The sequence below is a fragment of the Streptomyces sp. NPDC008238 genome (assembly GCF_042956445.1).
Lineage (GTDB): Bacteria > Actinomycetota > Actinomycetes > Streptomycetales > Streptomycetaceae > Actinacidiphila.
In genome coordinates this window covers 224,401-280,417 of sequence record NZ_JBIBGK010000006.1, presented here as the reverse complement: position 1 = coordinate 280,417, position 56,017 = coordinate 224,401, and the positions used below count along the sequence as shown (strand labels likewise).

Genomic DNA, 56,017 nt, shown 5'->3' with positions numbered 1-56,017 from the left:
CCGGGCAGCTCGGGGCGGTGGACGTACCGTCCCACGGGGCGTCCGGCGGCGTGCAGGGTCGTGGTCGTCATCGCGGCACCGTCCCGCCGGCGGCGGCCCAGGGGGCGCCCAGCTCGGAGAAGAGGGCGAGGCGCTCGGCGCCGGCGGTGACCACCGCGTCGATCCCGGTGACGACCCGCCTGCCGGACCGTTCGCCGGGTTCGGTGCGCCAGGCGTCCTCGGGCAGCGGCACCGGTTCCGGTGCCGTGCGCACGGCCTCGACGACCTTCATGAAGGCGCCCGTCGCGCGCGGCGGCACGAGCAGTTCCGCGCCGTGCCGCACGTGCGCGAGGAGGTTCTCCAGCAGGTCCGTGCGCCCGTAGCGCCGCTCCCGCGGGCCGTGCCCGGCGCGTTGCAGCAGGACGCGGTCCTGCTTGTACCAGAGGGTCACCCGGCCGCGGTCGCCGTGGACGACCACGTACGGCTCGCTGTTCCGCTCGGCGCACAGGGTGGCGGTGACCGTGACGACCGTGCCCCGCGCGGTGCGCAGCCGCAGCGCGGAGGTGTCGTCGGCCTCGATGGCGTTGGCCCGGAAGAGCTCGAGCTCGATCGCCCCGACGTCCTCGGCGCGGTCGCTGCCGTCCAGGGCGAGCGCGGTGGCCACGGCGTGGGCGAGCGGGTTGGTGAGCACCCCGTCGACGACGTCCGTGCCGCCGGTCCTGCGCCGCCCCGACCAGGCGGCCCGGTGGAAGTAGTGCTCCTCGCGCACCCAGTTGCCGGCCGCGCCGATGCCGCGCACCTCACCGATCGCACCGTCGGCGACGAGCGCCCGTACGGCGGCCAGGGCGTGCGAGCCCAGTGACTGGAAGCCGATCTGGCAGGCGCTTCCACTCGCCTCCGTCCCGGCGACCAGCCGCTCGTAGGCGGCGTAGGAGGGCGCGGGCGGCTTCTCCAGCAGCACATGGGCGCCCTGCGCGGCCGCGGCCAGCGCCAGGTCGGTGTGCGTGTGGATGGGGGTGCAGACGATGGCGATCCGGGCGCCGGTCCGCGCGGTCAGCTCGCCGAGGTCGGTGCCGTGGACGGCCCCGGGGAACCCGGCCGGCTCGCCCGCCGCCGGCGGCACGGTGTCGCAGACCCCGGCGAGCCGTACCAGGCCGGCGGCCGACAGCCGCCGCAGGTTCGCCAGGTGCCAGGCGCCGTGGCCGCGGAACCCGGCCAGGACGACGGGCACCGGCACCGCGCCGCCGGGGGGCGCTGGGGATGGATCACGCACGTTCGGACCTCCTCGTCCACGGGGGAACCGCGGGTGACCGGCCGGGCCTCAGCCCTTGACGGCACCCGCGCTGAAGCCGGTGACCAGCCACTTCTGGATGAACGCGAAGACGATGACGACGGGCACGGCGGCCACGACGCCGCCCGCGGCGAGCGTCCCGAGCTCGACGCTCTCGCCGGAGCCGATGGTGTAGCTGAGGCCGACGGGGATCGTGTACTTCTCCTGCGTGCTGAGGAACATCAGCGAGAAGAGGAAGTGGTTCCAGCTGTGCACGAAGGCGAAGGAGCCCACCGCGATCAGCCCCGGGCGCAGCAGCGGCAGCACCACCGCGCAGAAGGCGCGGATCCTGCCGCAGCCGTCGACCCAGGCGGCCTCCTCCAGCGACACGGGCACGTTCTTGATGAAGCCGCTGATGAGGATGATCGACAGGGGCAGCTGGAAGACCGTCTCGGCGACGATGACGCTCCACAGCGAGTCGATCATGCGCAGTTCGCTGAAGATCTGGAACAGCGGCACCAGCATCAGCGCGCCCGGGATGAACTGCGAGCACAGCAGGGCCAGCAGGAAGGCGCGCTTGGCGCGGAAGTCGAAGCGGGCCAGCGCGTAGCCGCCGAGCAGGGCGATCACGGTGGTCATCAGGAGCGTGGCGATGCCGATGAGCAGGCTGTTCTTGAAGAACACGGCGAAGCCGAGGTCGTTCCACACCTTCGAGAAGTGCGCCGTGGTGGCCGGCCACGGCACCAGTGAGGTGGACCCCGAGGGGCGCAGCGCGAACAGCAGCATCCAGTAGAAGGGGACGAGCGTGAACAGCAGGTACAGGCCCAGCGGCAGGTAGATCTGCCAGCGGGGCGCGCCCGCGGTGAGCGCCCGGCGTCCGCGGCGCGGCCCGGTGCCGCCACCGCCGCCGTCGGGCCGCGCGGCGGGGGCCACGCGGGGCAGGGGGACGCCGTTGGTCTCCGGCACGGTGGTGGTCATGCCCGGTCGCCCCCGAACTTGCTGAGCCGCAGGTAGACGATGGAGCAGAACAGGAGGATCACGAAGGCGACCGTGGTGAGCGCGGACGCGTAGCCGAAGTCGTGGCCGTCGATGCCGGTGTTGGCGACGTACAGCGGCAGCGTGGTCGTCGACCCGGCGGGACCGCCGCCGGTGAGCGTGTAGAGCAGGTCGACGTTGTTGAACTCCCACACCCCGCGCAGCAGCGTGGACAGCACGATGGCGTCCCGCAGGTGGGGCAGCGTGATGTGGCGGAACCGCCGGAGGCGGCCCGCGCCGTCGACCGCGGCCGCCTCGTACAGCTCGTCCGGGATCGACTGCAGGTCGGCGAGGATGAGGATGGCGAAGAACGGTACGCCGCGCCACAGTTCGGCCAGGACGGCGGCCGGGAAGACGGTGGCGGGGTCGGACAGCACCGAGGTGCCGTACTCGCCGATGCCGGCGTCCGCGAGGTAGCGGCTGATGCCGGTGGCGGGGTTGTACAGCAGCATCCAGATCGTGGTGGTCAGCACGCCGGAGACGGCCCACGGCGAGAAGACCAGGGCGCGCGAGAGGCCGCGCCCGACGAAGGTCTGGTTGACGACCAGGGCCAGCGCCAGCCCGAGGGCGAGCTGCAGTCCCACCTCCGCGGCGACCCACTTGAGGCTGAAGAGCAGGCTCTGCCAGAACAGCGGGTCGTCGAAGAGGATCCGGCGGAAGTTGCCGAGGCCGGCGAAGCCGTTCCGCCAGGGCTTGGTGACGTTGTGGTCCCGGAGGCTGTAGTAGAGGACGCTCACCATCGGGTAGGCGATGAAGCCCAGCATCAGCAGCACGGCGGGGGCGATCAGCAGGTACGGGGTGCGCCGGGCCGCGCCGGACGGCCGGCGCCGCGGGGGCCGGGGTGGTTTCGCCACGGCTGTGGCCATGACCGGTACTCCTTCGTACGGGTACGGGGAAAGCGCTTGCCGAGTGGTGCGGGGCCGCCACGGGCGCGGTGGCGGTGAGGGCAGTGCGGGGTGGTGCGCGGCGGGGCGTCAGCCCGCGTAGGGCTCCGGCACTTCTCCGGGCCGGGCCAGGAAGCGGAAGTCGCAGCCGGAGTCGGCCTGGGTGATCTGGTCCTGGTACAGCGCGCCGTACCCGCGTCCGTAGCGGGGCGGCGGCGCCTGCCACTGCGCGCGGCGGCGTTCGAGTTCGGCGTCGTCGACCTCCAGGCGCAGGGTGCGCGCGTGGACGTCCAGGGTGATCGGGTCCCCGGTGCGGACGAGGGCGAGCGGGCCGCCCACGTGCGACTCGGGCGCCACGTGCAGCACGCACGCGCCGTAACTCGTGCCGCTCATCCGGGCGTCGGAGATCCGCACCATGTCCCGCACCCCCTTCTTCAGGAGGTGGCCGGGCAGCGGCAGCATCCCGTACTCGGGCATGCCCGGTCCGCCGAGCGGGCCTGAGCCCCGCAGCACGAGGACGCTGTCCTCGGTGATGCCGAGCCCCGGGTCGTCGATGGTGCGCTGCAGCGTCCGGTAGTCGTCGAACACCACGGCCGGACCGGTGTGCTTGAGCAGGTGCGGCTCCGCGGCGATGTGCTTGATGACCGCGCCGTCCGGGCACAGGTTGCCGCGCAGGACGGCGACGCCGCCCTCGGCCGCGAGCGGGTTCTCCAGCGGGCGGATCACGTCGTCGTCGTGGACGAGCGCCCCGGCCAGCTGCTCGCGCAGGGTCGCGTGCGCGACGGTGGGCCGGTCGAGGTGGAGGACGCCCGCGTCCCGCAGCCGGGTCAGGAACCCGGGGAGGCCGCCCGCGAAGTGGAAGTCCTCCATCAGGTACCGCCCGCCAGGGCGGAGGTTCGCCAGCACCGGCACCGTGCGGGCGACGCGGTCGAAGTCGTCCAGCGTCAGCGGCACACCGCTGCGGCCCGCCATCGCGATCAGGTGGATCACGGCGTTGGTCGAACCGCCGAGCGCGAGCACCGTCGCCACCGCGTCCTCGTACGCCTCCCGGGTCAGGATCGCCGAGGGGCGCAGGTCCTCCCGCACCATGCCGACGATCCGCCTCCCGGAGGCCGCCGCCATGCGGTCGTGCCCGGAGTCGACGGCGGGGATCGACGAGGCGCCGGGCATCGTCATCCCCAGCGCCTCCGCCGCGGCGGTCAGCGTGGAGGCGGTGCCCATGGTCATGCAGTGACCGGGCGAACGGGCCAGCCCGCTCTCCAGTTCGGCCATCTCGCAGTCGCCGATGAGCCCGGCCCGCTTGTCGTCCCAGTACTTCCACATGTCCGTGCCCGAACCCAGCACCTCGGTGCGCCAGTGCCCGGGCAGCATGGGCCCGGCCGGCACGAACACCGCCGGCAGGCCGGCGCTCGCGGCCCCCATGAGCAGCGCGGGCGTGGACTTGTCGCAGCCGCCCATCAGGACCGCCCCGTCCACGGGATAGGAACGCAGCAGCTCCTCGGTCTCCATCGCGAGCAGGTTGCGGTAGAGCATGGGCGTCGGCTTCTGGAACGTCTCCGACAGCGTCGCGACGGGGAACTCCAGGGGGAAGCCGCCCGCCTGCCACACCCCGCGCTTGACCGCCTGGGCCCGGTCGCGCAGGTGCACGTGGCAGGGGTTGATGTCGCTCCAGGTGTTGAGGACCGCGATCACCGGCTTGCCCAGGTGCTCCTCGGGCAGGTAGCCCAGCTGCCGGGTGCGGGCCCGGTGGCTGAACGAGCGCAGGCCCTCCGTCCCGTACCACTGGTGGCTGCGGAGCTCTTCCGGCTTCTCCATGGCGGCCCTCCGTCCCCTCCCGGCTCACACGTCCCAGCCGGCGACGAGCGCGGCCACCCGCTCTCGCCGGTCCACGCTCAGCGCCCGGCTGGGCGGGCGCACCTCGCGGCGGCACAGCCCCAGCGCCGCGAGCGCCTCCTTCACCACCGACACGTTGTCGGCGGAACCCTGCTCGGCCCGGAGTTCCTCGAACTCCCTGATCTGCTCCCACACCTTCATCGCCGCCGCGTAGTCGCCGTCGCGCAGCGCGCGCAGCATCTCCAGCGACACCCGGGGCGCGACGTTGACCAGGCCCGAGGTGAAGCCGGTCGCGCCGACCGCCCAGTACGCGGGGGCGTACAGCTCGGCGAGGCCCGCGACCCACGTGAAGCGGTCCAGCCCCGCGTCCCGCGCCACCGCCGCGAAACGGGCGGCGTCGGGCACCGCGTACTTCACCCCGATGACGTTCGGGCACAGCTCGCCGAGGCGTGCGATCAGTCCGCCGCCCAGCGCCGGGTTGCGGACGTACGGCACGACCCCGGTCTCCGGGACGGCCTCCGCGATCGCGCGGTGGTAGTCCACCCAGCCCTCCGGCGACACGTACGGGTGGACCGGCTGGTGCACCATCACCATCCGCGCCCCGGCGTCCCGCGCGTGCCGCGCGGCGGCCACCGCGGTCGGCACGTCGTGGCCGACGCCCACCACGACCTGGGTGCCCGGGTCCGCCTCCGCCATCGTCAGCTCGACGACCAGCCGCCGCTCGGCCGGGTCGAGGGCGTAGAACTCCCCGGTGTTGCCGTTCGGCGTCACCGTCCGCACCCCGCTGTCGAGCAGCCGGCGCAGCAACGCCCGGTACGCGGCGCGCTCCACGCCCCCGTCCGCGCCGAACGGGGTCACCGGGATCGCCACCACGTCGGCGAGCGCCGACGACTGCTCTGCGAATGACATGCGGTTGCCCTTCAACTCGGGTGACTGCGGGGTCGGGACGCGGCGGAAGCGTACGCGCGGGGGGCCGTCCCCTCACCCCCGCGCGCCCGCGGCTAACGGGCCGGCCCGTCGTCGTCGCCACCGGGGAACGCCCGGGCCACGAAGCTCGCGATGTGGTCGTGGAGCAGCCGCGCCGCGCCGTCCGCGTCCCCGTCCACGGCCAGCGCCAGGATCTCCCGGTGCTCGCGGGCCTCCTGCTCCCACGACGGCGTCTCCTGCCAGACCACCGCGGAGACCAGGGCCGCCTGGTCCCGTACGTCGTCCAGCATCCGCGCCAGCAGGGGGTTGCCGCACGGCGTGTACAGCGCCCGGTGGAACTCCCGGTTGGCGAGCGACCGGTCGGCCCGGTCCGCCGCCTCGTCGGCCCGCGACAGCGCGTCCCGCGCGGCGTCCAGCGGGGCGCGGTGCGTGACCGTACGGCGCAGGGCCTCCGGCTCCAGCAGCAGCCGCACGTCGTACACCTGACGCGCCATCTCCGCGTCCACGGTCCGCACGGTCACGCCCTTGTACTGGCTCATCACGACCAGCCCGGTCCCCGCGAGCGTCTTCAGCGCCTCCCGCACAGGCGTCTTCGACACCCCGAACTGCGCGGCCAGCTCGGCCTCCACGAGTGCCTGACCGGGCTTCAGGCGCCCGGTCAGGATCCCGTGCTTGATCGTTTCCAGCACGACCTGGGTACGGGACGGAATCGGCGTCGGCGCGGCGCCGGCGAGCAGGTCCATGGGGGCTCTTTCGGGTCTCGCGTATGGCGTCTCATATATGACGTACGAAGTACGACGCGACGAAGGTAGGGCTGGGGGCGGGGTTCGTCAATGGGTCGCGCCGGGGGCGCCTGCACCGGGTTGTGGTTGTGTGCGGGTTGTTTGTGGCTGGGGTTGCGGTTTCTCCCCACCCTCCCGCCCTCCCCCAGCCTTCGGCCGGGGGGACCCCCATCCGGCGCGATTGGTGCGGGCCCGCGCTGTGTTGTGGTGGGGTCGGCGCCGCGCCGGCGCACTCCCCCAACCTTCGGCCGGGGGGACCCCCAGAACGCTCGCGGTTTACCGCCACATCCTCGGGCGCCGGGTCCGCCGCTCGTCGTTTCCGGGCGCACCCCGACACACCCCCTCCGGCCGGTTGGCGCGCACATTGGCCGGCGGGGGTCAGAAGGCAATCCGGGGCGCCCCGAACCGCCCTGTGCCCCCTCACGACCCCGCGATTCCAGCCCGGATCGCTCAGTTCAGGGTTCGCCCCTCGTTCCCAGCCTTCGGCGAGGCGGAGCACCCCGACACGTCCCCTCCTCCTGTGTGGGCGCACGACGGGAGGTGAGTGTGGGGCGGCGGTCCGGGGTTGTCGCCCCTGTCTACTTTGGGCACCCGCACGGCCGGTGGTCGCGCGCCAATGTGAAGGCCTCCCTACCCCCTCCTCTGGACTGGGCGACTGACGCCAACGTCATGCCGCGCAGGGTCGGCCGCTCTTCCCCTTGATCCGCGCACCTGGCCGAAAGCTGGAGAAGACGGGCGGCAGTCCCGGTGCTGAATGGTGCGGTTTCGAGCGGCGGGGCTGTGGGGGTCAGAGGGCGGTTCCGGGTACCCCCGCACGCCTATCTGACCCCCGACCGGCCGTTGTGCGCCCATACGAGAGGAGGGGGTGTGGCGGGGTGCTCCCCCTGGCCGAAGGCTGGGGAAGACGGGCGGCGGACCCGGTGCCGAACGATGCGGGCTGGACCCGTGGGGCCGTGGGGGTCAGAGAGCGGTCCGGGGCAACCCCGGGCTACCTCCACACCCCCCACCGGCCGTTGTGCGCCCATACGACGGGAGGGGGTGTGTCGGGGTGCTCCCCCTGGCCGGAGACTGAGGAAGACGAGCGGCATACGCGGTGCCGAATGATGCGGGCTTGCACCGTGGGGCCGTGGGGGTCAGAGGGCGGTTCGGGGTGCCCTGGGCTGCCCTCGTACCCCTCACCGGCCGTTGTGCGCCCATACCGGCCGGAGGGGGTGTGTCGGGGTGCGCCCGGAAACGACGAGCGGCGGACCCGGTGCCGAATGATGTAGGGGTAAACCGCGAGCGTTGAGGACGTGCGCCGGCGCGGCGCCGACCCCACCACAACGTGCGCGGGCCCGCACCAATCGCGCCGGGCAATCGGGCGGGAGGGCGGGGGAGAAACCGCAACAGCAACCACAGCGGCGCCGCACACAGTAACGGGCCGCAACCACAATCACCCGGCGCAGGAGGTGCAAGCCTCAGCCCGCGCCCGCCAAAAACGCACGCACCGCCGCCAGATCACCCGCGGACGCGAGCCCCGCGTGGTAGAGCCGCAACTCCGTCGCCCCCGCCGCGGCGGCCCGCGCCGCGTCCTCGACCAGCGTGCCGGGGCTGCCCCCCATCCCGGCGACCACGGGGAAGTTGGCCGCCAGCACGGACCCGGCCCCCACACCCGCACCGGCGAGCCGCGCGCAGGCCGCGACCAGGTCCACCCCGGGCAGCACGAGCCCGTCCGCGTGCCCCAGGACGTACCCCGGGTCGACACCCACATTGGCCCCGCAGCGATGCGCGTTCGGGTCCGCGTGCAGCAGTACCCGGAACCCCGGTGCCGCGGCCGCTGCCGCGGCCGCCCGTACCGCCTCCACCGCCGCCCGCTGCAACTCCCGCGCGACGGGGCCCCGCCACGCCATGGTGAGCCCCGCGAGGTCCGCCCCGAGCAGCTTCTCGACGTCGGCCCACTCGTCGGCCCCGGGGGTCCACTCCCCCGCCCAGACCGGCGCCAGGGCGCCCCGCACGGCCGCCCGCAGCGCGTCCGGGTCCGCGCCGAGCCCGGCGTACCCCGCCTCGCACGCGGCGCAGAAGCACAGGGACATCAGGTACTGCGCGGCCCCGGGCAGCGGGACCCCGCCGACCTTGTCGTGGGCGTGCAGGTGCGCGAAGCCGTACCAGCCGCAGGACTCCAGTTCCGTGCCGCCCGTCCCGGTCCCCGGCCGCACCGCGGCCTCCGCCGCCAGGTCGACGAGGTACTCGCGCACCTCCGGCTGGGCGATGCACGGCGCCCAGGGGTAGCGGTCGCCGTAGGCGTTGCGCACGCTCACCCGGGGGTGCTCGTCCCCGAGGCGGGAGTTGTGGGCGAGCACGACCCAGGAGTGCACGTCCAGTCCGGCCGCCTGAAGGGCCCGGGCGGCCTCGCCGTAGGCGTCCTCGGCGCCCGCCCAGTCCTGGGTGTACGGCCGCAGGGCGCGTCCCGCCCAGCGGCGCTCGCCGGGCGGGTAGAGCACGGCTGCGTGGCGCGCGGTGACGACGCGGTGCCCGGGGTGGCGGGGGGTCAGCGCCCGCGTGGAGTGGTAGGCGGAGGCGAGGGTGACCTGCTGGACGCCGAGGCCGGCTATGCGGTCCGCCGCCTCCGGGTCGCCGATGACGTCCCACGGGTAGACGAAGGTGGAGGCTCTCAACGCGGCTCCTGGTGAAGGGGGTTGACGCGGGTCACGGTACGTCAGTCCTCGCCGAGCAGGGCGAGGCCGCGGTCGATGAGTTCGGCGAGTTCCTTGATGTGCGCGGGTGAGGGCTCGGACAGCGGCGGGCGCACCTCGCCGGCGTCGAGCCCGCGCAGCCGGACACCGGCCTTGACCAGGGAGACGGCGTAGCCGCGGCCCTGCTGGCGCAGTTCCACCAGGGGCCGGTAGAAGCCGTCGAGGAGGGCGTTGACGGTGGCGTCGTCGCCGCCGGTCAGGGCGCGGTGGAAGGCGAGGGCGATCTCGGGCGCGAAGCAGAAGACGGCGGAGGAGTAGAGGGTGACGCCGATGCCGCGGTAGGCGAGGCCGGTGAGTTCGGCGGTGGGGAGGCCGTTGAAGTAGCGGAAGTCGCGGTCGGGGACGGTACTGCGGACGGCGCTGATGATGCGCTGCATCAGGTCGAGGTCGCCGACGCCGTCCTTGAGGCCGATGACGCGCGGGATGCGGGCGAGTTCGGCGACGGTCGCGGGGGTGAGGACGGCGTTGTCGCGCTGGTAGACGATGACATCGAGGGAGGTGCCCGCGGCGAGCGCCGCGTAGTGCCGCAGCAGTCCGGCCTGGTCGGCGACGACGAGGTACGGGGGCATGGCGAGCAGTCCGTCGGCGCCCGCGTCCTCGGCGAGACGCGCGAACTGCAGGGCCAGGGCCGTGCCGTAGCCGGCGCCGGCGACGACGGGGACGCGACCCGCGGACTCCTCGACGGCCGCGCCGACGCAGGCGCGGAACTCCTCCGGCGTCAGCGCGTGGAACTCGCCGGTGCCGCAGCACGCGAAGACCGCTCCGGCCCCGGCCTCGATCCCGCGGCGCACGTGCGCGCGGAAGACCTCCAGGTCGACGGCGCCGTCCGGGCCGAAGGGCGTCACGGGGAAGAACAGCAGGCCGTCGAGGCGCGCGGACAGTGAGGCGGCATCGGTCATCGGGTTCTCCCTGAGGACTGGCGTCTGTGCGCTCATCTGATCGATGTCCATATTCATGAACGCGTTCACGCTAAAGCAGCACAGGAGGAAGGGTCAAGGAAGACAGCCGCAGGTGGTGGAGTCTTGACGCTTCGACAAGCGCTCTTTAGCGTGTCCATGAATATGAATAACGTCCATGAACGTGGACGTTCGATCGAGGAGACCCGCGCATGCCCGCTCCCCGCACCGTCCTGCTGACCGGCGCCGCAGGCGGCCTGGGCACCCTGATGCGCGAGCTGCTGCCGGCTCACGGCTACGAGCTGCGCCTCCTCGACATGCTGCCCGTCGAGGGCGCGCCCGACGCGATCACCGCGGACCTGGCCGACCGCGCCGCCCTGCGCGAGGCCGTGCGCGGGGTCGACGCGATCATCCACCTCGCGGGCATCTCCCTGGAAGCCCCCTTCGAGAAGATCCTGCGCGCCAACGTCGAGGGCACGTACAACCTCTACGAGGCCGCCCGCGAGGAGGGCGTGCCGCGGATCGTCTTCGCCTCCAGCAACCACGCCGTCGGCTTCACCCCGCGCCCGGTCGGAAACGACCCGCTGATCCCGGTCGACACCCCGCGGCGCCCCGACACCTTCTACGGCCTGTCCAAGGGCTTCGGCGAGGACCTGGCCCAGCTCTACTGGGACCTGCACGGCCTGGAGACCGTCTCCGTCCGCATCGGCTCCTGCTTCCGGGAGCCGACGTCCGTGCGCATGCTGTCGGTCTGGATGAGCCCCGAGGACGGCGCACGGCTCTTCCACGCCGCCCTCACCGCCGAGGGCGTCGGGCACACCGTCGTCTACGGCAGCAGCGCCAACACCCGGCTGTGGTGGGACCTGTCCTCCGCGCGGGCGCTGGGCTACGAGCCGCAGGACGACTCCGAGCCCTTCGCTGCGAAGCTCGTCGCCGAGCAGGGCGAACTCGACCCGGCGAACCCCGACCACGCCCACCTCGGCGGCCACTTCACCACGCACCCGCCCATCTGGCCGCACTGACCGGGGCCGCCCCCAGTGGATCCGCGCGGTGACGTGGGCGGCGCCCGGGGAGGAGCCGGTGCGCGAGCGCGAGGTTCCCGCCCGCGTTGCCGGCCGGCACGGCCACCCGGCCGAACCGCTCCGCCACGACATCGCGCACCCCGGCCGCCTCCGCTTTCGTCGGCCAGGCCCGCCGGGACCGCCACCCGCCGACCACCGCGATGCGTGACACGTGAAAAGCCCGTTCGGTAATGGAACCGTAAACCCGTAACGATCGTTAAGCGGAACATGACCGCAATGACACCCGGCTCGAACATCCCGCTCTCCGCGGCGCGCGTGACAGTGGAGGTATCCGCGCCCGTGCGGCTGGACGTCTCGGGCCTCCTGATCGCCGCCGACGGCAAGGTGCGATCCGACGACGACTTCGTCTTCTACAACCAGCCCGCGGGGCCGGGTGTGACCTACCGGTCCGGTGGCGGCACCTCCCCCGACGCCATCACGGTCGACACCGCGGCCGTGCCCGCCGGCATCGAGAAGATCGTCGTGACGGCGAGCCCCGACGCGCCCGGGGCCACCTTCGCCGGCACCGAGCCGACGGCGACGCTGCGGGACGCCGACAGCGGCACCGTCCTCGCCACCTTCACCCCGTCCGGGCTGAGCAGCGAGACCGCGCTCGTGGTGGTGGAGGTCTACCGCCGCTCCGGCGCCTGGAAGGCCCGCGCGGTCGGCCAGGGGTACGCGAACGGTCTTGCGGGCATCGCCACCGACTTCGGCGTCTCCGTCGACGAGCCCGCGGCCGCCGCGCCGCAGGCACCCCAGGCACCGCCCATGGCTCCCCCGCCGCCCGCCCCGGCGGCGGCCGCCGTGACGCCGCCCCCCGCGCCCCCGGCCCCGCCCGCCCCGCCGGCCGGCACGGGCAAGATCAACCTGGACAAGGGCCGCGTCAACCTCCAGAAGCACCAGACGGTCTCCCTGGTCAAGGGCGGCAAGCCGCTGATGGCCTCGGTCCGCATGGGCCTGGGCTGGGAGCCCGCCTACCGCGGCAAGGACATCGACCTGGACGCCTCGGTCATCGCGTACGGGCCGCAGCGCAACCACATCGAGTCCTGCTACTTCGGCCGGCTCACGATCCTCAACGGCGCGGTCCAGCACTCCGGCGACAACCTCACCGGCGAGGGCGCGGGCGACGACGAGGTCATCACCGTCCATCTCGGCGGGCTGCCGCCCGAGGTCACGGGGCTGGTCTTCACCGTGAACTCCTTCTCCGGCCAGAAGTTCAACCAGGTGGCCAAGGCCTACTGCCGGCTGATGGACGGCACGACGGGCGAGGAGCTGGTGCGCTTCGACCTCACCGGCGCCGAGCCGCGCACGGGCGTGATGATGGCCAAGTTCATCCGCCAGTTCTCCGGCGAGTGGGAGATGACGGCGATGGGCGACTTCGTCGACTCCCGCACCGTCAAGGGCATGGTCAAGCCCGCCGCGCAGGCGCTCTGAGCGACGCGGTCGCGCCCGGTGGTCCGTGCGGGGCACGGACCACCGGGCGCGGGTGACGCGGTCGGGTCTCAGCAGGCTCCGCCGTGGCCCTGGCGGCGCCAGGGGCCGGTGACGGCCAGCATGATGCCCGGGTCCTGGATGTTGGCGAACAGCGTCCTGCCGTCGGGCGAGAAGGTCACCCCGGTGAACTCGCTGTACTCCGGCTCCTCCGCGGTGCCGATGTTGAGCTCGTTGCGGGCGATCGGGTAGGTACGGCCGTCGCCGAGCGCGCCGAACAGGTGCTGCACGCCCTCGCCGTCCTCGGCGATGACCAGGCCGCCGTAGGGCGAGACGGTGATGTTGTCCGGGCCGTCGAAGGCGCCGTCGGCCGACGGGTCGGGGTTGACGCCCAGCAGGACCTTGAGGGTCAGGGTGCGGCGCTTGGGGTCGTAGAACCACACGGCACCGTCGTGGGACGCGCCCGGGCTCTCCTCGCGGGCGTAGGAGGAGACGACGTACACGCCGCCGTCGCCCCACCACATGCCCTCCAGCTTGCGGGCCCGGGTGACCTCACCGGCCGCGAACTGCTTGCGGACGGAGGTCGTCTTCGCGTCGCGGTCCGGGACGTCCACCCAGTCCACGCCGTAGACCACGCCGATCTTCGTGGCGCGGGACAGGTCGTCCACCAACCTGCCGCCCGAGTCGTAGCACTTGAAGGCCTGCAGCACGCCCGCGTCCTCGGGCAGCGCGCGCAGCCTGCCGCGGCCGTGGTGGAAGCCGGCCGGCGGGGTCCAGCGGAAGAACAGGCCGTTGGGGTTGGAGGCGTCCTCGGTGAGGAAGAGGTGGCCGCGCTTGGGGTCGACGACGACCGCCTCGTGCGCGTAGCGGCCCAGGGCCTTGATCGGCTTGGGGTCGCGGTTGGCCCTGCGGTCGTACGGGTCGACCTCGAAGACGTAGCCGTGGTCCTTCAGGAAGCCGTTCTTGCCGGCCTTGTCCTCGGTCTCCTCGCAGGTCAGCCAGGTGCCCCAAGGAGTGCGGCCGCCCGCGCAGTTGGTGGCGGTGCCGGCCACGCCGACCCACTCCACGACGTGGCCGCCGTGCTGGGCGACCTCGACGATGGTCACGCCGCCCGCCGCGCCGGAGTCGTAGACCAGGCCCTCGGTCAGCGGGACCGGGTGCGGCCAGTCGGCGCGGGCGCCGGCCAGCTCGTGGTTGTTGGCGAGCAGCGTGGCACCGCGCAGGCCCTCGAAGGTGGCGGTGCCGTCGTGGTTGGAGGGGGTCGACTCGCCGGACTCCAGCTTGGTGACGCCGGTCCGGGTGATGACCCGGTAGGAGAAGCCCTTGGGCAGGGCGAGGATGCCCTTGGGGTCCGGCACCAGCTCGCCGTAGCCCAGCCCGCCGTGGTGCCGGGAGGCGCCGGCCTCGGCGGCGGTGGCCGGTGCCTCGGCGGCGAGGGCGCCGGGTGCGGTCGCGAGGACGTCGACGGTTCCGGCCAGCGCGACTCCTGCGCCGGTGATCGCCGTGCGCTTGGCGAAGTCTCTGCGGGTGAGAGGCATCGTTCTCTCCTGAGGCCACAAGGTCGGTGCTCTGCCGCAGCCACGCTCCCGTCCCGCGGCGAACGGGAGTTGAACTGAGCGGGACATTCCGGCACCCATTCCCTGCAGCGTTCGGGCCTCCCGCGCGCCCTCCCCGCGGGGTCCGCGAGGAGGGCCGCGGGCCGCTCAGGGCGCCGTGGTTCCCGCCGAACGGGCCTTGAACGCTGCCTTGCGCGCCTCCTTGGCCAGCCGCTTGTCGGGGTGGATGCGCCCCATGGCCTCCAGCACGTCGGCGGTCGCCGGGTGGTCCACCCGCCAGGCGGCGGAGAAGAACCCGTCGTGCCGGGCGACGAGGTCGGTGACCAGCTCGCGCAGCAACTCGGGGTCGTCGTCGGCGTCGAGCTGCGCGGCGATGGTGTCGACGGTGAGCCAGAAGATCATGTCCTCGTCCGGTGCCGGGACGTCCGCCGCCTCGCGCTCCGTCAGCCAGACCCGGGCCAGTCCGCCGAGCTGGCGGTCGGCCAGGACCTCGCGCAGGGCCGGCTCGGCCTCGTCGCCGAGCAGGCTCAGGGTCTGCTGGGCCACCAGCCGGCGGCCGGGCGCGTTGCAGTCCTCGCCGCGCGCCGCCTCCAGCAGCTCGCGGGCCGCGTCGTACGGCTTGCGGTTGCCGAGCCACGCGTCGGCCTCCCGGCGGGCGATCTGGTCCGGGTACTGGAACAGCGCCTCCAGGAGGACCGTGGCCGGTTCCCCGGCCAGGTCCCCGGCGGCCGGGGCGTGCATGCCGGCGTCGACCAGCCGGGTCCGCACTCCGTACAGGCCGAGCGGCGTCAGCCGCACGAGGCCGTAGCGGGAAACCTCCTCCGGCCCGATCTCGTCCGGGAAGACCGCCGCGCCCTCGGCGGGGCCGTCGTCCTCCGACTCGGCCTCCTCGATCAGCGCCTCGTCCAGGGGCTGGTACTCCAGCAGCCCGGTGGTCGTGAGGAGCCGGAAGTGCTCGTCGAGGCGCATCATCACCTCGGTGACGTCCTCCAGCAGGGCGTCGCTCGGCTCCTCGACGTCCTCGGGGACGACGAGGGAGGCGGCCAGCACCGGCAGCGGCACGGCGTCCTTGGCGTCGCCGCCGGAGTCCTCCATGGCGGTGAAGAGGTAGAGGTTGGCGAGCGCGCCGTCGAGGAACTCGGCCTCCTCCTCCGGGTCCCAGTCCAGGGAGCCCAGGTCGACCTCGCCGTCCGGGCCCAGTTCCTCCATCAGGCCGTCGAGGTCGGGGGTCGCGGCCTCGGCGAGCGCCGTGTCCAGCGCGGCCAGCCACACCTCCAGCACCTCGCGCGGCCCGCCCGCGTCCAGCCGCCGCAGCGCCTCGCCGGGCACGGCGCGCCCCGCGGGCTCGTCCAGGGCCACGATCCCGGCGCCGGCCTCCTCGTCGCCCTCGTCGTCCTCGTCCGGGCCGTCCTCGATCTCGAGGTCGACGAGTCCGGCGTCCACGGCCACGCCCCAGGCCTGCGCCGCGTCCGCCGGGCCGTCCGGCTCGTCCTCCAGGCCCAGCTCACGGACGGCGCGCGGGACGTCCTCCGCGGTCAGCTCCCCCATCGCGTCGACGGTCACGTGCGGCGCGCACCAGCGCGCCAGTCGTACCGCGCGGTCGAGGAGCGGTACGGCGAGTGCGAACCGCGCCAGCTCCTCCTCGGGCAGCAGCCTCACCGGCGGCAGGTCGAGGCGGTCAGCGGCCATGGCGGGGTCTCCAATGCAGCGGTGTCGTGGGGGGCGCCCGAACGCGCAGCACCAGCCTAGACGTGTGGGCGCCCGGTGGGTGCGCTTCGGCCTTCCGTCACCCGCCGTTACCGCAACCGACGCGCGATCCGTCGGCATTGAACGGGTCGGGGCGGCCCACCGGACGTGCACGGCCGTTCCACCCGTCAGCGACGTCACTCCCGCCCCACCCCCGGTGCGTACGCCCCGGCGGCCCGAATCACCGGCGCACGACCGGGCGCACCCGGGACCCCCGCACGCCGCCCGGCGCGAGGGGGTGTGCGAAGACCTGTCATGATCCCCGCCATGACGACGAGCGGTGCGGACGCGGCGCACGATGCGGTCGACCGGCACGTGCGGAGGTTCTTCACGGGCCACCCGGTGGGCACGGCCGCCCACGACCTGGGCGACGGACGGCGCGGCACGGTCCCCGGCCTGCGGATCATCGAGGTGGGCCCGGGTCCTCGCGGTGACCACTGGACCTATGTGACGGCCGGCTGCTGGTCCCCGGACGACCGTGACGGTCACGGCATCGAGTTCGTCCTGACTGCCCCCGTCGCCGACCCCCGGTTCGCCGACCTGATCGCCATGACCGCCCACTACCACTGCGGCCCCTCCCCGCACCCGCTCGACGTGGGCCACAGCCTCCCCGTCGGCGAACCCTGGATCCCCGGTTCTGCCTGCGACCACATCCTGGTCAGCCTCCCGTACCTGCACGGCCCCGACTTGGAGGTGTGCCACCTCCCGGGCGGCCACGCCCGCCTGCTGTGGCTGCTGCCCGTGACCGCTTCCGAGATCGCCTTCCGCCGCGAGCACGGCACCGAGGCGCTGGAGCAGCGCTTCGACGACGCCGGCATCCGTCCCCTGGACCTGCACCGGCAGCCGGTCGTCTGAGCCGGGCGGCGGGCGACCGCGGCGCCGCCCGGGACCGGCACCGGGGTCCCTCGAACACGGGGGCCGGTATGACGATCCGACAACGTCCCTAGGATGTCCGGGTGACGACGGACACCGCTACGCCGGACCGCACCGACGACGACGCCGGCGACCCCCGGGCGGCGACCGCAGCCGACTGGCCGCGGCGACTGCGCCGGTTCGGCCACAGCCCCCGCCCCCGGACCGACACCCGCGAGCGGCTGGTCCCGCCGTTCCCGGAACCGGGCACCCGCGCGTGGCGGGCCCTGGGCCTCGGCCCGGCGCGGGCGCACCGCGCCGCACGGGCCATGGGCTGGCTCGGCCCGGTCCTGGTCGCCGTCCTCGCCGGCGCACTGCGCTTCGTGGGCCTCGGCAGCCCGCACGCCATCGTCTTCGACGAGACGTTCTACGCCAAGGACTCCTGGTCCCTGCTCCAGCTCGGCTACGAGGGCGGCTGGCCCGACCGCAAGGTCTCGGACCCGCAGATCCTCGGGGACCCCCAGGTCATCCCCCTCTCCGAGACCGCCCACTTCATGGCGCACCCGCCGATGGGCAAGTGGGTGATCGCGCTCGGCGAGTGGATGTTCGGCCTGAACCCGCTGGGCTGGCGCTTCATGGCGGCGGTGCTCGGCACGCTGTCGGTGCTGATGCTGTGCCGCATCGGCCGCCGCCTGTTCCGCTCCACGGCGCTGGGCTGCCTGGCCGGCGGGCTGATGGCGGTGGACGGCCTGCACTTCGTGATGAGCCGGGTCGCCCTGCTCGACGTGGTCGTCATGTTCTTCGTGCTGGCGGCGTTCGGCTGCCTGCTGATCGACCGCGACCGCGCGCGGGCCCGGCTCGCCGCGGCCCTCCCCGTGGACGAGGACGGCTTCGCCGGTCCCGACCCCGCCGCCGCGGCCCGCGCCGGGACCGGCCTGCGGCCCTGGCGGCTCTCGGCCGGCGCGCTCCTGGGCCTCGCCTCCGGCGTCAAGTGGAACGGCCTGTACTACCTGGCGTTCTTCCTGCTGCTGACCGTCCTGTGGGACGTCGGCGCCCGCCGCCTGGCCGGGGCCCGCCGGCCCTTCCGCGCGGTGCTCCGCCGCGACCTGGGCTGGTCGTTCCTGTCCGTCGTCCCGGTCGCCGTCCTGGCGTACCTGGTGACCTGGACCGGCTGGTTCCTCAGCGACGACGGCTACGGCCGGCACTGGGCCGACGGCCGGGGCGGCACGTGGTCGTGGATCCCGGCGCCGCTGCGCAGCCTGTGGCACTACGAGTACGGGGTCTACCAGTTCAACGTCGGCCTGGACGACCCGCACCCCTACCAGTCCAACCCGTGGAGCTGGCTGGTCCTCGGCCGTCCGGTGTCCTTCTTCTACGAGTCCCCCAAGCTGGGGCAGGACGGCTGCGGCACCGCGAACTGCTCACGGGAGATCCTGGCCCTCGGCACGCCCCTGCTGTGGTGGGCGGGCTGCTTCGCCCTCGTCTACCTGCTCTACCGCTGGGCGATGCGCCGCGACTGGCGGGCGGGCGCCGTCCTGTGCGCGGTCGCCGCGGGTTACCTGCCGTGGTTCCACTACCAGAACCGCACCATCTTCTCCTTCTACGCCGTCGTCTTCCTCCCCTACGTCTGCCTCGCCCTCGCCATGGCGATCGGCGCGCTGCTGGGCCGGGCCGGGGCGACCGAACGCCGCCGCGCCTACGGGTCGGTGGCCGCGGGCGTGCTCGTCCTGCTGATCGTCTGGAACTTCATCTACTTCTTCCCGATCTACACGGGGCGGACGATCCCCTACGACGACTGGCACGCCCGCATGTGGCTCAACACCTGGATCTGAGGCGGCCCGGGCCCGCGCGGGGGCGGCGTTCCTAGAGCAGGCCCAGGTCGTCCAGTTCCTTGTGCAGGCCCGCGCGCGGGTTGTCGGCGGGGACCGGGAGGCCGCCGCGGGTCACCGCGGCGGGCCCGCCGCCCCCGCGGGCCGGCCGGTCGCCGCGGGCGCGCCGGTCGCGGAAGAGCCAGGCCCCCACCAGGCCCCCGACCAGCCCGCCGAGGTGGCCCAGCCAGCTCACCCCGGGCGTCCCGGGCACGGCGACCGTGAGCATGTAGGCGAAGGACGCCGCCATCACGATGCCGATGAGGGTGTCGATCAGGTGCCGGTCGAAGAGCCCGCGGACCACGACGTAGCCGAAGTAGCCGAAGATCAGGCCGCTGGCGCCGACGGTGTCGGCGTTGCCCTGCTCGAAGAACCACACCGCGAGGCCGCTGGTCACCGCGACGAGCAGGCTCAGCGCGAGGAAGCGGCCCACCCCGCGGTACGCGGCGAGGAAACCGAACACGAACAAGGGACCGGAGTTGCTCTCGATGTGCGCCCAGCTCCAGTGCAGGAAGGGCGCGGTGAGGACGTCCGGCAGGGTGCCGACGTCGCCGGAGACCACCCCGTAGTCCCGCGAGAGCGCGTAGTGGCCCGCGTAGTTGGCCAGTTGCAGCAGCCAGACGACCGCCAGGAAGCCGAACACGACGAAGAACGCCTTGCGCGCCTCCGCGATCATCTCCTCCGGCCGTACCGCTCCCGAGCCCGACCCGTCCCGCTCCGCCCCACCCATGACACGTCCCTCCCCGGCGGTCCCCGACCGCCCACACCACGAACCCCGCGGGACACATGGTGCCCCAGGCAACCAGTTCCGCCCAAGCCCCACGGCTGCGCCCGGCGTGCCAGTCCACCTGCGGACCCTCCGGGCCGCATACGCTGCGGGGACGTGTTGCCTGGCGAGCAGGGAGAGGGTGTGGCATGGCGTCCTCAGACGTGCACCTCCGGGAGATCACCGACGAGAACCGGGAAGCCGTCCGTGCCCTACGCGTCCGGAACAAGCAGAAGCAGTTCGTCGCCTCCGTGTCGCTGTCGCTGAAGCAGGCCGCGAAGATGCCGGACGCCGCCCCCTGGTACCGCGCCGTGTACCACGGCGACGAGCCGGTCGGCTTCGTGATGCTCTCGTGGAAACCGCCGTCCGGCCCGTACCAGGGACGTCACTTCATCTGGCGCCTCCTGATCGACAAGCACCACCAGGGACACGGGATCGGCCGCGAGGTGCTCACCCAGATCGTCGACCTGGTCCGCGCCGACGGCGCCGTGGAACTGCTGACCAGCTACGAGCCCGGCGACGGCGAGCCCTGGCCCTTCTACCGCAAGTTCGGCTTCGAACCCACCGGCGACATCGACGACGGCGAGATCGTCCTCCGCCTCCCCCTCCCGCCCACGACAGCCGCAGCCACACCCGACGCGACCCCGCACGCGGGCCCGGACGCGGACTGAACGCGGCCGGACGCGCGAGCGCCCTCCCGGGCCGTCATCGGCGGCGGAAGGGCGCTCGTCACGTCGGCCGGCGGGGTCCGGGGTCCCGGGACCCCGGACCGTACGCGGTCAGTTGTGGCTGTGGAGGATCTCGTTCAGCCCGCCCCAGGAGCCCTTGCGCTGCAGGACCTCGACCGTGCCGGTGATGGAGTTGCGGCGGAAGAGGAGGTTGTTCGCGCCGGAGAGCTCCTTCGCCTTGACGATGGTCTCGTCGGGGAGGCAGACCCGGGTGCCGGCCGTGACGTAGAGGCCGGCCTCGACGACGCAGTCGTCGCCCAGGGAGATGCCGATGCCGGCCTCGGCGCCGAGGAGGCAGCGCTCGCCGATGGAGACGACGGTCTTGCCACCGCCGGAGAGGGTGCCCATGATCGAGGCGCCGCCGCCGATGTCGGAGCCGTCCCCGACGATGACGCCCTGGCTGATGCGCCCCTCGACCATGGAGGTGCCCAGCGTGCCGGCGTTGAAGTTGCAGAAGCCCTCGTGCATCACGGTCGTGCCCGACGCGAGGTGGGCGCCGAGGCGGACGCGGTCGGCGTCGGCGATGCGGACACCGGAGGGGACGACGTAGTCCGTCATGCGCGGGAACTTGTCGACGCCGTGGACCGACAGGTGCAGCCCCTCCGCGCGGGCGGCGAGGCGGGCGCGCTCGACGTTCCCGGCGGGGACGGGGCCGAGCGAGGTCCAGGCGACGTTGGCCAGCAGGCCGAAGATGCCGTCCAGGTTCTGGCCGTTGGGCTTGACCAGGCGGTGGCTCAGCAGGTGCAGGCGCAGGTAGGCGTCGTGCGCGTCGAGCGGCTTGTCGTCGGTCGAGGCGATGACGGTGCGCACGGCGACGACCTCGACCCCGCGGCGCGGGTCCGGTCCCAGGGCCTTGGGGGCGGCGTCGCCGAGCAGTTCGGCGGCCTGGTCCGCGGTGAGGCGTTCGGTCCCGGCGGGGCCGGGGGCCGCCACGAGCTCGGGCGCGGGGAACCAGGTGTCGAGGACGGTGCCGTCGTCGGCGATCGTGGCGAGGCCTGCGGCAACGGCACCGGTGGCGCGAGAGGTGGCGGTCGTTTCAGTCATGGGTCGAACGCTAGTCGTTGCGTCCCGCGCTTGCCCAACCGGCCCGCCATCCGGAACGCCGCCGCGCCCGGCCCGTCACCGCCCCCGCCACGGCCCGGCCGGCGCCCTTCCCCGCGTCGCGCCGCCACCGTACGGCGGCCGCCAGCACCACCGCCCCGCTGAGCGCGGCCAGCACCGCGCAGACCGGCCAGAGCGCACCGGGCGCGGCGTCGTACAGGGCGCCGCCGAGGGGCGGGGCGAGGACGGTGCCGCTGACGGAGGCCCCCGCGTACAGGGACTGGAAGCGGCCCTGCAGGTGGTCGGGGGCGTTGTCGGCGACGTAGGCGGTGGCGGTGGTCTTGTAGAGGATCTCGCCCGCCGTGAGGAGCAGCATCATGGTCGCCGCCGTGGCGATGTACGGCCCGCCGGCCAGGGCGGCGTAGCCGGCGCCGACCAGGACGAGCCCGGTGCCGATGATCGGCAGCGGCGGGCGGCGGCGCAGGGCGACGGTGGCGGGGATCTCCAGGCAGAGGATGACGCCGCCGTTGACGGCGATCAGCCAGCCGTACGCGCCGGTGCCCATGCCGTGGTCGGCGAGCCAGACGGGCAGGGTGGAGTACTGCTGCCGGTAGACGGTGTCGGCGACCAGGATCGCGGCGAGCAGCACCATCACGGCGGGCCGTGCGCGCAGTGCCGCCCACAGCCCGCCGGCGCGGTCGGGGCGCGCGGCGCGGTCCCGGCGGGCGCCCTGGGCGGGCAGCGCGAGGGCGGCGTAGCCGGCGAAGAGCAGTGTGCCGATGCCGTCGGCGACGAAGAGCCAGGTGTACGAGGTGTGCGCGGCCAGGAGCGCGCCGAGCGGCGGCCCGATGGTGAAGCCCGCGTTGGAGGCGAAGCGGAGCACGGCGAAGCCCTGGCGGCGCGCGCCCTCGGGCACGGAGACGGCGACGAGCGCGGAGTTGGCGGCGCGTACGGTGCCGGCCGCGTACTGCGCGAGCAGCAGGACGGGCAGCAGCGCGGCGGTGGGCAGGGCGGGCAGCAGGACGAGTCCGGCGCCGGAGACGGCGGACCCGGCGAGCAGGACCCGGCGGTGCCCGAGGTGGTCGCCGAACCAGCCGCCGGTGAAGTTGCCCGCGACCAGGCCCACCCCGCCCGTGCCGGCGATCAGTCCGGCCTCGGGGACGGGCAGGCCGCGTACCGCCGTCAGCCAGACGAAGAGATAGACGAACGTGAAGCTCACGACCGCGTTCGTGAAGACCCCCGCGGCCAGCGACCAGACGACCCTGGGCACCTCGCGCATGCCCGCACCCCCATCCACCCTGTGAGTTCCTTTTGGGAACTCACTCCCGGGTGGCAGGATAGCGGCATGGCCCGCCGCACAGAACCAGGTGACGCGAACTGCTCCATCGCGCAGGCCCTCGACGTGGTCGGCGACTGGTGGACGCTGCTGATCGTGCGGGACGCCGCCCGCGGCGTGGAGCGCTTCGACGACCTGCAGCGCGAACTCGGGGTGTCCCGCAAGGTGCTGGCCGAACGGCTGCGCCTGCTGGTCGACGCGGACGTGCTGGCCCGCGAGCCCTACCACGAGCGCCCGGTGCGGTACGCGTACCGGCTCACCCCCCGCGGCCGGGCCCTGATGCCGGTGCTGATCGCCCTCCAGGACTGGGGCGACCAGTGGGTGCTGGGCGACGGCGCGACCACCGGCACCGCGGCGGACGGCTCACGCGAGGCGGAGCGGGTCCACGCGCTGACGGGCACCCGGGTGCCGGAACTGCTGCTGCCCGCGGGCCCGGACGGCGAAATGCGCGACCCGGTGGCCGCGGAGCAGCCGTTCACCGTCCTGTACTGCTTCCCCGGCGCCTTCGCGAGCCCCGCGTCCTACCCCCCGGGCTGGGGCGACATCCCGGGCGCGGCGGGCTGCACGCTGGAGTCCTGCACCTACCGCGACCGGCTGGCGGAGTTCGCCGCGGCGGGCGCGGCCGTGCACGGGGTGAGCGCCCAGCGCCCCGACGAGCAGGCAGAGTTCGCCCGGCGGGAACGGCTGCGCTTCCCCCTGCTGTCGGACGCCGAACTGACCCTGTCGGCGGCGCTGCGGCTGCCGACCTTCCGGGCGGGCGGCGCAGTGCGGCTGAAGCGGCTGACGCTGGTGGTCGGCGCGGACCGGGTGGTCCGGCGGGTGTTCTACCCGGTCACGGACGTCGCGGCGAGCGTGGCGGAGGCACTCGACGCGGTCAGGACTGCGTCGCGGCCTTGACCGCGTCCGGTTCGGCGGCCGCGTCGCGTACGCCCGGCAGCCGCTGGGCGCCGAGCACGGCCGCGCCGGCGAGGACGCCGAGGACGGCGCACAGCGGCCACAGCGCGCCCGGCGCAGTCTCGTAGAGCACGCCGCCGAGCGGGGCCGCCAGCACCACGCCGCTGATGGAGGCTCCGGCGTACATGCTCTGGAAGCGGCCCTGCAGGTGGTCGGGGGCGTTGTCGGCGACGTAGGCGGTGGACGGCGACTTGTAGAGGATGTCGCCGACGGTCAGCAGCACCATCATCACGACGGCGGCCGCGACGTACCAGTGGCCGGTGGTGAGCGCGGCGAAGCCGAGGCCGACCAGGACCACGCCGAGTCCGATGATCGGCAGCGGGGCGCGCCGGCGCAGCGCGACGGTCACCGGGAGTTCGAGGAGGATGACCAGGGCGCCGTTGACGGCGATGAGGGCGCCGTAGACGCCGGTGCCGATGCCGTGGTCCTTCAGGAACACGGGCAGGGTGGAGTACTGCTGGCGGTAGATGGTGTCGGCCACCAGGATCGCGGCGAGCAGCACCAGGACGGCGGGCCGGGCGCGCAGCGCGGTCCACAGGCCCGGCGCGTCGGGCGAGGTGGCGCCCTTGGGCCGGTGGTTGCCGTTCGCCGGCAGGATGAAATGCGCGTAGACGCCGAAGAAGAGCATGCCGAGGCCGTCGGCGACGAAGAGCCAGTCGTACGAGACCGTGGTGGCGATCAGCGCCCCGAGCGGCGGGCCCACGGTGACGCCGAGGTTGGCCATGAAGCGCAGCAGGGCGAAGCCCTGGCGGCGGGAGCCCTCGGGCACGGAGAAGGCGATGAGCGCCGAGTTGGAGGCCCGGGTGACGCCGGTGGCGTACTGGGCGACCGGGAAGACCACCGCGAGGGCGGCGGTCGGCGTCAGCGGCAGCGCCGCCAGGCCGAGACCGGACACGACCATGCCGGTGATGAGGGTGCGGCGGTGGCCGAAGCGGTCGCCGAACCAGCCGCCGCTGAAGTTCCCGGCGACCATGCCGATGCCGCCGACACCGGCGATGAGCCCGGCCTGGGAGGTGCTGAGCCCGCGGGGGCCGGTCAGGTAGACGAACAGGTAGACGAAGGTGAAGCTCACCGCCGCCACGAAGAACATCCCGGTGGCAAGGAGCCACACCACCTTCGGTATGTCCTTCATCGCCTGCTTCATTACGGCCCTCCGATCGACGCCTTACAAGAATCGATCACGTGAAGGCGTGAATGCGGCGCGTGAGGATGCCGGATCAGGTCGCGACCGGTATAGGTCAGCAGTCTCGCCCGGCTTTGCCGATGATCCGTGCGAAGACCTCGCGCGCCTCCTCCCGGTCGATGTCGCGGCCGGTCAGCAGGGCCTGCAGGGACATCCCGTCGGTGAGCGCGGCCAGCGCCCGCGCGGTGACGGGGTCGGTCCACTGCGTGAGGAGGGCGGCCATGCGGTCCACCCACTCCGCGGCGACCGGGCGTACGGCTTCGTGGCGCAGCGCGGCCAGGTAGAGCTCGTACTCCAGCTGCGCACGGGGACGGTCCCGGGAGACCGTCTCCGCGACGAACCGGGCCAGTTCCTCCGCCGGGTCGGCGCCGGGCGAGCCGAGCAGGGAACGCTCCCCGACCTCCCGGAAGAAGGCCTCGTTGCACTGCCGCAGGGCGGCCACCAGGAGGTCGTCGAGGGTGGCGAAGTGGTACGTGGTCGAGCCGAGCGGGACGTCGGCCGCCGCGGCCACCGCCCGGTGGCTGAGCCCCGCGATGCCGCGCTCACCGACCACGCGGATCGCGGCGTCGATGATGCGCTGGCGCCGCTCGGGGTCGTAGCGGCGGGCCATCAGTGGGAGCCGCCGAGGTTGAGGACGACCACCCCGGAGATGACGAGGAGGATCCCGAACAGCTTGGTCGCGGTCGCCGCCTCCCCGAGGAAGACCATGCCGATGGCGGCGATGGCTGCGGTGCCTATGCCGGACCAGATGGCGTAGGCGGTGCCTACGGAGAGCGTCTTGAGGGTCTGCGCGAGCAGCGCGAAGGCGATGAGGTAGCCGGCCGCGGTGCCGAGCGAGGGCCACAGCCGGGTGAAGCCGTCGCTGTACTTCATCGAGGTCGTCCCGAGCACTTCGGCGAGTATCGCCGCGCCCAGCAGTGCGTAAGCCATGCGTACGAGCGTACACATCGTTGTGTACGCCCGTACATACGCGGCCGCCTCAGGACTCTCAGGACCTTCAGGACCGGCGCGACCACCACCGCTTCCGGGCGGACGCCGGCTGCGGGGCCGGTTCCAGGCCCAGCTAGCCGGTCATGAAGAACTCCCCGTCGACCCAGTGCCCGGCCTCCGGGGTGTCGGTCAACTCCTCGTCGGCGACGGCGACATCGACCTCGAACCCGGCGATCGTCCGCACCCGCAGCCGGTGGAAGCGGCCTCCGGTGACGTCGCCGGTGTGGGCCTCGGCCAGCAGCACCTCCCCGGCGAACCCGGCGTGCGCCGAGGGCACCCAGTCCTCCTCCGCCCCCTCGGGCCGGAACAGGCCGAACGGGATGAGGAAGTCGGGCGCGAAACCGATCTCCTCGCCCTCCTGCGAGGCCTCGTACGCCTCCTTGCCGCCGGTGTGGAGCGTGATCCGCTCGGCGAGCGCGCCGAGGCGCAGCGATCCCTCCGGGACCTTCCCGCCGCGGGCCCGCAGCACGGCGCGGTCCTCCAGCTCCACCGTGAGCGGGCAGACCATCGTCCCGCCCGGTCCGTCGAGGAGTTCGAGCCGGGCGACCTCCTCGTCCACCAGCAGCACCCCGCGCACCGCCACGGGTTCACCCCCGGGGCTGAGGCAGGGCAGTACCTGGGTGATCGACCCGTCCTGGGTCTCGATCACGACCCGGGCACCGCCGGCTCCGGTCCAGACGTGCTGCCGCAGCGCGCCGTCGACCGTCCGCGGATCGGTCCGCCCGGCCAGCCCGACGACGAGCTCGCGGAAGGAGTCCTGGTCGGCGACGCCGAGTCCGATGGCGGCGAAGTGATTGCTCATGCACGGAAGACTCACGGTCCGCACGGCATGGGCGCAAATGAAAATACGACTGCGGGGCGCCGCTCGAAGGAACGGCGCCCCGCAGTCGCGGCCCGCGGTCGCGGGCATGAGGGTCAGACGTTGAAGCCCAGCGCGCGCAGTTGGTCGCGGCCCTCGTCGGTGATCTTGTCGGGGCCCCACGGCGGCATCCAGACCCAGTTGATCCTCAGGTCGTTGACGATGCCGTCGGTGGCCGACTTCGCCTGGTCCTCGATGACGTCGGTCAGCGGACAGGCCGCCGACGTGAGCGTCATGTCGAGGGTCGCGACGTTGCTGTCGTCGATGTGGATGCCGTAGATCAGGCCGAGGTTGACGACGTCGATGCCCAGTTCGGGGTCGACGACGTCGTAGAGGGCCTCACGGATCTCCTCCTCGCTCGCCGGCTTCGTCGTCGTCACTTCTGCGTTCTCGCTCATGCGGACTCCCTGACCGCGCCATCGCCCAGAGCCTGGGCGGTGGCGTCCTTCCACGCCATCCAGCTCAGCAGCGCGCACTTGACGCGTGCCGGGTACTTGGAGACGCCGGCGAACGCGACCGCGTCCTCCAGGACGTCCTCCATCGCGTCGTCGGGCTCCAGCTTGCCCTTGGACTGCATCAGCTCCAGGAAGACCTCCTGGACCTTCACGGCCTCGTCGACCTGGCGGCCGACGAGCAGTTCGTTGAGCACGGAAGCGCTGGCCTGGCTGATGGAACAGCCCTGGCCCTCGTAGCTGATGTCCTGGATGGACGTGCCGTCGAGCTTGACGCGCAGCGTGATCTCGTCGCCGCACGTCGGGTTGACGTGGTGCACCTCGACGTCGCCCTCGCGCAGGCCGCGGCCGTGCGGGTTCTTGTAGTGGTCCAGGATGACTTCCTGGTACATCGAATCCAGCTTCACAGGCTTCGCCGTCCGTCCCTCAGCCGAAGAAGTTCCGTACGTGCTCCAGCCCCTCGACCAAGGCGTCGACCTCGGCCGGGGTGGAGTACAGATAGAACGACGCTCGCGTGGTCGCGGGAATTCCGTACCGCAGGCAGACCGGCCGCGCGCAGTGGTGGCCGACCCGCACGGCGATGCCCTGCTCGTCGAGGACCTGGCCCACGTCGTGCGGGTGGATGTCGCCCAGGGTGAAGGAGATCGCGGAGCCGCGGCCCTCCGGGGTGTCCGGGCCGATGATCCTCAGGCCGGGCACCTCCTTGAGCCGCTTCAGTGCGTACTCGGTGATCGCGTGCTCATGCGCGGCGATCCGGTCCATGCCGATGGCGCTGAGGTAGTCCACCGCCGCGCCGAGGCCGACGGCCTGGGCGATCGGGGGCGTGCCCGCCTCGAACTTGTGCGGCGCGGGCGCGTAGGTCGACTCGTGCATCGAGACGGTCTCGATCATCTCGCCGCCGCCCAGGAACGGCGGGAGGTCCTCCAGCAGCTCCTGGCGGCCCCACAGCACGCCGATGCCGGTCGGGCCGAGCATCTTGTGGCCGGTGAAGGCCACGAAGTCGGCCTGCAGCGCCTGCACGTCCAGCACCATGTGCGGCGCGGCCTGCGAGGCGTCGATCAGCACCAGGGCGCCGACCTCCTGCGCGCGGCGCACGAGGGCCTCGACCGGGTTGACCGTGCCCAGGATGTTGGAGACCAGCGTGAAGGAGACGATCTTGGTCTTCTCCGTGATGACCTGCTCGATGTCGCTCAGGTCGAGCCGGCCGTCGTCGGTCAGGCCGAACCACTTCAGCTTCGCGCCGGTGCGCTGCGAGAGCAGCTGCCACGGCACGATGTTGGAGTGGTGCTCCATCTCCGTGATGACGATCTCGGTGTCGGCGTCCACCCGGTAGGGCTCGTCGGCCCAGCCCAGCATGTTGGCGACCAGGTTCAGCGACTCCGAGGCGTTCTTGGTGAATATCACCTCGTCACGGCTCGGGGCGTTGATGAAGGCCGCGATCTTGTCGCGGGCGCCCTCGTACAGCGCCGTGGCCTCCTCGGCGAGCGTGTGCACACCGCGGTGGACGTTGGCGTTGTAGCGCTCGTAGTACTCGCTGAGGGCGTCGAGGACCTGGCGCGGCTTCTGCGAGGTCGCGGCGTTGTCCAGGTAGACGAGCCTCTTCCCGTCGTGGACCAGGCGGTCCAGCACCGGGAAGTCCTTGCGGATCGCCTCGGCGTCCAGCAGGCCCGGCAGCTGCGGTGTCACTCGGACGCGCCTCCCTTCACATAGGCCTCGTAGCCCTCGGCCTCCAGCTTGTCCGCGAGCTCGGGACCGCCGGACTCGGCGATCCGGCCCGCGGCGAAGACGTGGACGTGGTCGGGCTTGATGTAGCGGAGAATGCGCGTGTAGTGGGTGATCAGCAGGGTGCCGACCTCACCGTTCTCGCGCACCCGGTTGACGCCCTCGGAGACGATGCGCAGCGCGTCGACGTCCAGGCCGGAGTCGGTCTCGTCGAGGATCGCGATCTTCGGCTTGAGCAGCTCGAGCTGGAGGATCTCGTGGCGCTTCTTCTCACCGCCGGAGAAGCCCTCGTTGACGTTGCGCTCGGCGAAGGAGGTGTCCATGTGCAGGCGCTCCATGGCCTCCTTGACCTCCTTCACCCAGGTGCGCAGCTTCGGGGCCTCGCCGCGGATGGCGGTGGCCGAGGTGCGCAGGAAGTTGGAGACGGAGACGCCGGGGACCTCGACGGGGTACTGCATGGCCAGGAAGACGCCCGCCCGGGCCCGCTCGTCGACGGACATGGCGAGCACGTCCTCGCCGTCCAGGGTCACGGTGCCACCGGTGATGGTGTACTTCGGGTGCCCGGCCAGCGAGTAGGCCAGGGTCGACTTGCCGGAACCGTTCGGACCCATGATGGCGTGGGTCTCGCCCTGCTTCACGGTCAGGTCGACACCGCGGAGGATCTCCCGCGGACCGTTCTCGGCCTCGACGGAGACGTGCAGGTCGTGGATCTCAAGCGTTGCCATGGGTGTCTCAGGACTCCTGGGTGACGGAGACGAGCACATCGTCCCCTTGGATCTGAACGGGGTACACGGGGACGGGCCGCGTCGCGGGCAGCCCGGACGGCTTGCCGGTCCTCAGGTCGAAGGAGGAGCCGTGCAGCCAGCACTCGATCTGGCAGTCCTCCACCTCGCCCTCGGACAGCGAGACGTTCGCGTGCGAGCAGATGTCGTTGATCGCGAACACCTCGCCCTCGGTGAGCACGACCGACACCGGCACGCCGCCGAGCTCGACACGCTTGGGCGTGTCCTCCTCGAGCTCGCTCAGCGCGCAGGCGCGGACGAAGCCTTCGGCAGTGGTCATACGACGGACGCCTCCAGCTCCGCGTCGATCTTCTCCAGCAGGCGCTCCTGCAGGTCCGCGACACCGATCTGCTGGATCAGCTCGGCGAAGAAGCCGCGCACGACCAGCCGGCGGGCCTCGTCGGCCGGGATGCCGCGGGCCATCAGGTAGAACAGCTGCTCGTCCTCGAAGCGGCCGGTCGCCGAGGCGTGGCCGGCGCCAACGATCTCGCCGGTCTCGATCTCCAGGTTGGGCACCGAGTCGACCCGGGCGCCGTCGGTGAGCACCAGGTTGCGGTTGAGCTCGTAGGTGTCGGTGCCCTCGGCCTCGGCGCGGATGAGCACGTCGCCGATCCACACCGCGTGCGCGTCCCGGCCCTGCAGCGCGCCCTTGTAGGCCACGTTCGACCGGCAGTGCGGGGTGTCGTGGTCGATGAAGAGGCGGTGCTCCTGGTGCTGGCCCTCGTCGGTGAAGTACAGCCCGTACAGCTCGGCCTCGCCGCCCGGGGCGCCGTAGACGACCCGCGGGTGCAGCCGCACCACGTCGCCGCCGAAGGTGACGACGACGGACTTGAAGGTCGCGTCGCGGCCGACCAGCGCGGTGTGCTGGGCGGCGTGCACGGCGGTGTCGTCCCAGTCCTGGATGGAGACGACCGTCAGCTTGGCGCCGTCGCCGACCAGGTACTCGACGTTGGCGGCGACGGTCGCGTCGCCGGTGTGGTCGATCACCACGACCGCCTCGGCGAAGGCGCCGACCTCGACGACCTGGTGGCCGAAGGCCACGCCGCCCTGGCCGTGCACGGAGATCCGCACCGGCTCGGAGAGCACCGCGTCCTTGGGGATCGAGACGACGCCGGCCTTCTCGAAGGAGCTGTACGCCTGGGCGGCGACCCGGTCCACCGGCTTGCCCGCCCTGCCGACCCGGGCGTCGTCCCGGCCGACGGTCTCGACGGTGACGCCCTCGGGGGCGCTCACCTCGACCTTGACGCCGCCACCGGTGGCGACGGCGGTGCCGTCGTGCAGGCCGCGCAGCCGCTCCAGCGGGGTGAAGCGCCACTCCTCCTCGCGGCCTTGGGGCACGGGGAAGTCGGCCACGTCGTACGACGCGGGCGCGCTGACCCGGGCGTCCCGGGGCTGGCCGACCTGGATGGCGCCTTCGGTGGTGGCACCGGCGGCCGGGATGGTTTCAGCCATGGCTGGTTTACTGCCTCTTTCTGTGTTCGCTCGCCTCCGGGCGCTCTGACCCGCCGCCGACGCTCCTCGACACTGCGCTCCCTCGTTCCTCGGTCGCTTGGTCTCGTCACTTTCGGCGGCGGCGCGCCCTTTGGCTCGCTCACGAGCTTGACGGGGTTGCCATGCCAGGGGGTGGCCCCGGGCGGAGGGGGGCGGCGTCAGCCGACCGCGCCCTCCATCTGCAGCTCGATCAGCCGGTTGAGCTCCAGCGCGTACTCCATGGGCAGCTCGCGCGCGATGGGCTCCACGAAGCCGCGGACGATGGTGGCCATCGCCTCGGTCTCCTCCAGGCCGCGGCTCATCAGGTAGAAGAGCTGGTCCTCGCTGACCTTGGAGACCGTCGCCTCGTGGCCCATGGACACGTCGTCCTCGCGGACGTCCACGTAGGGGTAGGTGTCCGAGCGGGAGATGGTGTCCACCAGCAGCGCGTCGCACAGCACGTTGGACTTGGAGCCGTGGGCACCCTCGCCGATCTCGATCAGACCGCGGTAGGAGGTGCGGCCACCGCCGCGGGCCACCGACTTGGAGACGATCGAGGAGGAGGTGTTCGGCGCCATGTGCACCATCTTGGCGCCGGCGTCCTGGTGCTGGCCCTCGCCCGCGAAGGCGATCGACAGGGTCTCGCCCTTGGCGTGCTCGCCCATCAGGTAGACGGCCGGGTACTTCATGGTCACCTTGGAGCCGATGTTGCCGTCGACCCACTCCATGGTCGCGCCCTCGTACGCCACGGCGCGCTTGGTGACCAGGTTGTACACGTTGTTCGACCAGTTCTGGATCGTCGTGTAGCGGCAGCGGCCGCCCTTCTTCACGATGATCTCGACCACGGCGCTGTGCAGCGAGTCCGACTTGTAGATCGGCGCGGTGCAGCCCTCGACGTAGTGGACGTAGGCGTCCTCGTCGACGATGATCAGCGTCCGCTCGAACTGGCCCATGTTCTCGGTGTTGATCCGGAAGTAGGCCTGCAGCGGGATCTCGACGTGCACGCCCTTCGGCACGTAGATGAAGGAACCGCCGGACCACACCGCGGTGTTCAGCGAGGCGAACTTGTTGTCACCCGCGGGGATGACGGTGCCGAAGTACTCCTGGAACAGCTCCGGGTGCTCCTTGAGCGCGGTGTCGGTGTCCAGGAAGATGACGCCCTGCTCCTCCAGGTCCTCGCGGATCTGGTGGTAGACGACCTCGGACTCGTACTGCGCCGCCACGCCCGCGACCAGCCGCTGCTTCTCCGCCTCGGGGATGCCCAGCTTGTCGTAGGTGTTCTTGATGTCCTCGGGCAGGTCCTCCCAGGACTCCGCCTGCTTCTCCGTGGACCGCACGAAGTACTTGATGTTGTCGAAGTCGATGCCGGACAGGTCCGAGCCCCAGGTGGGCATGGGCTTCTTCCCGAAGAGCTTCAGGCCCTTGAGACGCAGCTTGAGCATCCACTCGGGCTCGTTCTTCTTCGCGGAGATGTCGCGGACGACGTCCTCGTTCAGGCCACGACGGGCGGCGGCACCGGCCACGTCCGAGTCGGCCCAGCCGTACTCGTAGTTGCCCAGACCCTCGAGTTCAGGGTGAGCCGTCTCCAGGGGGGCAGTCATGCGGGGTTCCTCCCGGCGTTGCTTGCGGTGTTGTTCGGTGCGGTGGTTCCGGCCGACGGCGCGGTCTTCGGCACGAAGGTGGTGCAGACACCGTCTCCGTGGGCGATGGTCGCCAGCCGTTGTACATGAGTGCCGAGCAGGCGGGAGAAGACCTCTGCCTCCGCCTCGCACAGCTGCGGGAACTGCTCGGCGATGTGGGCCACCGGGCAGTGGTGCTGGCAGAGCTGCTCGCCGGCGGAGGCGGGCGCGCCACGCGTCGTGGCAGCGTACCCGTCCTGGCTGAGCGCCTTGGCCAGCGCCTGTGTGCGTTCCTCGGGGCCGGCCGCCTCGACGACCGCGCGGTAGCGTTCGGCCTGCGCGGCGACCCGGGCGCGGGCGAAGGCGGAGACCGCGGCTTCACCCTGCTGCCCGCCTCCGGCGGACTCGGCGATCCAGCGCAGGGCGTCGGCGGCGAGCTGGTCGTAGGCCTGGTCGAAGGCGTCGCGACCGCAGTCGGTCAGCGCGAACACCTTGGCGGGGCGGCCGCGGCCGCGGTTCCCGTAGACCCGCTTCTCGCGCGGCTCGACCATGCCCTCGGCGACGAGCGCGTCCAGGTGGCGGCGTACCGCCGCCTGCGTCAGCCCGAGCCGTTCCGCCAGGTCGGCGGCGGTCGACGGCCCGTGGACCAGGACGGACCGGGCGACCCGGTTGCGGGTGCTCCGCTCCCCGGTCGTCTGCTCCTCCTGAGCCTCGGACGCGTTTTTCACAAGACCAGTGTTGCGTAATTCATCTCGCAGAGGCAAGCGGCGGTCCTCCAGGCGAATGTCTGCTGCGTCACTTAGGGAAACCTAACCTGACCTGCGGAAACGATCTTCTCCGCCGCCCGGACCCGGCCGCCGCGCACCCCCCGCGACCGGCGACGACGGCACCACGCGCCGCCCTCCCGGCGGGGCGGCCCTCGCGGGTTCGTAGACTTCCCGTCATGCGAATGGACCCCGCGGTCGAGGTGACGGGACTGGTCAAGCGTTACGGCGCCAAGACCGCGGTGGACGGGCTCGACCTGACCGTCGCCCGGGGCACCGTCGCCGCCGTGCTCGGACCCAACGGAGCCGGGAAGACCACCACCGTCGAGACCTGCGAGGGCTACCGCCGTCCCGACGGCGGCCAGGTGCGGGTGCTGGGACTCGACCCCGTACGGGATACGGCCGCCCTGCGGCCCCGGATCGGCGTGATGCTGCAGTCCGGCGGGGTGTACGCCGGCGCCCGCGCCGAGGAGATGCTGCGCCACACCGCCAAACTGCACGCCGACCCCCTCGACCCGGCCCTGCTGATCGAGCGGCTCGGCCTCGAGTCCTGCGGCCGCACCCCGTACCGGCGGCTCTCCGGCGGCCAGCAGCAGCGGCTCGCGCTCGCCATGGCCGTCGTGGGCCGCCCGGAGCTGGTGTTCCTGGACGAGCCGACGGCCGGACTGGACCCGCAGGCCCGCCGCGGCACCTGGGACCTGGTCCGCGAGCTGCGCGCCGACGGCGTCACCGTCGTCCTGACCACGCACTTCATGGACGAGGCCGAACAGCTCGCGGACGACGTCGCGATCATCGACAAGGGCCGCGTGATAGCGAGCGGCACCCCCGAGGAACTGTGCCGCGGCGGCGCGGAGAACACCCTGCGCTTCTCCGGCCGCCCGGGCCTGGACCTGGCCTCGCTGCTCAAGGCGCTGCCCGCCGACTCCGCCGCGGTGGAGCTCACGCCGGGCAGCTACCGGATCGAGGGCAAGGTCGATCCGCAGATGCTGGCCACCGTCACCTCCTGGTGCGCCCAGCACGGCGTGATGCCGGACCGCCTCGCGGTCGAACGGCGCACCCTGGAGGACGTCTTTCTGGAGCTCACCGGCAAGGAGCTGCGTTCGTGACCGCCACCGGCACCTTCACCCCGGCCCCCGGGGCGGCACCGCTGCACCGGATGATCGGCGCCCAGACCGCGCTGGAGACCCGGATGCTGCTGCGCAACGGCGAGCAGCTGCTGCTGACCGTCGTGATCCCCACGCTGCTGCTGGTCCTGTTCAGCGCCGTCGACATCGTCGACACCGGCGCCGGCAAGGCCGTGGACTTCCTCGCCCCCGGCATCCTCGCCCTGGCCGTGATGTCCACCGCCTTCACCGGCCAGGCCATCGCCACCGGCTTCGAGCGGCGCTACGGCGTGCTGAAGCGGCTCGGCGCGTCCCCGCTGCCGCGCTGGGCCCTGATGACCGCCAAGACCGGCTCCGTGCTGGTCACCGAGGTCCTGCAGGTCGTGCTGCTGACCGTGATCGCGTTCGCCCTGGGCTGGTCGCCGCACGGCAACCCTTTCGCGGTGGTCCTGCTGCTCGCCCTGGGCACGGCGGCCTTCTCCGGCCTCGGCCTGCTCATGGCCGGCACACTGCGCGCCGAGGCCACGCTCGCCGCCGCGAACCTGGTCTTCCTGCTGCTGCTCGTAAGCGGCGGGGTGATCGTGCCGCTCGACAGGTTCCCGGGCGGGGTGCGCTCGGTGCTGGAGCTGCTGCCGATCTCCGCCCTGTCGGACGGCCTGCGGGACGTCCTGCAGCACGGCGCGGGCATGCCGTGGGGCGACCTCGGCGTCCTCGCCGTGTGGGCGGTGCTGGGCCTCGGCGCGGCGGCCCGCTGGTTCAGGTGGGAATGACGCAGTCCACGAAGCGGGCGAAGCCGGTTCCCTGGCCCTCGTCGAGCGCCAGGAAGCCGCTCTCCGGGGCGTGGCTGGCCAGCAGGCACATGTCGTAACGCACGGTCGTGGGCAGTTCGGCGGAACCGTCGGTGCGGTAGCGGTGGGCCCCGGTGAGCTGGCAGGAGTCGTAGCGCACGAGCGGGCCGCGCGGGCCCAGCGTGTAGCGGTGGGCCCGCAGTTGCGGGGCGAAGGACTTGAACGCGTTGGCCGTGTCGTCGCAGTCGTTGAAGTGGACGGCGCCGCCGCCCCATTCGCAGTCGATCACGACGGTGTCGGCGTTGCGCAGCTCGAAACGTATGTCCTCGGCGTGGAAGCGCTGCACCGAACTGAAGTGCTGCTTGCGGGGGAAGCGGAAGAACGCGCTCTCGTAGCCGTAGTCGGGGTGGGGCGCGGGGCGGCGCCCGGTGACGATGTAGCTCCCGGCGCGGCAGGTGACGGAGCCGCCGTAGGGGAACTCCAGGAAGTTGCCCCACTCGTAGGTGACGTTCATGTCGGTGAACCAGTAGTTGAGGAACTGGTCCTGCTGCTCGGGGTTCTCCGAGCGCTTGGACAGACCGGAGTAGAGGAAGGCCCTGCGGTAGGCGCCGCCCACCCGGCAGGCCTCCCAGCGCATCTCGGAGTTGGTGTTGGTGCCGTCGAGGGCGAGGCCGTACTCCCACTCCCCCATCCACTCGCAGTCGGTGAAGCGGTAGTTCGCCGCGCCGCCGGTGGAGTAGGAGGAGAAGAAGGAGGCGCCGGGGGTGCCGGAGGTGAAGCGCAGGCCCTCGAAGGCGAGGTTCTGCCACATGTCGTCGTTGCGGCAGAGGAAGGCGCCGGCGGGCTCGCGGGGCGCGAAGACGATCTCGCTGATGCGCAGGCCCGCCCCGCGGAAGCGCAGCCCGTTGGCCGCGTTGGACGGGTCGTCGCCGTCGAGCAGCGCGCCGGGCTCGGTGATCAGGTACCTGCCGGGCGGGACGTCGATCACCGTGCGGCCGGTGTGGTCGTCGAGCCGTGACTCCGCGTAGCGGTAGGCGTCGGCGAAGGCCTTGCTGTCGTCGGTGGTGCCGTCGCCCTTGGCGCCGAAGTCGGCCACGACGTCGACCACGCCGGGGTGCGTGGCGCTCCTGGGCTGCCGCACGGCCTCGGCGGCAGGTGTGTCGGCGGCGGAGTACGCGGCCGCGCCGATCCCCGTGAGCGCCGCCGCGGCGCCGCCGTACAACAGTTTCCGCCGGTCGACCTCGGACATGGCCCCCATCCCCTCCCCCGGGTGTCCCCCTCGTGAAGGATTGCACAAGGAGGCGCCTACGATGGTGGCCGTGCCGAATCTCAGCCAAGCAGGCCAAGCGTCGCGAAACCCCCTGGCCTTCATCGCCCAGCGCTGGACCCCGTCCCCGGAGACGGTCCGGCGGGCCGCGCTGGCCGCGCTCGTGATGAGCGTCGTCATCGTGGTGACCGGCGGTGCCGTCCGGCTGACCGGTTCGGGCCTCGGCTGCCCGACCTGGCCCAAGTGCACCGACGACAGCCTGACCGCGACCCGGGCGATGGGCGTGCACGGGGTCATCGAGTTCGCCAACCGCATGCTGACGTACGTGCTGTGCGCGGCCGTGGGCTGGGCGATCATCGCCGCGCGGGCCGTGAAGCCGTGGCGGCGCGGGCTCACCCGGCTCGGCTGGGCCCAGTTCTGGGTCGTCATGGGCAACGCCGTGCTCGGCGGTTTCACCGTCCTGACCGGCCTCAACCCGTACACCGTCGCCGCGCACTTCCTGCTCTCCAGCGCGCTGATCGCCGTCGCGCTGCTGATGTGGCAGCGGACCGGCGAGGGCGACGCGGGTGCGCGCCCCCTGGTCGGCAAGCCGGTCAGGCAACTGGCGTGGGTGCTGGTCGCCGCCTCCGGGGCGCTGATCGCGGTCGGCACGCTCGTGACCGGAGCCGGGCCGCACGCCGGCGACAGCAGCGACGTGCCGCGCGTGCCGGTGAAGTGGGAGACCATCTCCCAGCTCCACGCCGACCTGGCGTGGGTGGTGTGCGGGCTGACGATCGCGCTGTGGTTCGTGCTGCGCGCCGTCGACGCGCCCGCGGGGCCGCGGGCCCGGGTGCGCGACCTGCTGGTCGTGCTGCTGGCGCAGGGCGTCATCGGCTACGTCCAGTACTTCACGAAGCTGCCCGAGGTCCTGGTGGCCCTCCACATGCTCGGCTCGACGCTGGTGTGGATCGCGGTGCTGCGGGTGCTGCTGTCGATGCGCGAGCGGCCGGAGGCGGAGCCCGGCGAGGAACAGCTCGCGGTGCCCGTCCCGTCCTCGTCCTCGGCCCCGGAGCCTGCGCCGGCTGCGTAGCGGCCTGCCCGGTGGCGTCGGGGAAGTGGGGCCGGGGCGGTGGGGGCCGCGCCGGTGGTTCGGCTGTCTCGCCGTCTCGCGCCCTTCGGGCGCACAGCGGCGGGCTGCGGGTGGGAGGGTGGCGGTCCGGGGTGGGTCGGCAGTCTGCGGGTCGGTGGGCGGCCGGGGTTCAGGCGCCGGAGCGGGGTGCCTTTCCAGTGGCGGAGGTCTCGTTGCCGTCCGCCGGTGCAGATGGCCGGTGACCACGCCCACCCTTCGTGGGGGGGCGCGCCCGCCGTAACCCGCGTCTGCGGGTGCTTCCCCGATCCGACATCGGGCTCTGTTTCGACGTCTATGACGCTGAAAGCAGGCCCGATCTCCGTCCGCGCAAAGATCGGGCTCTGTTCCGCCGGCGATCTCCCACCGACCCCCGACAGCACCTCGAATCACCCGCAGACGCAGGTAACGGCGGGCGCGCCCACCACCGGCAGTAGGCGTGGAAGCGGCCATCTATACCCGCGGACGGCAACGAGACCCAGGCCACCGGAAAGGCACCCCGCTCCGGCGCCTGAACCCGCCTCCCCCCACCCACCCGCACACTGCCGACAAGGCCGGGCCCCACCCTCCCACCCGCAGCCGGCATCTTTGCGCCCGCAGGGCGCGAGACGGCGGGAAAGACGACGTCACCCCACCGCCCCCACCCCCGCTCAGGGGAGCCCGTACACCCGTCGCGCGTTGTCCGCCGCCACCATGGCCGCGACGCGCCCGGCGTCCGCCGCCGACCAGGCACCGTCCGCGACCCAGCCGCCCAGCACCTCGCGCACCGCGCCGCGGAAGGCCTCGGCGCCGGTGACGTACAGCTCGGGCAGTCCGTAGGCGTCCGTCGAGAACAGCAGCTTCCCGAACGGCGCCAGCTCCAGGAACTCCGCCAGGACCGCCCCCGCCCGCGCCCCCACATGGGTGAGGGCGAGGCCGACGTCCGCGTACACGTGCGGGAAGACGTTCGCCAGGTAGGCGGCCTGACGGTGGTACGGGTAGCAGTGCAGCAGCACCAGATCGGTCCCGGTCCCCGCGGTCGCCCGGGCGAAGTCGGTGAGCAGCGCCGGGTCGGCGTGGTCGAGCCGCAGGTCCGGGTCGCCGAAGCCGGTGTGCAGTTGCAGCGGCAGCCCGGTCGTGACGGCCGTCCACAGCAGGTGCCGCAGCAGGACGGGGTCGCCGAGCCGGTCGCGGCCGGCGCGGCGCGCCTCCAGCCACGCCCCCGCCGCGTGCCGGACCTCGCCGGGGGCGGGCGGCTCCGGGGCGAGGCCCAGGCCGTGGCGGTAGGCGGCGATCGACTTGAAGCCGGCGGCGGTGCGCGCGGCGTCGTGGACGGCCGCGGCGATGCCCTCGACGAGTTCCCCGACCGAGTCGCAGGCCCCGGCGACGTCCTCGGCGAGCCGCTCCAGCCGGACGATCTCCCGCTGCGCTCCCCCGCTGGCCGCGGCGAGTTCCGCGGGCGTCGTGAGGTCCCCGGGCAGTCCGGTGTCGACGACGTACGTGCCGATGCCGCTGCCCCGCAGCAGCCGGCGCGTGCTCTCGTACGTCCCGAGCTCGCGGCGCCGCGCGAGGTAGCCCGCGGGCGGGCAGTGCGGCTCCAGACCGAGCAGCGGCGGGCACCAGCGGCGGACGGCGAAGCCCGTCTGGGTGTCGAAGAAGGTGGTGCCGGGCGCGGCGGGCGTGTCGGACTCGGTGAGATACGTCTCGAAGGCCGCGATGCCGAGCTCTCCGCGGACGACGCCGTGGCAGTGGTGGTCGACCAGCGGCGGAAGCTCGATCACCAGCGCCACCGGGTGGCCTCCGCGAGCTCGGCGGGACCGTACTCGGCCAGGGCCTCGGACTCGGCGCGCCGCACCGCGACCACCGCGCCGAACAGCGCCTCGCCCAGGGCCTCCTTCAGCGCGGTGCTGCGCACCAGGTGCGAGAGGGCCTCGCCGAGCGAGGTCGGCAGCCGCTTCTGCTCGCCGCGCCCGGCCGGGTCGCCGCTGACCGGAGGGGGCAGCGTCCCCCCGCCGTCGCGCAGGCCGGCCAGGCCCGCAGCGATGACGGAGCCGACCAGCAGGTAGGGGTTGGCGGCGGCGTCGAAGGGCTTGAGCTCGGCGTGGCCGCCGTCGGGGTCGTCGGCCTCGCCCGGCACCAGGCGCAGCGCCGCCTCCCGGTTCTCCACGCCCCAGCAGCGGTGCGCCCCGGCCCAGCGGGAGGGGACGAGCCGCAGGTAGGAGGCCGGGGAGGGGGCGCCGATGGCGCACAGGGCGGGCAGGGCGTCGAGCACGCCGGCCAGGAAGGTGTTCGCGGTGGGTGCCAGGCCGTACGGGGCGGTGGGGTCGCGGTGCAGGTTGTGTCCGTGCTCGCTCAGGCTCAGGTGCAGGTGGCAGCCGTTGCCGACCTGTCCGGCGACGACGGCCGGGGCGAAGGAGGCGCGCAGGCCGTGGGCGGCGCTGACCGCCCGTACGGTCTCGCGGACGAGGACGACCTCGTCGGCGGCGCGGACCGGTTCGGCGGGCGCGGTGGAGACCTCGAACTGGCCGGGCGCGTACTCGGGGTGCACCTGGAGGACCTCGACGCGCTGGGCGGCGAGGGCGTCGTGGAGGTCGAGCAGGTAGTCCGAGAGTTCGGTCACCCGGGTCATCCCGTAGGCCGGTCCGCGGGAGGCCCAGTCGCCGCTGCCGTCGTCCTTGACCACGACCCACTCGGTCTCGAAGCCCATCCGCAGCTCCAGGCCGCGGCCCGCGGCGCGCTCCGTCATGCGCCGGGCGAACAGCCGCTGGCAGCCGGGGTGCGGACGGCCGTCCTGGCCGTAGCGGTCGGCCGGCGCCCAGGCCCAGCCGGGCCGGGCGGCCAGCACGGTCAGGCGGTCCAGGTCGGGGAAGAGCCGCAGGTCGCCGTCGGGGCCGCCGATGAGCGGGGAGGAGGTGATGGAGTCGTCGGAGGTGAAGACGTCGAAGACCGGCGACATGCCCACCCCGCGGTGCGCGGCCTGCGGCAGCCGGGCGGTCGGCACCGTCTTGGCCCTGCTGACGCCCGCGTTGTCGACCCAGCTGACGGCGACGGCGCGCACGCCCTCCGCGGACAGCCGCGCCGCTTCCCGGCGGGCCGTCAGCCGCCGCTCGTCGCGTTCCTCGGTGTCCACCGACGCCTCCTCGTTCCCACCCGTCAACCGGACCACTCCTCCCATGGTCCTCACAGGCGGGCCCGGCGTCAGGTGTTGGCGGGGCCGCCGATCTGGATCCCGGCCATCCGCGACCACTCGTAGCGGCCGGTGCGCACCTTGGCCGCGAGTTCGCCGTCGAAGGACTCGTACACGATGATGCCGGAGCGTTCGACGGCGCTGCGGGCGATGTCGTAGGTGGGGGCCACCAGGTCGCCCCACTCGCCGTTCTCGCCGACGAGCACGATGCGGGTGCCGGCCTCGCCGATGTACGCGATCTGGCCCTCGGCGCCGCCGCCGTGGCTCTTGGCGAACGCGGTGATCTGCTTCGCCAGGCGGGCGGCGCGGCGCTCCGCGCGGGCCGCGGCCCGGCGGTCCGCGGCCTGGGTGACTGCTTCCTGGGTCTCTGCCATGGACAGAATGCTACCCGCGGGTAATCAGCGCAGGAAGGGGTCCACGGCGACGGCGACGAACAGCAGCGTCGCGTAGGTGATGGACCAGTGGAAGAGCCGCATCTCCTTGAGCTTGGCTCCGACCACACCGGCCTTCGCCCGTGCGTACAGGGCGTGCGCCTCGACCAGCCAGAAGGCGCCCAGCAGCACGGCGGCGGCCGCGTAGAACCAGCCCGCCGCGCCGAGCGGCCACCACAGGGTGAGCGAGACGAGCACCATCACCCAGCTGTAGATGACGATCTGCCGGCCCACCACGACGTTGCCCGCGACGACCGGGAGCATGGGCACGCCCACGCGCGCGTAGTCGTCCTTCACCTTCATCGACAGCGGCCAGTAGTGCGGCGGCGTCCAGAAGAAGAGGACGAGGAAGAGGACGAACGGCGCCCACGCCACCTCGTTGCGCACCGCCGACCAGCCGATGAGCACCTGCATGCAGCCGGCGATGCCGCCCCACACGATGTTCTGGGCGGTGCGGCGCTTGAGGCCGAGGGTGTAGACGAAGACGTAGTAGAGGATGGCGGCCAGGGACAGCGCCGCCGACAGCGGGTTGACGAGCACCCAGAACCACGCGGTGGAAACCACCGAAAGCGTGATGCCGAAGACCAGACACTCCCACGGCGCGACCATGCCGGTGACCAGCGGGCGCTGCTCAGTGCGGTGCATCAGCGCGTCGATGTCGCGGTCGATGTACATGTTGAGGGCGTTCGCGCCGCCGGCCGACATGTAGCCGCCGATCATCGTCACCGCGACCAGCCAGAGGTCGGGGACGCCGCCCGCCGCCAGGAACATCACCGGAACCGTCGTGATGAGCAGCAGCTCGATGATGCGCGGCTTGGTCAGCGCCACGAACGCCATCACACGGGCACCGAACGGCCGGTGGCGGTGGCTCGACCCGATGGCTCCGGCGGGCCGGGATTCGACGGCCGTCACGAACACCCCTGACGAAAAGTCCAGCAAGCGGCTCCGCTTGCGCGTACCACGCCACTTTAGACGTAGCGGATACCCCGCCCGCGCTCGGGGGTGCCACGTGTTGGCCTCCATAGCGCAAGAGAGGTGCAACCTGAAGGTGTTCTGCGTTCAACAGGCGAAGAAACGCTGACCGGGGCACGCTGGTGACACCACCGGTGCCGGGGAGGGAATGCCGCTGCCCGGGGATCGGTTGCCGCACGCGTCGAGCCCGCACTCGAATAGGTGCACGTACGTGCAGGGGTAGGCTCGGCAACGCCCGGTGTGCACTTCGTCACCGGCGTAATACATGTGGAGAGGAGCCCTCTCAGGTGAGCACCGAGCCGACCACCTCCGAGCTGGAGTGGAGCGAGCTGGACGGGCGCGCGGTTGACACCGCCCGGGTTCTGGCGATGGATGCCGTGCAGAAGGTCGGCAACGGCCATCCGGGGACGGCGATGAGCCTCGCCCCCGCGGCCTACCTGCTGTTCCAGAAGCTGATGCGGCACGACCCCTCGGACGCCGGGTGGACCGGTCGCGACCGCTTCGTCCTCTCGCCGGGTCACACGTCCCTGACGCTGTACACGCAGCTCTTCCTTTCGGGTTACGGGCTGGAGCTGGAGGACCTCAAGGCCTTCCGCACCTGGGGCTCGCGCACCCCGGGCCACCCCGAGCACGGTCACACGACGGGTGTGGAGACCACCACCGGCCCGCTGGGCCAGGGCATCGCCAACGCGGTGGGCATGGCGATGGCCGCCCGCTACGAGCGCGGTCTGTTCGACCCCGACGCGGCGCCGGGCGAGTCGGTCTTCGACCACACCGTCTGGGCGATCGTCTCCGACGGCGACCTGGAGGAGGGCATCTCCGCCGAGGCGTCCTCGCTGGCCGGCCACCAGAAGCTGGGCAACCTGATCGCGCTGTACGACGACAACCACATCTCGATCGAGGGCGACACCGCGACCGCCTTCTCCGAGGACGTGCTCAAGCGCTACGAGGCCTACGGCTGGCACGTGCAGCGCATCGAGCAGGAGCCGTCGGGCGACTTCGACGTCCGGGCCCTGTACGCCGCCTTCGACAAGGCCCGCGCCGTCACCGACCGCCCGTCGATCATCGCGGCCCGCACGATCATCGCCTGGCCCGCCCCGAACGCCCAGAACACCGAGGCCGCCCACGGCTCGGCGCTGGGCGACGCCGAGGTCGCGGCCACCAAGAAGGTGCTGGGCTTCGACCCGGAGCAGAGCTTCGAGGTCGCCACCGAGGTGCTGGCGCACGCGCGCAAGGTCGCCGACCGCGGCCGCGAGGCCCACGCGGAGTGGACCAAGCGGTTCGAGGAGTGGCGCTCCGCCAACCCCGAGCGGGCCCGGACCTTCGACCGCATCCACGCCGGCGAGCTCCCGGCCGGCTGGGAGGACGTGGTCCCGGAGTTCCCCGCGGGCAAGGACGTCGCCACGCGCAAGGCCTCCGGTGAGGTGCTGAAGGCGCTGGGCGGCGTGATCCCCGAGCTGTGGGGCGGCTCCGCCGACCTGGCCGGCTCGAACCTCACCACCATCGACGCCTCGTCCTCGTTCCTCCCGGCGGACAACCCGCTGCCGGAGGCGAGCCCGTACGGCCGCACCGTGCACTTCGGCATCCGCGAGCACGCCATGGGCTCGACGATGAACGGCATCGCGCTGCACGGCAACACCCGCGTCTACGGCGGCACCTTCCTGGTGTTCTCCGACTACATGCGCCCGGCCGTGCGCCTGGCCGCGCTGATGAAGCTGCCGGTCTCCTACGTCTGGACGCACGACTCCATCGGCCTGGGCGAGGACGGCCCGACCCACCAGCCGATCGAGCACCTGGCGGCGCTGCGCGCCATCCCCGGCCTGAACGTGGTCCGGCCGGCCGACGCCAACGAGACGGCGATCGCCTGGGCGGAGATCATGCGCCGCCACACCGCCAAGCCCGCGCCGCACGGCGTGGCGCTGACCCGGCAGAACGTGCCCACCTACCCGGCCGACGAGAACGCGGCCAAGGGCGGCTACGTGCTGTTCGACGCCGAGGGCGGCCAGCCGCAGGTCATCCTGATCGCCACCGGTTCCGAGGTGCAGCTGGCCGTCGAGGCCCGCGAGGCGCTGCAGGCCGACGGCATCCCGGCGCGCGTGGTCTCCATGCCGTCCGTGGAGTGGTTCGAGGAGCAGGACCAGGCGTACCGCGACAGCGTCATCCCGCCGAACGTGCGGGCGAGGGTCGCCGTCGAGGCCGGCATCGGGCTGACCTGGCACCGCTTCGTCGGCGACGCGGGCCGGATTGTGTCCCTGGAGCACTTCGGGGCAAGCGCCGATTACAAGGTCCTCTACCGCGAGTTCGGTCTGACCGCAGAGGCCGTGGCCGCCGCCGCGCGCGACTCGCTCGCCGCCGCCGCTCGCTGACGCACAGACGCATACGACGTACCGAGGAGATGCAGAACCCATGACAGACGCACTCAAGCGCCTCTCCGACGAGGGCGTGGCGATCTGGCTCGACGACCTGTCCCGCAAGCGGATCACCTCCGGCAACCTGGCCGAGCTCATGGACCAGAGCCACGTGGTCGGTGTCACCACCAACCCGTCGATCTTCCAGAAGGCCATCGCCGGCGGTGACGGCTACGAGCAGCAGCTCGCCGACCTCGCCGCCCGGAGGCTGACGGTGGACGAGGCGCTGCGGATGATCACCACCGCGGACGTGCGCGACGCCGCCGACGTGCTGCGCCCGCTGTACGACGCCAGTGGCGGCCAGGACGGCCGGGTGTCCATCGAGGTGGACCCGCGTCTGGCCCACAACACCGTCGCCACCATCGCCGAGGCCAAGCAGCTGGCCTGGCTGGTGGACCGGCCCAACACCCTGATCAAGATCCCGGCCACCAAGGCGGGCCTGCCGGCCATCACCGAGGTGATCGGCCGGGGCATCAGCGTCAACGTCACGCTGATCTTCTCGCTGGAGCGCTACCGCGAGGTCATGGACGCCTACCTGGCGGGCCTGGAGAAGGCCCGGGCCGCGGGCCTGGACATCTCCCTGATCCGCTCGGTGGCCTCCTTCTTCGTGTCGCGCGTGGACACCGAGATCGACAAGCGCCTGGAGAAGCTGGGCAGCGACGAGGCCAAGGCCCTCAAGGGCAAGGCCGCCGTCGCGAACGCCCGGCTGGCCTACCAGGCGTACGAGGAGGTCTTCTCCTCCGACCGCTGGCGGGCGCTGGAGCACGAGGGCGCGCACAAGCAGCGCCCGCTGTGGGCCTCCACCGGCGTGAAGGACCCGGCCTACCCGGACACCCTGTACGTGACCGAGCTGGTCGCCCCGGGCATCGTCAACACCATGCCCGAGGCCACGCTGGACGCGGTGGCCGACCACGGCGAGGTCACCGGCGACACCATCCGCGGCACGTACGAGCAGGCCCGGGCCGAGCTGGACGCGATCGGCGCGCTCGGCATCTCGTACGACGACGTCGTCCAGCTGCTGGAGGACGAGGGCGTGGAGAAGTTCGCGGCGTCCTGGAACGAGCTGCTGGGCTCGACCGAGGCCGAGCTCAAGCGCCTGGCGCCGAAGGAGGCGTAAGCACGTTGAGCAGCGCCAACCCGCTGCGTGACGCATCGGACCGACGGCTCCCGCGCATCGCGGGGCCGTCGGGCCTGGTGATCTTCGGCGTCACGGGTGATCTGTCACGCAAAAAGCTGATGCCCGCCGTGTACGACCTGGCCAACCGCGGGCTGCTGCCGCCGGGCTTCTCGCTGGTCGGCTTCGCCCGCCGCGACTGGGCGGACGAGGACTTCGCGCAGGTCGTCCACGACTCCGTCAAGGAACATGCGCGCACACCCTTCCGCGAGGAGGTCTGGCAGCAGCTCTCCGAGGGGATGCGGTTCGTCCCCGGCGACTTCGGTGACGACCAGGCCTTCGAGAAGCTGCGCGCGACGGTCGACGAACTCGACAAGGCCCGCGGCACGGGCGGCAACTTCGCCTTCTACCTCTCGGTGCCGCCCAAGTTCTTCCCGTCGGTGGTCCAGCAGCTGAAGAAGCACGGGCTGTCCGACCCGGCCGAGGGCTCGTGGCGGCGCGCCGTCATCGAGAAGCCCTTCGGCCACGACCTGGCCAGCGCCCAGGAGCTCAACCAGGTCGTCCACCAGGTCTTCCGCTCCCAGGACGTCTTCCGGATCGACCACTACCTGGGCAAGGAGACGGTCCAGAACATCCTGGCGCTGCGCTTCGCCAACACGATGTTCGAGCCGCTGTGGAACCGCTCCTACGTCGACCACGTGCAGATCACGATGGCCGAGGACATCGGCATCGGCGGCCGCGCGGGCTACTACGACGGGATCGGCGCCGCACGCGACGTCATCCAGAACCACCTGCTGCAGCTGCTCGCGCTGACCGCCATGGAGGAGCCCGCCTCCTTCGAGGCCAAGTCGCTGGTGCAGGAGAAGCTGAAGGTGCTGCAGGCGGTCAAGCTGCCGGCCGACCTCGGCGGGCACACGGTGCGCGGCCAGTACGCGCACGGCTGGCAGGGCGGCGAGGAAGTGCTCGGCTACCTGGAGGAGGAGGGCATCGACTCCGGGTCCAAGACCGACACCTACGCCGCGATCAAGCTGGCCATCGACAACCGCCGCTGGGCGGGCGTCCCGTTCTACCTGCGCGCCGGCAAGCGCCTGGGCCGCCGCGTCACCGAGATCGCGGTCGTCTTCCAGCGCGCCCCGCACTCCCCGTTCGACAACACCGCGACCGAGGAGCTGGGGCAGAACGCCCTGGTCATCCGGGTCCAGCCGGACGAGGGCATCACCATCAGGTTCGGTTCCAAGGTGCCGGGCACCTCGATGGAGATCCGGGACGTGACGATGGACTTCGCCTACGGCGAGTCCTTCACCGAGTCCAGCCCGGAGGCCTACGAGCGGCTGATCCTGGACGTCCTGCTCGGCGACGCCAACCTCTTCCCCCGGCACCAGGAGGTCGAGGAGTCCTGGCGGATCCTGGACCCGATCGAGGAGTACTGGGACCGGCACGGCAAGCCCGAGCAGTACACCGCGGGCACCTGGGGTCCCAAGGCGGCGGACGAGATGCTCGCACGAGACGGCAGGAGCTGGCGCCGGCCATGAACATCGACCTGACCGAGACCACCTCGAGCAAGATCAACTCGGCGCTGATCAAGGCCCGCAGGGCCATCGGCAGCCCCGCGGTCGGCATGGTGCTCACCCTCGTCATCGTCACCGACGAGGGCAACCACTACGACGCCCTCAAGGCCGCCTCCGACGCCTCCCGCGAGCACCCCTCGCGCATCCTGGTCGTCATCAAGCGCCCCGGACGCTCCCCCCGCGACCGGCGCAACGCACGCCTCGACGCCGAGGTGCGCGTCGGCGGCGAGTCCGGCACCGGCGAGATCGTCCTGCTCCGCCTGCACGGCGAACTCGCCGACCACGCCGAGAGCGTCGTGCTCCCGCTGCTGCTGCCCGACGCGCCCGTCGTCGTGTGGTGGCCCGAGGACGCGCCCGCCAACCCCGCCGAGGACCTGCTGGGCCGGCTCGCGGCGCGCCGGATCACCGACGCGGCGGCCACCGAGGACCCGGTCGCCGCCCTGGGGGTGCGCGCCGCGTCGTACACCCCCGGCGACACCGACCTCGCCTGGACCCGGATCACCCCGTGGCGCAGCGTGCTGGCCGCGGCCCTGGACCAGAAGCAGGCCGCGGTCAAGGGCGCCGTCGTCGAGGGCGAGGCGTACAACCCGAGCACGGAGCTGCTCGGGCTGTGGCTCGCCCGGCGCCTCGGTGTGCCCGTACGGCGGAAGGTCTCCGACGGCCCCGGCATCACCGCCGTACGGCTGGCGACCGCGGACGGCGAGATCTGCCTGGACCGGCCGACCGGCTCGCTGGCCGAACTGGCCATCCCCGGCCAGCCGGACCGGCACGTGGCGCTGCAGCGGCGGCTGACCTCCGACCTGATCGCGGAGGAGCTGCGCCGGCTCGACCCCGACGAGGCGTACGCGGCGGCCGTCAAGTTCGGCGTGGACCAGCTCTCACGCGCCGAGGAGACGGCCGAGCCCGCCGCCGCGGCCGCGGGAGCGGGCCAGGACGGCGGCTCCGGCAAGAAGGCGGCCGCACAATGACCGCACCGCAGGTGGTCGTCCACCGGGACAAGGAACTGATGGCGCAGGCCGCCGCGGCCCGGCTGATCACGAAGATCGTGGACGCCCAGGCCGCCCGCGGCTCCGCCTCGGTGGTGCTGACCGGCGGACGCAACGGCAACGCCCTGCTCGCCGCCCTGGCCGCCTCGCCGGCCCGGGACGCGGTGGACTGGGCGCGGCTGGACCTGTGGTGGGGCGACGAGCGGTTCCTGCCCTCGGGCGACCCGGAGCGCAACGAGACCCAGGCCCGCGAGGCGCTGCTCGACGCCGTTCCGGTCGACCCGGCGCGGGTGCACGCCATGCCGTCCTCGGACGGGCCGCTCGGCAACGACGCGGACGCCGCCGCCGAGGCCTACGCGCAGGAACTGGCGGAGGCCGCCGGTCCCGAGGACCACGGTCCGGTGCCCTCCTTCGACGTGCTGATGCTCGGCGTGGGGCCGGACACCCATGTGGCCTCGCTGTTCCCCGGGCACCCGGGGGTCCGCGAGACCGAGCGCACCGTCGTGGGCGTGCACGGCTCCCCCAAGCCGCCGCCGACCCGGATCTCGCTCACCCTGCCCGCCATCCGCGCCGCCCGCGAGGTCTGGCTGCTGGCGGCGGGCGAGGACAAGGCGGGCGCCGTGGCCATCGCCCTGTCCGGGCCCGGTGAGATCCAGGCGCCCGCGGCCGGTGCGCACGGGCGGGCCCGCACGCTGTGGCTGCTGGACCGTACGGCCGCCGCGAAGCTGCCCCCGCAGCTGTACCCGCCGTCCTCCCCGTGAGGCGGTGACCGGCGCGGGACGCCGCACACGAAGAAGCCGCCGGGCGGGCTCCTCGGAGCCCGCACGGCGGCTTCTTTTCTTCGTGCGCCCTGCGCTGTGAGACTCAGCGGCCGCGCAGCGACCGGTAGGTGGCCACGAGGGCCTTCGAGGACGCGTCCAGACCGGCCACGTCGGCGCCCTCGGTCAGGGCGGGCTCCATGCGCTTGGCGAGGACCTTGCCGAGCTCGACGCCCCACTGGTCGAAGGAGTCGATGTTCCAGACCGCGCCCTGCACGAAGACCTTGTGCTCGTACAGCGCCACCAACTGGCCCAGCACGGACGGGGTCAGCTCCTTGGCGAGGACGGTCGTCGTCGGGTGGTTGCCGCGGAAGGTGCGGTGCGGGACCTGCGCCTCCGGGACGCCCTCGGCGCGGACCTCCTCGCTGGTCTTGCCGAAGGCCAGCGCCTGCGTCTGGGCGAAGAAGTTGGCCATCAGCAGGTCGTGCTGGGCGGCGAAGGCCGGTTCCAGGTCGTCGACCGGGTTGGCGAAGCCGATGAAGTCCGCCGGGATGAACTTCGTGCCCTGGTGCAGCAACTGGTAGTAGGCGTGCTGTCCGTTGGTGCCCGGCGTGCCCCACACGACCGGCCCGGTCTGCCAGTCGACGGGCCGCCCCTCGCGGTCGACGTACTTGCCGTTGGACTCCATGTCGAGCTGCTGCAGGTAGGCCGTGAACTTCGACAGGTAGTGGCTGTACGGCAGGACCGCGTGCGCCTGCGCGTCGAAGAACTGGCCGTACCAGACGCCCAGCAGGCCCATCAGCAGCGGCGCGTTGGCCTCCGGAGGGGCGGTGCGGAAGTGCTCGTCGACCAGGTGGAAGCCGGCCAGCATCTCCCGGAACTGCTCCTCGCCGATGGCGATCATCAGCGAGAGCCCGATCGCGGACGGGTACGAGTAGCGGCCGCCGACCCAGTCCCAGAACTCGAACATGTTGTCGGTGTCGATGCCGAACTTGGAGACCTCCGCCGCGTTCGTGGACACGGCCACGAAGTGGAAGCGCACCGCGTTCTCGTCGGCGCCGAGCCCGTCGAGCAGCCACTCGCGCGCCGAGGTGGCGTTGGTGATGGTCTCGATGGTGGTGAACGTCTTGGACGCGACGATGAACAGCGTCTCGGCGGGGTCCAGGTCGTGCAGCGCCTCGTGGAGGTCGGCGCCGTCCACGTTGGAGACGAACCGGAAGGTGAGCTCGCGGTCGGTGTACGCGCGCAGCACCTCGTAGGCCATCGCCGGGCCCAGGTCGGAACCGCCGATGCCGATGTTCACCACGTTCTTGATGCGGCGTCCGGTCGAGCCGACCCACTTGCCCGTGCGCACGGAGTGGGCGAAGCTCCCCATCCGGGTGAGCACGTGGTGGACGCCGGGCACGACGTTGACGCCGTCGACCGTGACGTCGGCCGACTGGGGGGCGCGCAGCGCGGTGTGCAGCACCGCGCGGTCCTCGGTGACGTTGATCTTCTCGCCGCGGAACATGGCGTCCCGCAGCGCCGCGACACCGGTGGCCGCCGCGAGGTCGCGCAGCAGACGCAGTGTCTCGTCGGTCACCAGGTGCTTGGAGTAGTCCAGATGGAGATCGCCGACCTGCACGGTGTAGCGCCGGGCGCGGTCCGGGTCGGCGTCGAACAGCTCCCGCAGGTGGGTCGCGCCCATTTCCTCGCGGTGCTCGGCGAGCGCGTGCCACTCGGGCCGCTGGTCGAGACGGGTTCGGCCCTGCGTGTTGGTATCGGACATCAGTCCACTTCTCCTCGTCCTCCTGCTGCAGGTCCAAACTAGTTGATTACCTGCGCGCCGTTGTTTCACGTCCGCCGTCCGGCGTGGTGACGATCGGACGAAGAACCGGCAACGCGCAGCCCACCAGAGCGGCCGCGAGCAGCAGCGGGGTGTTGGGCCCGAGGATCTGCGCCGCGGCGCCGCCCAGCAGGGCGCCGAGCGGGGCCCCGGCGACCCCCAGGGTGCGCATGGCCGCGCTCACCCGGCCCAGCAACTTCTCGGGTGTGCGCTGCTGCATCAGGGTGGTCTCGTTGACGTTCCACATCATGCCGAGGGCGCCGAAGACGGCCAGCGCGGCCGCGGTCACCGCCAGGGAGCGCACGCTGCCGGCCAGGACCAGGCAGCCGGCCTGGAGCGCCAGCCCCGGCGCGAGGCTCCTGACGCGGCCGCCCAGCATCGCCGAGAGCCGTCCGGCGGCCGCTCCCCCGGCCACGCTGCCCGCCCCGTACGCGACCAGCACGACGGCGTACCCCGCGTGCCCCGCGTGGAGCCAGCCGGTGACGTGCAGGACGAGGGTCGCCACCAGGGCGCCGATGCCCACGTTGACCACGGTGTTGGCGGTGCACAGCGCCCGCAGCACCCGGTCCCGCCACAACACGCGTATCCCCTCGGCGATGTCCTGCCGCAGGGTGCGGCCGGCGGGCCGCACTGCCCGTTCGGGCGGTTGCACCCGCAGCGAGGCGACCAGCACGGCGGCGGCCGCGTAGGTCAGGGCGTCCAACCCGAACGGCAGCGCTGCCGTGACGCCGAAGAGCACCGGCACCAAGGGCGCGGCGAGGAAGGTCGCGGCCATGGTCTGGGCGGTCATCAGCCGGGCGTTGGCGCGGCCCAGGGACCGGGAGGGCACGACGGCGGGCAGCAGCGAGGTCGCGGCGTTGTCGAAGAGGGTCTGCAGCGTGGTCAGCGCGAACGCCAGGACGAGCAGCAGCACGATGCCCGCCCGGTCCAGCCACACGGCGAGCGCGAAGGCGGCCGTGAGCCCGCCCCGCACGGCGTCCACGGCCCACATGGCGCGACGCTGGTCCACCCGGTCGGCCACCGCGCCGCCGAGCAGCCCGAACAGGATCCAGGGGACGAAGCCCGCGGCGGTGACGAGCGAGACCAGCAGCGGGGAGTCGGTCAGCCCCACGGCGAGCAGCGGCAGCGCCGCCGCCCGCAGCCCGTCACCGAACCGCGAGACCGCCGCGGCCGTCCACAGCCGCCCGAACCCGCCCCGCCATCCGGGCGCGCGCTCGATGTCGTACGCGATGCCGACGCTCATGGAAACCCCCGCTCACCGGTCCTCGACCTTCGTCACAGACGGTAGCGGGGGCCACTGACAACGCTGCTCGGCCGCAGGTCAGAACCCTCCGCGGTGCAGTCGCTCCCCGTAGTGGCGCTCCAGGACGAGGTTGCGCTCGAAGCCGCCGGGGACGTTGGCCGAGACGTACACCGGCGCCTGGTGGCCCTCGGCGGTCATCAGGCCCACGGCCTCGGCGACGGTCATCTGGACGAGCATGGCCGAGGTGATCGTCGAGATCCCGCACAGCGAACCGCCGTCGGGCAGCGGCAGCAGGGCGTCACCGGTCGGCGCGCCGTTGTCCAGGACGACGTCGGCGAGGTCGGCGAGCCTCTTGCCGGACGCGTGCAGCGCCGGGACGGAACGGGTGTGCTGCAGCGAGGTCAGGGCGATCAGCGGGTGGCCCGCCTCCTTCGCGTGGAGGGCGAAGTCGACGATCGAGTTGTTGACGCCCGAGTTGGAGATCACGACGAAGACGTCCCGCGGGTGGGGGGCGGCCAGTTCGTACAGCCGCTTGCCGAGCCCGGGCGACCGCTCCAGCAGCGGGTCGGAGAGCACCGAGAGGTCCTCGCCGCCGCGGACCACCAGGTCCGACAGGCCGATGCGGTTGGTGGGGATCAGCCCGCCGGCGCGTCCTGCGATCTCCAGTGCCGTGGCCTGCGAGTGGCCGGTCCCGAAGGCCTGGACGATGCCGTCCGCGGCGACGCAGTCGGCGAGCAGCCGGGCGGCGGCGGCGACGGAGTCCTTGTTGGCGGCGACCACGCGGTCGATGACCGTCCTCGCCTCGTCGGCGAAGCGTGCGGCGGTGGTCGTCACGTCGTCGGCCATGGCCGATTCCCCCTGAGTCCAGTGATCCGGTGGGTGCTCCTCCGAAACGATGGACGAGAGGTCTAGTCCACGTCAATCCCCCGGTGGGGGCGTCCTGTCGGGGCCGTCCGTCGGGTGCGCCCCCTCGGGTGCGTCCGGACCGCCCGGTTCGCTCCCGCTCAGTCCCCGTCGACCCGCAGCCGGGCCAGCGCCAGCGCTCCCGCGCCACCGTCGCGCACCGGCATGACGTCCAGTTCCATCTCCTCGGCGCGGGCCACGACGCGACCGAGCAGCGGACCCGTCGGCCCCAGCAGTCCGCCGGTGACGACCAGGGGTTCACCGGGGCGGGGATCCAACGCGGCGACGGTCGCGGCGAGTTCGTCGGCGGCGTCGTCCAGCAGGGTCGCGGCGACCTCGTCGCCGTCCCGGTCGGCCGCGACGGCGAGCGGGCTCAACCGGGCCAGCCTGACCGGGGGTTCGGCGTACACCAGCGGCACCAGACGGTTCCGCAGCACGTGGCACTCCTGGCCGCCGGGACGCTCCTGCGCGAGGTACGGTCCTCCAGGTGAGCCCATGTAGTGGGCGAGCACGCCCTCGACCAGGATCGTCCACGGTCCGCGCCCGTCCAGCGCCCGCAGGGCGGCCCTCATCACCTCGCGGCCGAGCCAGAAACCGCTGCCCTCGTCGCCGACGAGCCAGCCGTTGCCGTCCGCGACGAGCGTCTGGTTGCGCTTCTCGATGCGCGCGGCCACGGCCCCGGTACCGGCGACCAGCGCCAGTCCGTCGGCCGGGGTGCCCGGCGCGGAGGCGAAGGCGACCTCGATGTCGCCGCAGACCGTCACGTGCGGAGCGCCGACACCGTGGCTGTCGAGCGCCGCCCGCAGACAGGAAGCGGCCAGTTCGTGCCCCGTCTCGGGGCCGGTGCCGAGGGCCGCGCCGGCGAAGCCGCCCACGACGGTCGTGACCTCGCCCCTGCGGTCCTCCGGGACCGCACCGCGGATGGCGTCCGCGAGGTGCTGCGTCAGCGCCACGCGTTCGACGGTCATCGCGTTGCCGGGCCCGCCCTCACCCTCGCCGAGCACCACGCCGTCGGGCGCCGCCTCGGCCAGGTAGGCGCGCGTCCGGGTTCCGCCCGCATCGATGCCGATCACCAGAGACACGACACGGAGTATACGTTCCGGTTACGCACCGGAGGGACGCGACGGGCCCGGTCCGCGAAAGAAGGCGTCCTCGCGGGCCGGGCCCCCGCGGAGCTTCAGCCGGTACGGCTCAGATCTCGCCGCGCAGCTTGGCCAGCGCCTCGGCGAGGATCGCCTCGCCGTCGGCCGCGCTGCGCCGCTCCCGTACGTACGCCAGGTGCGTCTTGTACGGCTCGGTGCGCGGCGGAGCCGGCGGGTTCTCCTCGTCCTGACCGGCCGGGAAGCCGCAGCGCGGGCAGTCCCAGGTCTCGGGGATCTGCGCGTCGCTCGCGAAACTCGGCCGGGTCTCGTGCCCGTTGGAGCACCAGAAGGAGATGCGCAGGCGCGGCGCGGACTCGCCCCGCTCGGCCTCTCCCATCGGCCCCGCCCCGACCCGACTACCACGGATCGCGTTGCCACTTGCCACGGTCGTAACTCCCTGCGTGATGGTGCTGCGAGGTCGCCCAGTTTACGGAGACCGGTTCACCCCCGCGCCTGCGGGGAAAGGGCACCGTATCCCATGACGCCCTCCCATGATAAGTCGCGCCGACGACGAGGCGTCAGTTCTCCCCGGAAGCCGGGGACTCGGTCACTTCTGGAACTTCAACAGAAGGCCGAGGGCGACAATGCAGGCAAACCACAGCAGACCGATCACGACGGTGATCCGGTCGAGGTTGCGCTCGGCCACCGAGGAACCGCCGACGGACGACTGCATGCCGCCGCCGAACATGTCGGACAGACCGCCGCCCTTGCCCTTGTGCATCAGCACGAGCAGCAACAGCAGCAGGCTGAAGATGATGAGGGCGATGGAGAACCCGATGACCACAGCTGGACCAACTCTCTCGGTGACCTTGGACGACGCGGGGGCCGGGCCGCTGCTGCGCAGCGCTCCGACCCCCGACAGAGTACTTCGGGCAGGGCCCGACAGCCTACTGCCCCGGAACTTACTGGTCGCGGAACCGGATGATCTTGACGAACTCCTCCGGGTCCAGCGCCGCACCGCCGACCAGGGCGCCGTCCACGTCCGGCTGCGCCATGATCGCCGCGATGTTGCCGGCCTTGACCGAGCCGCCGTACTGGATGCGGACCGCGTCGGCCACCTCCTGGCCGTACAGCTCGGCCAGCCGGCCGCGGATCGCCCCGCAGACCTCCTGGGCGTCGTCGGGGGTCGCGACCTCACCGGTGCCGATGGCCCACACCGGCTCGTAGGCGATGACCAGGGTCGCGGCCTGCTCGGCCGGGACGTCCTTCAGGGCACCGTCGACCTGGGCGAGGGTGAAGGCCACCTGCTCGCCGGCCTTGCGGACGTCCAGGCCCTCGCCGACGCAGACGATCGGCGTCAGCTCGTGCCGGAACGCCGCCTTGACCTTGGCGTTCACCTGCTCGTCGGTCTCGTGGTGGTACTGCCGGCGCTCCGAGTGGCCGATGACCACGTACGAGCACTTCAGCTTGGCCAGCATCGGGCCGGAGATCTCACCCGTGTAGGCGCCGGAGTCGTGCGCCGACAGGTCCTGGGCGCCGTACTTGATCTTCAGCTTGTCGGCCTCGATCAGGGTCTGGACGCCCCGGAGGTCGGTGTAGGGCGGCAGTACGACGGCCTCGACGGCGTCGTAGTCCTTGTCGTTGAGCGAGAAGGCGAGCTTCTGGACGTGGTGGATGGCCTCGAGGTGGTTGAGGTTCATCTTCCAGTTGCCCGCCATGATCGGCGTGCGCGTGCTCATCGGATCAGTCCTCCAGTGCGGCGAGGCCGGGGAGCGTCTTG

At 72.5% G+C, this 56,017-nt stretch carries 53 protein-coding genes (2 of these 53 running past the window's edge); 14 read left to right on the top strand and 39 right to left on the bottom strand.

The window, feature by feature from the left end; genetic code table 11:
• From ACFZAU_RS17140 to ACFZAU_RS17100, 9 genes are all read right to left on the bottom strand, one after another.
• Nucleotides 1-71, bottom strand: the 5' end (the start) of a protein-coding gene (locus ACFZAU_RS17140) for a DUF6807 domain-containing protein (RefSeq protein WP_500552801.1). Its footprint begins 772 nt before the window's first position; 71 of the gene's 843 nt are visible here — the first part of the coding sequence; it begins with the start codon at nt 69-71; the stop codon falls past the left edge of the window.
• The gene (locus ACFZAU_RS17135) at nt 68-1,252 is read right to left on the bottom strand and encodes a Gfo/Idh/MocA family protein (protein WP_500552800.1); all 1,185 of its coding nucleotides are present in this window, start codon (nt 1,250-1,252) and stop codon (nt 68-70) included. Before ACFZAU_RS17135 ends, ACFZAU_RS17140 begins: the two co-directional genes overlap by 4 nt.
• 48 nt (nt 1,253-1,300) lie before the next feature.
• On the bottom strand, nt 1,301-2,227 hold the full coding sequence (locus tag ACFZAU_RS17130) for a carbohydrate ABC transporter permease (protein WP_499606175.1): 927 nt from the start codon (nt 2,225-2,227) through the stop codon (nt 1,301-1,303).
• Complete coding sequence (locus ACFZAU_RS17125) at nt 2,224-3,150, bottom strand: carbohydrate ABC transporter permease (RefSeq protein ID WP_500552799.1); 927 nt, start codon at nt 3,148-3,150, stop codon at nt 2,224-2,226. The genes ACFZAU_RS17130 and ACFZAU_RS17125 overlap by 4 nt, the downstream gene beginning before the upstream one ends.
• A 108-nt stretch (nt 3,151-3,258) precedes the next feature.
• On the bottom strand, nt 3,259-4,983 hold the full coding sequence (araD, locus tag ACFZAU_RS17120) for an L-arabinonate dehydratase (protein ID WP_500552798.1): 1,725 nt from the start codon (nt 4,981-4,983) through the stop codon (nt 3,259-3,261).
• A 24-nt stretch (nt 4,984-5,007) separates the two neighbouring features.
• The gene (locus tag ACFZAU_RS17115) at nt 5,008-5,910 is read right to left on the bottom strand and encodes a dihydrodipicolinate synthase family protein (protein WP_500552797.1); all 903 of its coding nucleotides are present in this window, start codon (nt 5,908-5,910) and stop codon (nt 5,008-5,010) included.
• A gap of 92 nt (nt 5,911-6,002) precedes the next feature.
• Entirely contained in the window at nt 6,003-6,671 is a 669-nt protein-coding gene (locus tag ACFZAU_RS17110) for a GntR family transcriptional regulator (protein WP_500552796.1), read from the bottom strand.
• 1,496 nt (nt 6,672-8,167) lie between these two features.
• Entirely contained in the window at nt 8,168-9,364 is a 1,197-nt protein-coding gene (locus tag ACFZAU_RS17105) for a hypothetical protein (protein ID WP_500552795.1), read from the bottom strand.
• Between the two features lie 41 nt (nt 9,365-9,405).
• On the bottom strand, nt 9,406-10,341 hold the full coding sequence (locus ACFZAU_RS17100; protein WP_499606168.1) for a 5-dehydro-4-deoxyglucarate dehydratase: 936 nt from the start codon (nt 10,339-10,341) through the stop codon (nt 9,406-9,408).
• A gap of 209 nt (nt 10,342-10,550) precedes the next feature.
• On the opposite strand from ACFZAU_RS17100, the gene ACFZAU_RS17095 reads away from it, so the two are divergent.
• Both ACFZAU_RS17095 and ACFZAU_RS17090 read left to right on the top strand, forming a co-directional pair.
• Entirely contained in the window at nt 10,551-11,360 is an 810-nt protein-coding gene (locus ACFZAU_RS17095) for an NAD-dependent epimerase/dehydratase family protein (protein WP_500552794.1), read from the top strand.
• A gap of 276 nt (nt 11,361-11,636) precedes the next feature.
• On the top strand, nt 11,637-12,833 hold the full coding sequence (locus tag ACFZAU_RS17090; RefSeq protein WP_500552837.1) for a TerD family protein: 1,197 nt from the start codon (nt 11,637-11,639) through the stop codon (nt 12,831-12,833).
• Nucleotides 12,834-12,901: 68 nt separating this feature from the next.
• On the opposite strand, the gene ACFZAU_RS17085 is transcribed toward ACFZAU_RS17090, so the two are convergent.
• Both ACFZAU_RS17085 and ACFZAU_RS17080 read right to left on the bottom strand, forming a co-directional pair.
• A complete protein-coding gene (locus ACFZAU_RS17085; protein WP_500552793.1) occupies nt 12,902-14,368 on the bottom strand; it encodes an alkaline phosphatase PhoX in 1,467 nt (488 codons plus the stop codon).
• A 165-nt stretch (nt 14,369-14,533) separates the two neighbouring features.
• Nucleotides 14,534-16,075, bottom strand: coding sequence for a hypothetical protein (locus tag ACFZAU_RS17080; protein ID WP_500552792.1), 1,542 nt, complete (start codon nt 16,073-16,075; stop codon nt 14,534-14,536).
• Nucleotides 16,076-16,399: 324 nt separating this feature from the next.
• Between ACFZAU_RS17080 and ACFZAU_RS17075 the strand changes: the two genes are divergently transcribed.
• On the top strand, nt 16,400-16,987 hold the full coding sequence (locus tag ACFZAU_RS17075; protein WP_500552791.1) for a suppressor of fused domain protein: 588 nt from the start codon (nt 16,400-16,402) through the stop codon (nt 16,985-16,987).
• A gap of 101 nt (nt 16,988-17,088) precedes the next feature.
• Complete coding sequence (locus ACFZAU_RS17070; protein WP_500552790.1) at nt 17,089-18,816, top strand: dolichyl-phosphate-mannose--protein mannosyltransferase; 1,728 nt, start codon at nt 17,089-17,091, stop codon at nt 18,814-18,816.
• Nucleotides 18,817-18,847: 31 nt separating this feature from the next.
• Here ACFZAU_RS17070 and ACFZAU_RS17065 read toward each other — a convergent pair whose 3' ends face one another.
• Nucleotides 18,848-19,582: a rhomboid family intramembrane serine protease gene (locus tag ACFZAU_RS17065; protein WP_500552789.1), complete on the bottom strand. Its 735-nt coding sequence runs from the start codon at nt 19,580-19,582 to the stop codon at nt 18,848-18,850.
• 185 nt (nt 19,583-19,767) lie between these two features.
• Here ACFZAU_RS17065 and ACFZAU_RS17060 point away from each other — a divergent pair, with 185 nt between their 5' ends.
• Nucleotides 19,768-20,289 (top strand): GNAT family N-acetyltransferase, encoded by a 522-nt coding sequence (locus tag ACFZAU_RS17060; protein WP_500552788.1) that lies wholly within the window; start codon nt 19,768-19,770, stop codon nt 20,287-20,289.
• Nucleotides 20,290-20,397: 108 nt separating this feature from the next.
• Here the strand turns inward: ACFZAU_RS17060 and dapD are convergent, their stop codons facing one another.
• Together dapD and ACFZAU_RS17050 are read right to left on the bottom strand one after the other, a co-directional pair.
• Nucleotides 20,398-21,390, bottom strand: coding sequence for a 2,3,4,5-tetrahydropyridine-2,6-dicarboxylate N-succinyltransferase (gene dapD, locus ACFZAU_RS17055; protein WP_500463597.1), 993 nt, complete (start codon nt 21,388-21,390; stop codon nt 20,398-20,400).
• A 10-nt stretch (nt 21,391-21,400) separates the two neighbouring features.
• The gene (locus tag ACFZAU_RS17050; RefSeq protein WP_500552787.1) at nt 21,401-22,666 is read right to left on the bottom strand and encodes an MFS transporter; all 1,266 of its coding nucleotides are present in this window, start codon (nt 22,664-22,666) and stop codon (nt 21,401-21,403) included.
• 66 nt (nt 22,667-22,732) lie between these two features.
• On the opposite strand from ACFZAU_RS17050, the gene ACFZAU_RS17045 reads away from it, so the two are divergent.
• Nucleotides 22,733-23,620, top strand: a complete 888-nt coding sequence (locus tag ACFZAU_RS17045; RefSeq protein ID WP_500552786.1) for a winged helix-turn-helix transcriptional regulator — start codon at nt 22,733-22,735, stop codon at nt 23,618-23,620.
• On the opposite strand, the gene ACFZAU_RS17040 is transcribed toward ACFZAU_RS17045, so the two are convergent.
• The 12 genes from ACFZAU_RS17040 to ACFZAU_RS16985 form a co-directional block, all read right to left on the bottom strand.
• The gene (locus ACFZAU_RS17040; protein ID WP_500552785.1) at nt 23,598-24,809 is read right to left on the bottom strand and encodes an MFS transporter; all 1,212 of its coding nucleotides are present in this window, start codon (nt 24,807-24,809) and stop codon (nt 23,598-23,600) included. The two genes, ACFZAU_RS17045 and ACFZAU_RS17040, sit on opposite strands and share 23 nt — an antisense overlap.
• Before the next feature lie 106 nt (nt 24,810-24,915).
• Nucleotides 24,916-25,470 (bottom strand): TetR/AcrR family transcriptional regulator, encoded by a 555-nt coding sequence (locus ACFZAU_RS17035; protein ID WP_500463593.1) that lies wholly within the window; start codon nt 25,468-25,470, stop codon nt 24,916-24,918.
• A complete protein-coding gene (locus ACFZAU_RS17030) occupies nt 25,470-25,790 on the bottom strand; it encodes a DMT family transporter (RefSeq protein ID WP_499606150.1) in 321 nt (106 codons plus the stop codon). Before ACFZAU_RS17030 ends, ACFZAU_RS17035 begins: the two co-directional genes overlap by 1 nt.
• 133 nt (nt 25,791-25,923) lie before the next feature.
• Entirely contained in the window at nt 25,924-26,652 is a 729-nt protein-coding gene (locus tag ACFZAU_RS17025; protein WP_500552784.1) for a hypothetical protein, read from the bottom strand.
• A 113-nt stretch (nt 26,653-26,765) separates the two neighbouring features.
• The gene (locus ACFZAU_RS17020) at nt 26,766-27,107 is read right to left on the bottom strand and encodes a metal-sulfur cluster assembly factor (protein ID WP_500552783.1); all 342 of its coding nucleotides are present in this window, start codon (nt 27,105-27,107) and stop codon (nt 26,766-26,768) included.
• A complete protein-coding gene (sufU, locus tag ACFZAU_RS17015) occupies nt 27,104-27,568 on the bottom strand; it encodes a Fe-S cluster assembly sulfur transfer protein SufU (RefSeq protein ID WP_500552782.1) in 465 nt (154 codons plus the stop codon). The genes ACFZAU_RS17020 and sufU overlap by 4 nt, the downstream gene beginning before the upstream one ends.
• Before the next feature lie 19 nt (nt 27,569-27,587).
• Nucleotides 27,588-28,847 carry a cysteine desulfurase gene (locus ACFZAU_RS17010; RefSeq protein ID WP_499606147.1) on the bottom strand — a complete coding sequence of 420 codons (1,260 nt, stop codon included), beginning with the start codon at nt 28,845-28,847 and terminating at the stop codon, nt 27,588-27,590.
• Nucleotides 28,844-29,608: a Fe-S cluster assembly ATPase SufC gene (gene sufC / locus ACFZAU_RS17005; protein ID WP_500552781.1), complete on the bottom strand. Its 765-nt coding sequence runs from the start codon at nt 29,606-29,608 to the stop codon at nt 28,844-28,846. Before sufC ends, ACFZAU_RS17010 begins: the two co-directional genes overlap by 4 nt.
• 7 nt (nt 29,609-29,615) lie before the next feature.
• A complete protein-coding gene (locus tag ACFZAU_RS17000; RefSeq protein WP_018560671.1) occupies nt 29,616-29,945 on the bottom strand; it encodes a non-heme iron oxygenase ferredoxin subunit in 330 nt (109 codons plus the stop codon).
• Nucleotides 29,942-31,117 (bottom strand): Fe-S cluster assembly protein SufD, encoded by a 1,176-nt coding sequence (gene sufD / locus ACFZAU_RS16995; protein ID WP_500552780.1) that lies wholly within the window; start codon nt 31,115-31,117, stop codon nt 29,942-29,944. Before sufD ends, ACFZAU_RS17000 begins: the two co-directional genes overlap by 4 nt.
• Nucleotides 31,118-31,314: 197 nt before the next feature.
• Complete coding sequence (gene sufB, locus ACFZAU_RS16990) at nt 31,315-32,736, bottom strand: Fe-S cluster assembly protein SufB (protein WP_499606144.1); 1,422 nt, start codon at nt 32,734-32,736, stop codon at nt 31,315-31,317.
• Complete coding sequence (locus tag ACFZAU_RS16985) at nt 32,733-33,482, bottom strand: helix-turn-helix transcriptional regulator (RefSeq protein ID WP_500552779.1); 750 nt, start codon at nt 33,480-33,482, stop codon at nt 32,733-32,735. Before ACFZAU_RS16985 ends, sufB begins: the two co-directional genes overlap by 4 nt.
• Before the next feature lie 215 nt (nt 33,483-33,697).
• Between ACFZAU_RS16985 and ACFZAU_RS16980 the strand changes: the two genes are divergently transcribed.
• The gene (locus ACFZAU_RS16980; protein ID WP_499606142.1) at nt 33,698-34,624 is read left to right on the top strand and encodes an ABC transporter ATP-binding protein; all 927 of its coding nucleotides are present in this window, start codon (nt 33,698-33,700) and stop codon (nt 34,622-34,624) included.
• Between the two features lie 50 nt (nt 34,625-34,674).
• A complete protein-coding gene (locus ACFZAU_RS16975; protein WP_500552836.1) occupies nt 34,675-35,391 on the top strand; it encodes an ABC transporter permease in 717 nt (238 codons plus the stop codon).
• Here ACFZAU_RS16975 and ACFZAU_RS16970 read toward each other — a convergent pair.
• Complete coding sequence (locus ACFZAU_RS16970; protein ID WP_500552778.1) at nt 35,378-36,658, bottom strand: glycosyl hydrolase family 28-related protein; 1,281 nt, start codon at nt 36,656-36,658, stop codon at nt 35,378-35,380. The two genes, ACFZAU_RS16975 and ACFZAU_RS16970, sit on opposite strands and share 14 nt — an antisense overlap.
• A gap of 61 nt (nt 36,659-36,719) precedes the next feature.
• Between ACFZAU_RS16970 and ACFZAU_RS16965 the strand changes: the two genes are divergently transcribed.
• Nucleotides 36,720-37,745, top strand: coding sequence for a COX15/CtaA family protein (locus tag ACFZAU_RS16965; protein WP_500463585.1), 1,026 nt, complete (start codon nt 36,720-36,722; stop codon nt 37,743-37,745).
• 686 nt (nt 37,746-38,431) lie between these two features.
• On the opposite strand, the gene ACFZAU_RS16960 is transcribed toward ACFZAU_RS16965, so the two are convergent.
• From ACFZAU_RS16960 to ACFZAU_RS16945, 4 genes are all read right to left on the bottom strand, one after another.
• On the bottom strand, nt 38,432-39,541 hold the full coding sequence (locus tag ACFZAU_RS16960; RefSeq protein ID WP_500552835.1) for an amidohydrolase family protein: 1,110 nt from the start codon (nt 39,539-39,541) through the stop codon (nt 38,432-38,434).
• A complete protein-coding gene (locus ACFZAU_RS16955) occupies nt 39,538-40,890 on the bottom strand; it encodes a glutamine synthetase family protein (RefSeq protein ID WP_500552834.1) in 1,353 nt (450 codons plus the stop codon). Before ACFZAU_RS16955 ends, ACFZAU_RS16960 begins: the two co-directional genes overlap by 4 nt.
• Nucleotides 40,891-40,958: 68 nt before the next feature.
• Entirely contained in the window at nt 40,959-41,321 is a 363-nt protein-coding gene (locus ACFZAU_RS16950; protein ID WP_500552777.1) for a hypothetical protein, read from the bottom strand.
• Nucleotides 41,322-41,345: 24 nt separating this feature from the next.
• Nucleotides 41,346-42,296 (bottom strand): heme o synthase, encoded by a 951-nt coding sequence (locus ACFZAU_RS16945; protein WP_499606271.1) that lies wholly within the window; start codon nt 42,294-42,296, stop codon nt 41,346-41,348.
• 341 nt (nt 42,297-42,637) lie between these two features.
• Between ACFZAU_RS16945 and tkt the strand changes: the two genes are divergently transcribed.
• From tkt to pgl, 5 genes are read left to right on the top strand one after another with little or no spacing between them, the layout of a single operon-like run.
• Nucleotides 42,638-44,716, top strand: a complete 2,079-nt coding sequence (tkt, locus tag ACFZAU_RS16940; protein ID WP_500552776.1) for a transketolase — start codon at nt 42,638-42,640, stop codon at nt 44,714-44,716.
• 40 nt (nt 44,717-44,756) lie between these two features.
• On the top strand, nt 44,757-45,875 hold the full coding sequence (gene tal, locus ACFZAU_RS16935; RefSeq protein ID WP_500552775.1) for a transaldolase: 1,119 nt from the start codon (nt 44,757-44,759) through the stop codon (nt 45,873-45,875).
• 5 nt (nt 45,876-45,880) lie between these two features.
• A complete protein-coding gene (zwf, locus tag ACFZAU_RS16930) occupies nt 45,881-47,404 on the top strand; it encodes a glucose-6-phosphate dehydrogenase (protein WP_500552774.1) in 1,524 nt (507 codons plus the stop codon).
• Complete coding sequence (opcA, locus tag ACFZAU_RS16925; protein ID WP_499606134.1) at nt 47,401-48,408, top strand: glucose-6-phosphate dehydrogenase assembly protein OpcA; 1,008 nt, start codon at nt 47,401-47,403, stop codon at nt 48,406-48,408. The genes zwf and opcA overlap by 4 nt, the downstream gene beginning before the upstream one ends.
• Nucleotides 48,405-49,187: a 6-phosphogluconolactonase gene (pgl, locus tag ACFZAU_RS16920; RefSeq protein WP_499606133.1), complete on the top strand. Its 783-nt coding sequence runs from the start codon at nt 48,405-48,407 to the stop codon at nt 49,185-49,187. Before opcA ends, pgl begins: the two co-directional genes overlap by 4 nt.
• Nucleotides 49,188-49,290: 103 nt before the next feature.
• Here pgl and pgi read toward each other — a convergent pair whose 3' ends face one another.
• The 8 genes from pgi to ACFZAU_RS16880 all read right to left on the bottom strand — a co-directional run.
• Nucleotides 49,291-50,952, bottom strand: coding sequence for a glucose-6-phosphate isomerase (pgi, locus tag ACFZAU_RS16915; RefSeq protein ID WP_500552773.1), 1,662 nt, complete (start codon nt 50,950-50,952; stop codon nt 49,291-49,293).
• 46 nt (nt 50,953-50,998) lie between these two features.
• Nucleotides 50,999-52,252, bottom strand: a complete 1,254-nt coding sequence (locus ACFZAU_RS16910; RefSeq protein WP_500552772.1) for an MFS transporter — start codon at nt 52,250-52,252, stop codon at nt 50,999-51,001.
• A gap of 78 nt (nt 52,253-52,330) precedes the next feature.
• On the bottom strand, nt 52,331-53,098 hold the full coding sequence (locus ACFZAU_RS16905) for a sugar isomerase domain-containing protein (protein ID WP_499606129.1): 768 nt from the start codon (nt 53,096-53,098) through the stop codon (nt 52,331-52,333).
• Nucleotides 53,099-53,256: 158 nt separating this feature from the next.
• Nucleotides 53,257-54,237: an N-acetylglucosamine kinase gene (locus ACFZAU_RS16900; protein WP_500552771.1), complete on the bottom strand. Its 981-nt coding sequence runs from the start codon at nt 54,235-54,237 to the stop codon at nt 53,257-53,259.
• Between the two features lie 109 nt (nt 54,238-54,346).
• Entirely contained in the window at nt 54,347-54,682 is a 336-nt protein-coding gene (locus ACFZAU_RS16895; protein ID WP_361803309.1) for an RNA polymerase-binding protein RbpA, read from the bottom strand.
• A gap of 162 nt (nt 54,683-54,844) precedes the next feature.
• Complete coding sequence (secG, locus tag ACFZAU_RS16890; RefSeq protein WP_018557252.1) at nt 54,845-55,081, bottom strand: preprotein translocase subunit SecG; 237 nt, start codon at nt 55,079-55,081, stop codon at nt 54,845-54,847.
• A gap of 118 nt (nt 55,082-55,199) precedes the next feature.
• On the bottom strand, nt 55,200-55,976 hold the full coding sequence (gene tpiA / locus ACFZAU_RS16885; RefSeq protein ID WP_500466208.1) for a triose-phosphate isomerase: 777 nt from the start codon (nt 55,974-55,976) through the stop codon (nt 55,200-55,202).
• A 4-nt stretch (nt 55,977-55,980) separates the two neighbouring features.
• Nucleotides 55,981-56,017, bottom strand: partial view of a phosphoglycerate kinase gene (locus tag ACFZAU_RS16880; protein ID WP_500552770.1) — the end only. 1,175 nt of this gene lie beyond the right edge of the window; 37 of the gene's 1,212 nt are visible here — the last part of the coding sequence; the start codon falls outside the window, past its right edge; it ends in the stop codon at nt 55,981-55,983.

Bases quoted from the DNA above. Each gene is read 5' to 3' on its own strand.
- ACFZAU_RS17130 (WP_499606175.1), bottom strand. From the start codon at position 2,227: ATGACCACCACCGTGCCGGAGACCAACGGCGTCCCCCTGCCCCGCGTG.
- ACFZAU_RS17125 (WP_500552799.1), bottom strand. From the start codon at position 3,150: ATGGCCACAGCCGTGGCGAAACCACCCCGGCCCCCGCGGCGCCGGCCG.
- araD (WP_500552798.1), bottom strand. From the start codon at position 4,983: ATGGAGAAGCCGGAAGAGCTCCGCAGCCACCAGTGGTACGGGACGGAG.
- ACFZAU_RS17115 (WP_500552797.1), bottom strand. From the start codon at position 5,910: ATGTCATTCGCAGAGCAGTCGTCGGCGCTCGCCGACGTGGTGGCGATC.
- ACFZAU_RS17110 (WP_500552796.1), bottom strand. From the start codon at position 6,671: ATGGACCTGCTCGCCGGCGCCGCGCCGACGCCGATTCCGTCCCGTACC.
- ACFZAU_RS17100 (WP_499606168.1), bottom strand. From the start codon at position 10,341: ATGACCGATGCCGCCTCACTGTCCGCGCGCCTCGACGGCCTGCTGTTC.
- ACFZAU_RS17095 (WP_500552794.1), top strand. From the start codon at position 10,551: ATGCCCGCTCCCCGCACCGTCCTGCTGACCGGCGCCGCAGGCGGCCTG.
- ACFZAU_RS17090 (WP_500552837.1), top strand. From the start codon at position 11,637: ATGACACCCGGCTCGAACATCCCGCTCTCCGCGGCGCGCGTGACAGTG.
- ACFZAU_RS17085 (WP_500552793.1), bottom strand. From the start codon at position 14,368: ATGCCTCTCACCCGCAGAGACTTCGCCAAGCGCACGGCGATCACCGGC.
- ACFZAU_RS17080 (WP_500552792.1), bottom strand. From the start codon at position 16,075: ATGGCCGCTGACCGCCTCGACCTGCCGCCGGTGAGGCTGCTGCCCGAG.
- ACFZAU_RS17075 (WP_500552791.1), top strand. From the start codon at position 16,400: ATGACGACGAGCGGTGCGGACGCGGCGCACGATGCGGTCGACCGGCAC.
- ACFZAU_RS17065 (WP_500552789.1), bottom strand. From the start codon at position 19,582: ATGGGTGGGGCGGAGCGGGACGGGTCGGGCTCGGGAGCGGTACGGCCG.
- ACFZAU_RS17060 (WP_500552788.1), top strand. From the start codon at position 19,768: ATGGCGTCCTCAGACGTGCACCTCCGGGAGATCACCGACGAGAACCGG.
- dapD (WP_500463597.1), bottom strand. From the start codon at position 21,390: ATGACTGAAACGACCGCCACCTCTCGCGCCACCGGTGCCGTTGCCGCA.
- ACFZAU_RS17050 (WP_500552787.1), bottom strand. From the start codon at position 22,666: ATGCGCGAGGTGCCCAGGGTCGTCTGGTCGCTGGCCGCGGGGGTCTTC.
- ACFZAU_RS17045 (WP_500552786.1), top strand. From the start codon at position 22,733: ATGGCCCGCCGCACAGAACCAGGTGACGCGAACTGCTCCATCGCGCAG.
- ACFZAU_RS17040 (WP_500552785.1), bottom strand. From the start codon at position 24,809: ATGAAGGACATACCGAAGGTGGTGTGGCTCCTTGCCACCGGGATGTTC.
- ACFZAU_RS17035 (WP_500463593.1), bottom strand. From the start codon at position 25,470: ATGGCCCGCCGCTACGACCCCGAGCGGCGCCAGCGCATCATCGACGCC.
- ACFZAU_RS17030 (WP_499606150.1), bottom strand. From the start codon at position 25,790: ATGGCTTACGCACTGCTGGGCGCGGCGATACTCGCCGAAGTGCTCGGG.
- ACFZAU_RS17025 (WP_500552784.1), bottom strand. From the start codon at position 26,652: ATGAGCAATCACTTCGCCGCCATCGGACTCGGCGTCGCCGACCAGGAC.
- ACFZAU_RS17020 (WP_500552783.1), bottom strand. From the start codon at position 27,107: ATGAGCGAGAACGCAGAAGTGACGACGACGAAGCCGGCGAGCGAGGAG.
- sufC (WP_500552781.1), bottom strand. From the start codon at position 29,608: ATGGCAACGCTTGAGATCCACGACCTGCACGTCTCCGTCGAGGCCGAG.
- ACFZAU_RS17000 (WP_018560671.1), bottom strand. From the start codon at position 29,945: ATGACCACTGCCGAAGGCTTCGTCCGCGCCTGCGCGCTGAGCGAGCTC.
- sufD (WP_500552780.1), bottom strand. From the start codon at position 31,117: ATGGCTGAAACCATCCCGGCCGCCGGTGCCACCACCGAAGGCGCCATC.
- sufB (WP_499606144.1), bottom strand. From the start codon at position 32,736: ATGACTGCCCCCCTGGAGACGGCTCACCCTGAACTCGAGGGTCTGGGC.
- ACFZAU_RS16980 (WP_499606142.1), top strand. From the start codon at position 33,698: ATGCGAATGGACCCCGCGGTCGAGGTGACGGGACTGGTCAAGCGTTAC.
- ACFZAU_RS16975 (WP_500552836.1), top strand. From the start codon at position 34,675: ATGATCGGCGCCCAGACCGCGCTGGAGACCCGGATGCTGCTGCGCAAC.
- ACFZAU_RS16970 (WP_500552778.1), bottom strand. From the start codon at position 36,658: ATGTCCGAGGTCGACCGGCGGAAACTGTTGTACGGCGGCGCCGCGGCG.
- ACFZAU_RS16965 (WP_500463585.1), top strand. From the start codon at position 36,720: ATGGTGGCCGTGCCGAATCTCAGCCAAGCAGGCCAAGCGTCGCGAAAC.
- ACFZAU_RS16950 (WP_500552777.1), bottom strand. From the start codon at position 41,321: ATGGCAGAGACCCAGGAAGCAGTCACCCAGGCCGCGGACCGCCGGGCC.
- tal (WP_500552775.1), top strand. From the start codon at position 44,757: ATGACAGACGCACTCAAGCGCCTCTCCGACGAGGGCGTGGCGATCTGG.
- opcA (WP_499606134.1), top strand. From the start codon at position 47,401: ATGAACATCGACCTGACCGAGACCACCTCGAGCAAGATCAACTCGGCG.
- pgl (WP_499606133.1), top strand. From the start codon at position 48,405: ATGACCGCACCGCAGGTGGTCGTCCACCGGGACAAGGAACTGATGGCG.
- pgi (WP_500552773.1), bottom strand. From the start codon at position 50,952: ATGTCCGATACCAACACGCAGGGCCGAACCCGTCTCGACCAGCGGCCC.
- ACFZAU_RS16910 (WP_500552772.1), bottom strand. From the start codon at position 52,252: ATGAGCGTCGGCATCGCGTACGACATCGAGCGCGCGCCCGGATGGCGG.
- ACFZAU_RS16905 (WP_499606129.1), bottom strand. From the start codon at position 53,098: ATGGCCGACGACGTGACGACCACCGCCGCACGCTTCGCCGACGAGGCG.
- tpiA (WP_500466208.1), bottom strand. From the start codon at position 55,976: ATGAGCACGCGCACGCCGATCATGGCGGGCAACTGGAAGATGAACCTC.